The sequence below is a fragment of the Clostridium sp. DFI.1.208 genome, from assembly GCF_024463855.1.
Lineage (GTDB): Bacteria > Bacillota_I > Bacilli_A > Erysipelotrichales > Erysipelotrichaceae > Clostridium_AQ.
In genome coordinates, this window is sequence record NZ_JANGCA010000029.1 from 1 (window position 1) to 57,671 (window position 57,671).

The 57,671-nt window shown below is 35.8% G+C and carries 47 protein-coding genes and 1 pseudogene (1 of these 48 running past the window's edge); 32 read left to right on the forward strand and 16 right to left on the reverse strand.

The window, feature by feature from the left end; all coding sequences use genetic code 11:
- Positions 1-330: 330 nt before the first annotated feature.
- The 14 genes from NE665_RS14685 to NE665_RS14750 all read left to right on the forward strand — a co-directional run bounded on the left by NE665_RS14685 (position 331) and on the right by NE665_RS14750 (position 20,159).
- Positions 331-1,182, forward strand: coding sequence for a PRD domain-containing protein (locus NE665_RS14685; RefSeq protein WP_117444984.1), 852 nt, complete (start codon positions 331-333; stop codon positions 1,180-1,182).
- The gene (locus NE665_RS14690) at positions 1,182-3,050 is read left to right on the forward strand and encodes a glucose PTS transporter subunit IIA (protein ID WP_117444983.1); all 1,869 of its coding nucleotides are present in this window, start codon (positions 1,182-1,184) and stop codon (positions 3,048-3,050) included. The genes NE665_RS14685 and NE665_RS14690 overlap by 1 nt, the downstream gene beginning before the upstream one ends.
- A gap of 17 nt (positions 3,051-3,067) precedes the next feature.
- Positions 3,068-4,495, forward strand: coding sequence for a glycoside hydrolase family 1 protein (locus tag NE665_RS14695; RefSeq protein WP_117444982.1), 1,428 nt, complete (start codon positions 3,068-3,070; stop codon positions 4,493-4,495).
- A gap of 47 nt (positions 4,496-4,542) precedes the next feature.
- Positions 4,543-5,967 (forward strand): glycoside hydrolase family 1 protein, encoded by a 1,425-nt coding sequence (locus NE665_RS14700; protein ID WP_117444981.1) that lies wholly within the window; start codon positions 4,543-4,545, stop codon positions 5,965-5,967.
- Positions 5,964-7,064, forward strand: a complete 1,101-nt coding sequence (locus NE665_RS14705; RefSeq protein ID WP_117444980.1) for a PTS transporter subunit EIIC — start codon at positions 5,964-5,966, stop codon at positions 7,062-7,064. The genes NE665_RS14700 and NE665_RS14705 overlap by 4 nt, the downstream gene beginning before the upstream one ends.
- Positions 7,065-7,449: 385 nt before the next feature.
- Entirely contained in the window at positions 7,450-10,221 is a 2,772-nt protein-coding gene (locus tag NE665_RS14710; protein ID WP_117444979.1) for a sigma-54-dependent transcriptional regulator, read from the forward strand.
- 105 nt (positions 10,222-10,326) lie between these two features.
- On the forward strand, positions 10,327-10,734 hold the full coding sequence (locus NE665_RS14715) for a PTS sugar transporter subunit IIA (protein WP_117444832.1): 408 nt from the start codon (positions 10,327-10,329) through the stop codon (positions 10,732-10,734).
- An 11-nt stretch (positions 10,735-10,745) separates the two neighbouring features.
- A complete protein-coding gene (locus NE665_RS14720; protein ID WP_117444833.1) occupies positions 10,746-11,237 on the forward strand; it encodes a PTS sugar transporter subunit IIB in 492 nt (163 codons plus the stop codon).
- Between the two features lie 21 nt (positions 11,238-11,258).
- A complete protein-coding gene (locus NE665_RS14725; protein ID WP_117444834.1) occupies positions 11,259-12,029 on the forward strand; it encodes a PTS sugar transporter subunit IIC in 771 nt (256 codons plus the stop codon).
- Positions 12,029-12,850 (forward strand): PTS system mannose/fructose/sorbose family transporter subunit IID, encoded by an 822-nt coding sequence (locus NE665_RS14730; RefSeq protein WP_117444835.1) that lies wholly within the window; start codon positions 12,029-12,031, stop codon positions 12,848-12,850. The genes NE665_RS14725 and NE665_RS14730 overlap by 1 nt, the downstream gene beginning before the upstream one ends.
- An 11-nt stretch (positions 12,851-12,861) precedes the next feature.
- Positions 12,862-14,064 carry a M20 family metallopeptidase gene (locus NE665_RS14735; RefSeq protein ID WP_178759927.1) on the forward strand — a complete coding sequence of 401 codons (1,203 nt, stop codon included), beginning with the start codon at positions 12,862-12,864 and terminating at the stop codon, positions 14,062-14,064.
- On the forward strand, positions 14,057-15,445 hold the full coding sequence (gndA, locus tag NE665_RS14740; protein WP_117444836.1) for an NADP-dependent phosphogluconate dehydrogenase: 1,389 nt from the start codon (positions 14,057-14,059) through the stop codon (positions 15,443-15,445). Before NE665_RS14735 ends, gndA begins: the two co-directional genes overlap by 8 nt.
- A 704-nt stretch (positions 15,446-16,149) precedes the next feature.
- Positions 16,150-16,515, forward strand: a complete 366-nt coding sequence (locus tag NE665_RS14745; RefSeq protein ID WP_117444837.1) for a sporulation initiation factor Spo0A C-terminal domain-containing protein — start codon at positions 16,150-16,152, stop codon at positions 16,513-16,515.
- A 287-nt stretch (positions 16,516-16,802) separates the two neighbouring features.
- Positions 16,803-20,159, forward strand: coding sequence for an SNF2-related protein (locus NE665_RS14750; RefSeq protein WP_117444838.1), 3,357 nt, complete (start codon positions 16,803-16,805; stop codon positions 20,157-20,159).
- Positions 20,160-20,369: 210 nt separating this feature from the next.
- On the opposite strand, the gene NE665_RS14755 is transcribed toward NE665_RS14750, so the two are convergent.
- Positions 20,370-21,299 (reverse strand): tyrosine-type recombinase/integrase, encoded by a 930-nt coding sequence (locus NE665_RS14755; RefSeq protein WP_117444839.1) that lies wholly within the window; start codon positions 21,297-21,299, stop codon positions 20,370-20,372.
- A 538-nt stretch (positions 21,300-21,837) separates the two neighbouring features.
- On the opposite strand from NE665_RS14755, the gene NE665_RS14760 reads away from it, so the two are divergent.
- On the forward strand, positions 21,838-24,387 hold the full coding sequence (locus NE665_RS14760) for a hypothetical protein (RefSeq protein ID WP_147324030.1): 2,550 nt from the start codon (positions 21,838-21,840) through the stop codon (positions 24,385-24,387).
- Between the two features lie 4 nt (positions 24,388-24,391).
- On the opposite strand, the gene NE665_RS14765 is transcribed toward NE665_RS14760, so the two are convergent.
- Complete coding sequence (locus tag NE665_RS14765; protein WP_117444841.1) at positions 24,392-24,991, reverse strand: sugar O-acetyltransferase; 600 nt, start codon at positions 24,989-24,991, stop codon at positions 24,392-24,394.
- 1 nt (position 24,992) lies between these two features.
- Positions 24,993-26,198, reverse strand: coding sequence for a hypothetical protein (locus tag NE665_RS14770; protein ID WP_117444842.1), 1,206 nt, complete (start codon positions 26,196-26,198; stop codon positions 24,993-24,995).
- 241 nt (positions 26,199-26,439) lie between these two features.
- On the opposite strand from NE665_RS14770, the gene NE665_RS14775 reads away from it, so the two are divergent.
- The 16 genes from NE665_RS14775 (at position 26,440) to NE665_RS14850 (ending at position 48,741) form a co-directional block, all read left to right on the forward strand.
- Positions 26,440-29,949, forward strand: a complete 3,510-nt coding sequence (locus tag NE665_RS14775; RefSeq protein WP_178759928.1) for an Ig-like domain-containing protein — start codon at positions 26,440-26,442, stop codon at positions 29,947-29,949.
- A gap of 220 nt (positions 29,950-30,169) precedes the next feature.
- A complete protein-coding gene (locus tag NE665_RS14780; RefSeq protein WP_178759929.1) occupies positions 30,170-32,065 on the forward strand; it encodes a nucleoside-diphosphate sugar epimerase/dehydratase in 1,896 nt (631 codons plus the stop codon).
- A gap of 344 nt (positions 32,066-32,409) precedes the next feature.
- Positions 32,410-32,922 (forward strand): antiterminator LoaP, encoded by a 513-nt coding sequence (loaP, locus tag NE665_RS14785; protein ID WP_233104706.1) that lies wholly within the window; start codon positions 32,410-32,412, stop codon positions 32,920-32,922.
- A gap of 33 nt (positions 32,923-32,955) precedes the next feature.
- Entirely contained in the window at positions 32,956-34,167 is a 1,212-nt protein-coding gene (locus NE665_RS14790; protein ID WP_256302561.1) for a DegT/DnrJ/EryC1/StrS family aminotransferase, read from the forward strand.
- Complete coding sequence (locus tag NE665_RS14795) at positions 34,157-34,753, forward strand: sugar transferase (protein ID WP_178759942.1); 597 nt, start codon at positions 34,157-34,159, stop codon at positions 34,751-34,753. Before NE665_RS14790 ends, NE665_RS14795 begins: the two co-directional genes overlap by 11 nt.
- 1 nt (position 34,754) lies before the next feature.
- Positions 34,755-35,906: an ATP-grasp domain-containing protein gene (locus NE665_RS14800; RefSeq protein WP_233104705.1), complete on the forward strand. Its 1,152-nt coding sequence runs from the start codon at positions 34,755-34,757 to the stop codon at positions 35,904-35,906.
- Between the two features lie 230 nt (positions 35,907-36,136).
- Positions 36,137-37,372, forward strand: coding sequence for a glycosyltransferase family 4 protein (locus NE665_RS14805; protein WP_178759941.1), 1,236 nt, complete (start codon positions 36,137-36,139; stop codon positions 37,370-37,372).
- 4 nt (positions 37,373-37,376) lie between these two features.
- Positions 37,377-38,453: a Gfo/Idh/MocA family oxidoreductase gene (locus tag NE665_RS14810; RefSeq protein ID WP_178759940.1), complete on the forward strand. Its 1,077-nt coding sequence runs from the start codon at positions 37,377-37,379 to the stop codon at positions 38,451-38,453.
- A gap of 17 nt (positions 38,454-38,470) precedes the next feature.
- Positions 38,471-39,619: a DegT/DnrJ/EryC1/StrS aminotransferase family protein gene (locus NE665_RS14815; RefSeq protein WP_009274174.1), complete on the forward strand. Its 1,149-nt coding sequence runs from the start codon at positions 38,471-38,473 to the stop codon at positions 39,617-39,619.
- On the forward strand, positions 39,606-40,505 hold the full coding sequence (locus NE665_RS14820; RefSeq protein WP_009274173.1) for a UDP-3-O-(3-hydroxymyristoyl)glucosamine N-acyltransferase: 900 nt from the start codon (positions 39,606-39,608) through the stop codon (positions 40,503-40,505). The genes NE665_RS14815 and NE665_RS14820 overlap by 14 nt, the downstream gene beginning before the upstream one ends.
- Positions 40,505-41,818: a nucleotide sugar dehydrogenase gene (locus NE665_RS14825; protein ID WP_120146726.1), complete on the forward strand. Its 1,314-nt coding sequence runs from the start codon at positions 40,505-40,507 to the stop codon at positions 41,816-41,818. Before NE665_RS14820 ends, NE665_RS14825 begins: the two co-directional genes overlap by 1 nt.
- 88 nt (positions 41,819-41,906) lie before the next feature.
- The gene (locus NE665_RS14830) at positions 41,907-42,998 is read left to right on the forward strand and encodes a hypothetical protein (protein ID WP_009274171.1); all 1,092 of its coding nucleotides are present in this window, start codon (positions 41,907-41,909) and stop codon (positions 42,996-42,998) included.
- Positions 42,995-44,530 carry a lipid II flippase MurJ gene (locus tag NE665_RS14835; RefSeq protein ID WP_178759939.1) on the forward strand — a complete coding sequence of 512 codons (1,536 nt, stop codon included), beginning with the start codon at positions 42,995-42,997 and terminating at the stop codon, positions 44,528-44,530. Before NE665_RS14830 ends, NE665_RS14835 begins: the two co-directional genes overlap by 4 nt.
- A gap of 201 nt (positions 44,531-44,731) precedes the next feature.
- Positions 44,732-45,826 carry a UDP-N-acetylglucosamine 2-epimerase (non-hydrolyzing) gene (wecB, locus tag NE665_RS14840; protein ID WP_009274170.1) on the forward strand — a complete coding sequence of 365 codons (1,095 nt, stop codon included), beginning with the start codon at positions 44,732-44,734 and terminating at the stop codon, positions 45,824-45,826.
- A gap of 16 nt (positions 45,827-45,842) precedes the next feature.
- Positions 45,843-47,261, forward strand: coding sequence for an O-antigen ligase family protein (locus NE665_RS14845; protein ID WP_233104704.1), 1,419 nt, complete (start codon positions 45,843-45,845; stop codon positions 47,259-47,261).
- 1 nt (position 47,262) lies between these two features.
- Positions 47,263-48,741 carry a hypothetical protein gene (locus NE665_RS14850; protein ID WP_178759937.1) on the forward strand — a complete coding sequence of 493 codons (1,479 nt, stop codon included), beginning with the start codon at positions 47,263-47,265 and terminating at the stop codon, positions 48,739-48,741.
- Between the two features lie 821 nt (positions 48,742-49,562).
- Here the strand turns inward: NE665_RS14850 and NE665_RS14855 are convergent.
- The 5 genes from NE665_RS14855 to NE665_RS14875 all read right to left on the reverse strand — a co-directional run bounded on the left by NE665_RS14855 (position 49,563) and on the right by NE665_RS14875 (position 51,103).
- Positions 49,563-49,880: a transposase gene (locus NE665_RS14855; RefSeq protein WP_040013452.1), complete on the reverse strand. Its 318-nt coding sequence runs from the start codon at positions 49,878-49,880 to the stop codon at positions 49,563-49,565.
- Complete coding sequence (locus NE665_RS14860) at positions 49,877-50,257, reverse strand: IS66 family transposase zinc-finger binding domain-containing protein (RefSeq protein ID WP_178759936.1); 381 nt, start codon at positions 50,255-50,257, stop codon at positions 49,877-49,879. The genes NE665_RS14855 and NE665_RS14860 overlap by 4 nt, the downstream gene beginning before the upstream one ends.
- 7 nt (positions 50,258-50,264) lie before the next feature.
- Positions 50,265-50,387: a hypothetical protein gene (locus tag NE665_RS14865; protein WP_256302562.1), complete on the reverse strand. Its 123-nt coding sequence runs from the start codon at positions 50,385-50,387 to the stop codon at positions 50,265-50,267.
- A 78-nt stretch (positions 50,388-50,465) separates the two neighbouring features.
- Positions 50,466-50,819, reverse strand: coding sequence for an IS66 family insertion sequence element accessory protein TnpB (gene tnpB, locus NE665_RS14870; RefSeq protein ID WP_120146729.1), 354 nt, complete (start codon positions 50,817-50,819; stop codon positions 50,466-50,468).
- A complete protein-coding gene (locus tag NE665_RS14875; protein ID WP_009274168.1) occupies positions 50,819-51,103 on the reverse strand; it encodes a hypothetical protein in 285 nt (94 codons plus the stop codon). Before NE665_RS14875 ends, tnpB begins: the two co-directional genes overlap by 1 nt.
- 200 nt (positions 51,104-51,303) lie before the next feature.
- Between NE665_RS14875 and NE665_RS14880 the strand changes: the two genes are divergently transcribed.
- On the forward strand, positions 51,304-51,681 hold the full coding sequence (locus NE665_RS14880; RefSeq protein WP_040013450.1) for a transposase: 378 nt from the start codon (positions 51,304-51,306) through the stop codon (positions 51,679-51,681).
- Between the two features lie 313 nt (positions 51,682-51,994).
- Here NE665_RS14880 and NE665_RS14885 read toward each other — a convergent pair whose 3' ends face one another.
- From NE665_RS14885 to rfbA, 8 genes and pseudogenes are all read right to left on the reverse strand, one after another.
- On the reverse strand, positions 51,995-52,300 hold the full coding sequence (locus tag NE665_RS14885; protein ID WP_256302563.1) for a transposase: 306 nt from the start codon (positions 52,298-52,300) through the stop codon (positions 51,995-51,997).
- Between the two features lie 70 nt (positions 52,301-52,370).
- On the reverse strand, positions 52,371-52,535 hold the full coding sequence (locus NE665_RS14890; RefSeq protein WP_256302564.1) for a transposase: 165 nt from the start codon (positions 52,533-52,535) through the stop codon (positions 52,371-52,373).
- A 94-nt stretch (positions 52,536-52,629) separates the two neighbouring features.
- Positions 52,630-52,926 (reverse strand): annotated as a pseudogene (locus NE665_RS24765) (transposase).
- 137 nt (positions 52,927-53,063) lie between these two features.
- Positions 53,064-54,098, reverse strand: coding sequence for a dTDP-glucose 4,6-dehydratase (rfbB, locus tag NE665_RS14900; RefSeq protein ID WP_120146731.1), 1,035 nt, complete (start codon positions 54,096-54,098; stop codon positions 53,064-53,066).
- Positions 54,095-55,012 (reverse strand): NAD(P)-dependent oxidoreductase, encoded by a 918-nt coding sequence (locus NE665_RS14905; protein WP_178759935.1) that lies wholly within the window; start codon positions 55,010-55,012, stop codon positions 54,095-54,097. Before NE665_RS14905 ends, rfbB begins: the two co-directional genes overlap by 4 nt.
- Entirely contained in the window at positions 55,009-56,034 is a 1,026-nt protein-coding gene (locus tag NE665_RS14910) for a Gfo/Idh/MocA family oxidoreductase (protein WP_120146732.1), read from the reverse strand. Before NE665_RS14910 ends, NE665_RS14905 begins: the two co-directional genes overlap by 4 nt.
- Before the next feature lie 2 nt (positions 56,035-56,036).
- Positions 56,037-57,344 carry an NDP-hexose 2,3-dehydratase family protein gene (locus NE665_RS14915; RefSeq protein WP_233104703.1) on the reverse strand — a complete coding sequence of 436 codons (1,308 nt, stop codon included), beginning with the start codon at positions 57,342-57,344 and terminating at the stop codon, positions 56,037-56,039.
- Between the two features lie 11 nt (positions 57,345-57,355).
- On the reverse strand, positions 57,356-57,671 hold the 3' end of the coding sequence (gene rfbA, locus NE665_RS14920) for a glucose-1-phosphate thymidylyltransferase RfbA (protein WP_009274164.1). Its footprint extends 563 nt past the window's final position; only the last 316 of its 879 coding nucleotides appear in the window; the start codon falls outside the window, past its right edge; the stop codon is at positions 57,356-57,358.

A 57,671-nucleotide genomic window follows, 5' to 3' on the forward strand; every position in this document is an offset into this window, starting at 1 on the left:
CCTGCCTATGTATATTATACCATAAAGTACCTTAAAGTACGAATATAAAATCAAATAAATTTGACAAAAAAATAGCTTATTTAAGCCATATTTTAAACTTTCAACTTTTTTAAGTGTAAAACTTCCGAGATTTCATTTTTTTTTGTGTGAAAGGGCTTGCATTAACTGTTGCTTTATGATAATCTGTTTATAGATATAAATTTATATTGATTACGGCGCCGGAGTCGTAATGCTGAGTATGTTACTTGAATAAAGGCAGAGCTCAAGAAAACAAGCGAACTAGTACTATCGCGGTTTTCTTGAGTTTTTTATTTGGAAGGAGGTCGAAATATGAAGATTACGCAGATTCTCAACAACAATGTTGCGTTAGTTAAACGTGGTGGACATGAAATCATAGTAGTATCTAAAGGCATTGGTGTAAGAAAAAAGAAAGGACAGTCAATAGAAGAAAAAGATATCGAAAAGCTGTATATTCTTGATTCTTATGATATGCTGGATCATTTCAGTTATTTACTGGCTCATTCTGATGCAGAGGATATTTTGCTTGTTCAACGGATAATCACGGAAGCAGAGAATACTTTGGGTATCACTGCCAGTGACTCTCTGGTTTTGACCTTGCTTGATCACATTGACTATGTCATTAAGCGCGCTGAAAAGCAGCAATTTATAAAAAGCCCGTTGTATTGGGATGTAAAAAGGTTTTATCCGAAATATTTCGACGCTGGATTAATTGCTTTACAGATGATTAGGGAGCAAAAGAAGGTACAGATACCGGATGATGAGGCTGTCGCACTAGCGCTTCATTTCATCAATATGGTGGAAGAATTCAATGGAAATAAAGATATCAGATTGAAAGAAATCAATGCGATAAGTGATATTATTTCTATTATTGAAAAACATTTCAGAATGGTGCTGGATGAAAACTCAATAAATTACATACGGTTCTTTACGCATTTACAATATTTTGTTCAGAGAATATTTGAAGGTCATATCTTTGAAACGAAAGATAATTCTTTTAGGCTTTACAAGCAAATCAGCCAAACCTATCCAAGCGAATTTGAGGCAGTACAAAAGATAAAAAAGTATATTAAATCACAGTACAGATCAGATATCAGTCATGATGAAGAGGTGTATTTGATGATACATCTTCATCGGGTAACAGAAAGATTGGAGATAAGATAATGAAATATGAAGAATTGAATAAGGCTATTATTGATTTAATCGGCGGAAAAGATAATATCATAACTTTAACACATTGTGTCACAAGATTGCGATTTAAGCTAAAAGACAGAAACAAACCAAAAACTGAAGAAATAAGAAAGCTGGATGATGTTATTGATGTTTTATCCAATGATGTTGCATATCAGGTTATCATTGGTACACAGGTTGGCGAGGTTTATGAGGAACTTGTCCAGATGATTGATATTGATCAGAACAACAATCAAAAAGCAGAAAAGCCACGAAATGCAGGGGCATATATCACTTCCATTTTGGCTGTCATCGGTGATTCCATCAATCCATTTTTAGAAGTGCTACTGGCAGCCGGAGTCATTTCCTCAATACTATCAATCGCTTCCGTTTTTGGATTACTGGAGGCCTATGTATCCCCTACATATAACGTATTGGACGCATTATCATCCGGGGTGTTTACTTATTTACCCGTTTTAATCGCTGCTGGTCTTGCAAAAAGACTGAATATCAGCCCTTATATTGCTATGGCATTGACCTTTGCGATGGTGATTCCAAGCATTGATGGTGTGGAAGGCTTATCGTTGTTTGGCATTTCACTGCAGACAGTAACATATACACGCTCCTTTATACCGGCCCTGTTAGGTGTATGGATTTTAAGTATCGTTATAAAAACATTAAATAAGGTTATGCCAAAAAAGCTTCATTTCTTCCTGGTTCCTTCCCTTGCCTTATTGATTACATATCCGATTGTACTATTCTTTTTTGGCCCGATTGGTAATGTGTTAAGTGAGGCTATGGGTGCAGCGTTTATGTGGATATTGAATACATTTGGATTACCGGTGGCCTCTGCCATTAAAGCGGCTGTAAATCCAATTATCATGATTACAGGTGCAGGAGCATTTATGACACCGATCACGTTAAATAATTTATCCATGTGGGGGTATGATCCGCTACTTCCTACATCATTAATATCTGATATGGCTGTCGGCGGTGCAGCATTAGGATATTATCTAAGGGCCCGCAAAGAATTCAAAAAAATAAAAACACCAGAGCGTGAAAAAGAATTGGAGTTATTTGGCACAACTTCATTCTCCGCCATTATGGGAATTACAGAGCCTGCATTATATGGCGTCTTTGCTAAATTTAGAAGACCGTTTATCGCAACGATATGTGCAGGCTTAGTCGGTGGCACTATTTCTGGATTAATGGGTGTAAAAACCTATGGCTATGTGTGGGGATTAATGTCATTTCCTACTTATATGACAGGTGGTATTATGAATCAAATCGGTATCATTGTTGCAGTAGCTGCCGGTTTTGTCACATCAGTTCTGGTTGCCTATGGCATAGGGATTCCGAGAGATAAAAAAGAAAAAATTGTTTCTATTGAAAAAGTTAACAGCAATATGGAAAAAGTGATTTTAAAAACAGTAACCGAGGGAAAAGTTATCCCATTAAATAAGGTTAAGGACAGGGCTTTTGCTTCAGAAGCCATTGGAAAAGGAATCGCTATAATTCCGGAGGATAAAGAAGAAATTGAAATAAAAGCGCCTGCTTCAGGAGTTATTGCGAGTGTGTTCCCAACAAAGCATGCCTATGGTATAAAAACAGAAGAAGGTATTGAGATTTTGATTCACATTGGTCTTGATACAGTGAATTTGGAAGGAAAATATTTTGAAGCATGTGTAAAAGAAGGACAACAGGTTACATGTGGTGATACGTTATGTTCCTTTAATGCTAAGGAGATAAAAAGGGAAGGCTTTGATACAACCGTAATTGTGGTTATTACAAATACAAAGGATTTTCTGGATGTTATTCCAAGCAATGATGATACAAGTGAAATAATGTTTGTTTTAATGTAGATATGGAGGATAATGATATGAAATTAGATAAAGGCTTTTTTTGGGGAGGCGGAGTAGCTGCCTGTCAGCATGAGGGTGGTTTTGATGAAGGCGGTAAGGGAATCAATACACATGATTTGCTAACTGCAGGAACCAAGGATACCCCAAGAGGTCATACCGGTGAAATTGAAAAGGGTGTTTATTATCCCTCACATACAGGGAATGATTTTTACCATCGTTATAAAGAAGATATTGCTTTGATGGCTGAATTAGGCTTGAAGAGCTATCGCCTGTCGATGGACTGGACGAGAATATATCCAACAGGTGAGGAAAAGACGCCAAATCCGGAGGGTCTGCGATTCTATCACAATGTGATTGATGAGCTTTTGAAATATAATATTGAGCCTTTGGTGACGATTTTGCATGCAGAAGTGCCTATTCATCTTGTTCGTAAATACAATACCTGGATGAGTAAGGATATGATTGACATTTATTTGAAGGTGGCAAAAACATTGTTTACAGAATTCAAAGGAAAAGTGAAGTACTGGCTTACCTTTAATGAAGTAAATCATGCTGTATTTTATGATAATGATGATTATAACGAGGTCTATGCGGAATTGGGAAGCGGTTTGAATTTTAATAAAATGAAAAATCCGCCTCAAGGGTTGGCGACTGCTAGTCTGAATATCCTGCTTGCCAGTGCAAAAGCTGTGTTGCTGGGACATGAAATTGATCCAGAGAATCAAATTGGATGTACCTTGTGCTTTGTACCGCAATATGCCGCAACGAGTTCCGCAGAAGATAATCTGGCAGTCTTGCATAGTCTGGATAAGGATTTATATCTAACTGATGTACTTATGAAAGGGCAGTATCCGAAGTATAAACTGCATGAATATGAGAAAAAAGGTATTACGCTCGACTGGACAGAAGAGGATCGTAGCATACTAAGAAAAGGAACAATTGACTTTTATGGTATGAATTATTATTCAAGTGGAATGGCAGCAGCGGAAAATCGCGGCTATAAAAATGGTTTTTTCAATGGATATAGAAATCCGATGCTAAAAACGAATGCATGGGGCTGGGAGGACGATCCGATTGGTCTTAGAAATGCTTTGATTTATATGGATAGAAGATACGGAAAACCAATTATGATTACGGAAAATGGAATTGGCTGTGACGACGTTTTGGAAAATGGAACCGTAGAAGATGATTACCGTATCGCTTATATGCGTGAGCATATTGAACAGATGGAAAAAGCTATAATTGAGGATGGCGTCACCTGTATCGGATACTATATGTGGGCGCCTGTCGATCTGATCAGTGCCAGTACAGGTGAAATAAAAAAACGTTATGGTGTCGTTTTCGTTGATCGTTATGATGATCAGACAGGGACGTACAACCGTTATAAGAAGAAATCATTTGCATGGTACAAGCAATTGATTGCATCACAGGGCGAAATCCTGTAAAAGGGAAACGTTACCTTAAAATGATAAAGATAAGGAGATAATATACTATGATATTAGATGAACATTTTTTATGGGGTGGGGGTACTGCAGCATCACAGTTTGAAGGTGGTTTCCATGAAGGCGGAAAAGGCTTGAACAATATGGATGTTGTTACGGACGGATCGAAAGACCGTTTGCGAAAGATTACGGATGTAGTTGAACCGAATAAGTTTTATCCATCACATACCGGTATTGATTTTTATCATATGTATAAAGAAGATATCAGATTGTTTGCAGAGATGGGGCTTAAAAGTTTTAGAATGTCGATTGATTGGACAAGAATTTACCCAACAGGAGCAGAGATTGAGCCAAACCAGGAAGGTTTAAGTTTTTACCATAATGTTATTGACGAACTTCTGAAGTATGATATTATTCCGCTTGTGACGATAAAGCATCTTGAAATGCCTTTGAAAATTGCGCAAAATGGAGCGTGGACCAATCCGGATACAATACATATGTATGTAAAGTATGCCAAGACACTGTTTCATGAATTCAAGGGAAAAGTAAAATACTGGCTGACATTCAATGAAGTCAATCATGCGGTGTGGTATGATAATGATAATGCTGATGTATATTCTTATTTCGGAACAGGACTAAAATTCAATGAGATTGAAAATCCAGATAACGCTCTCGCTAATGCAATGTATAATGTATTAAAAGCTAGTGCTCTTGCTGTAATAGCGGGACATGATATTGATGAAGCAAACCAGATTGGATGTGTGCATGCGTTTGTACCTCAATATCCCGCAACAAGTAAACCGGAGGACTCTTTGGCAACCTTGCAGGCGTATGATCAGGATTGCTTCCTTTTGGATGTTATGATTAAGGGATATATGCCGGATTATAAAATCAGAGAATATGAGAAAGAAAATATTGAAGTTACAAAAGAAGATAAAGAGATTTTTAAGAAAGGTACCATTGATTTCTTTGGATTGAATTATTATTCATCAGGGATGAGTGCAGCTGAAAATCGCGGGTACGGAAATGCATTTTTCCACGGATATAAAAATCCGGAATTACCAATCAATGAATGGGGATGGGAGAATGATCCAGTTGGACTAAGATTCGCCTTGAATTACCTTAATAGGAGATATAATATACCTATCATGATTACAGAAAATGGATTAGGCGCATCAGACATACTTGAAAATGAAACGGTGAATGATGATTACCGAATAGCGTTTCTAAAAGATCATATAGAACAGATGGAGAAGGCGATATGGGAAGACAGTGTCAATGTCCTCGGCTATTATGTTTGGTCACCAATTGATATTGTAAGTGCAAGTACAGGGGAAATGTCAAAACGATATGGCCTTATTTATGTAGATATAGATGACAAAGGAAAGGGCAGCAGGAAGCGCTTTAAGAAAAAGAGCTTTGATTGGTATAAGCAGGTTATTGCATCCCATGGAGAGGATTTACATATCCGATGATTGCCTTGCATTTAAAAATCACTAATTCAAAAGAAACAGTGAATAATATGCTGAACATGCTTGCTGAGGTTATGGCTCCGGTAATTCTGCCAATGACTGTTGCAGGACTGGTTTCAGGGGTGCTGGCATTATTGAATGCATTGGGAATGCTGGCTGTTGAGAGTAACACCTATATTATCTTTGATACGATACGCAGCGCAGTATTCTATTTCTTTCCCATTTATATAGCAATTTCTTCCGCAAAGGAATTTGGAGTAGAGCAATCTCTTGCTATCACCTTAGCCGTCATTTTATTATCAGCAAATATCAATGGTGTAAAAAATCTGACTCTATTTGGCATTTCTTTGCCAGAAATAACATATTCGAGTACATTTATTCCAATTTTTCTAGGTGTATATTGCATGCATCATTGTAATAGGCTATTTAATAAAATTATTACAAAATCATTAAAAGGTATCCTCGTACCCTTACTTACTATCTCGACCGCTTTGGTTGGTACATTATTGATTTTCGGACCTTTAGGTTCTGTGATAAGCGAGGGATTGAGCATAGCCTGTTTATGGCTTATGGAAGAGTTCGGAAATGCAACAGTGATTTGTGTTTATGCACTGCTTCATCCGTTTATGGTGTTAACTGGATGTAATTCGCTTGTCTTGCCAATTATATTCAATAATATGAGTACGTTAGGGTATGATCCAATGCTGATTGTAGGAATAACACTATCTAATATTGCTATATGCGGAAGCATGCTCGGCTGTTTTCTGAAAGAAAAAAAGCTTCAAAAAAAACAGCAGTACGGCTCCTCTGGATTCAGTGCAGCAATGGGAATCCCCATACCAGCAATATTCAATGTCTTAATCCATCAAAAATATACACTATTATCAGTAATGTTTTCCGGAGCGGCGGCAGGATTGCTCGCAGGCTTCCTGCATGTAAAGGGGTATGTATTCGTTGCTAGTATTCCTGGATTGACAACCTATCTGATGGGGAATGACCAATACAACTTTTATTCCATGCTGATCGCAAGCGGTATAGCGCTTTTATTATCCTGTATGATTGCGTTTGCTACGCACAGGACTGAAATAGACAAACGATAAGTAAGTATATACTTGTTATATGAATAATATGCTAAGGATACTTGATACAAAATAAGAAACAATGTAAGTAATTTATTATGGAAAGCCTCGTGATATGCGGGGTTTTTCTTTATGATATTTTATGCCCCTTAGCTATTAAAATAGGCAATTAAAAAGAAACAGTATCAACATAGTAAATCACATAGCAATCTGATTTCTATTATGCAAGTTATTTTGTAAAGAAAGCTGGAAAATAAATGCTATTATGTAAATGGAACGTGTATTCTACATGAAACCGCCTGCTTATGTAAAGTAAAATTCAGGAAATTCACACAGACATTTTGACTTTCAAATACTTATAACTTATAATCGCATTGAACACGTATCAGAATAAAGAGGTGAAAACATGCGGAGAAAATCCAGGGTAGCAGACACATTGAAGCAACTTTGTGCAGACATCAGCCTTTCTTCCATAGAAGAAGGCTATGAGGGGGTCAGCGCACAGCAGCTATCTGAATTCATGGGGATGGATCGGGCAAATGTAAGTAAAGAACTAAATCAGCTTTTTCAGGAGAATGCAGTTATCAAGATTACCGGAAGACCGGTTTATTATTTTGACAGGGAACGCATGGAGGCTCTGTTGGCACATTCACTGGAATGCTTTGCTGTTCCCTCACTGCAGGAATATCTGCAGAATCGAGGAGAAGGTTATACCGAAAATGATTTTGATAAGCTCATCGGCAGTGATAAAAGTCTGAAGACGATGATTAACAAGGCAAAGGCGGCCATGATCTATCCACCGTTTGGCCTGCATACACTACTGGTTGGCCCAACCGGTGCCGGTAAGACGATGTTTGCGGAAATCATGTATCAGTATGCCAAGGATCACGGTGTATTGCAAAAGACTGCACCGTTCGTTATTTTTAACTGTGCCGAGTATGCGGACAATCCACAGCTTCTGCTGGGTCAGCTGTTCGGATATGTGAAGGGTGCCTATACCGGCGCAGACCGGGAAAGTGAAGGTCTGGTGGAAAAGGCACAAAACGGTGTCCTCTTTCTTGATGAAATTCACCGGCTGCCTCCAGAGGGACAGGAAATGCTGTTTATGCTTTTGGACAAGGGAGAATACCGCAAGCTGGGAGCCAATGAAACAAGCAAGGATGCCAGAGTTCTGATCATCGCCGCGACAACGGAAAACCTGGAATCCAGTCTGCTTCAGACCTTTTTACGAAGAATTCCGATGACGATCACCATGCCTTCTCTGGAGGAGCGCTCCATTGAAGAGCGGTATGAGCTGATTGAAAAATTTTTCCGTCAGGAATATAATCAGGTTAAAATCCCTATTCAGGTAAAGGCTAAGGTCATGCGGGCATTGCTGTCCTATGATTGCAAGGGGAACATCGGACAGCTGAAGGCGGATATCCGCCTGTTGTGTGCCAACGGCTTTCTGGAGCACATATCCCGTCAGGATGACGTAATCCGCATCACTTTGTCCTTGTTGCAGGAGCATATTTATCACGGTCTATTAAATTCCGGCAAGCAGAAGGAGGTCGATGATTTTCTGACCATGCATGATCAGGAGGTCTTCGTTTATGATCAGGAAACAAAGCTGGAACACTATGACGGAGAGTTTTTGAATATTTATCAGGAAATGAATCGGCGGTTTCAGGATTATGAGGCAAGGGGCTTTGATAATGCGAATATCAACCGTCATATGCGCACCTATATTGAAACCTATATCAAGACCCTCAGCAACCAGATCGAAGAATCCGGAAGTGAAGCTATGCTGTATAAAATCGTTCCGATTCATGTATATCATGCGGTGGAGGTTGCACTCCAGCTGGCTCAGCAGCGGCTTGGCTATCCGATATCCAAAAAGGTATATACAGCTATGGCACTGCATATTTCCGCATTGCTTGAAAACAAGCGGAAGGAGCATGAGCTGAATCCCAATGTCTATGATGTACTGAGTGAAAATCCGAATGAATACCATGTGGCAATGGAAATTATGAGCTTCCTGCAGAAGGAGCTGGAAATCCCATTTCCGCCGCAGGAAATTGTCTTCTTTACAATGTTTTTGTGTATTGAAAAGGATAAGCCGCAGGTAAACGGCGCAATAGCATTGCTTGCACTGGCACATGGAAACGGTGTGGCACGCAATATGGTGGATGTTGCCAATGCCTTGCTGGATACACGACACGGTCATGCGCTTGATATGAGTCTGCATCAGAGTGTTGATGATTTTCTGGAAACCGTGACACGCAAGGTGAAGGAAATAGATGAGGGGAAGGGTGTACTCATCCTTGTCGATATGGGCTCCCTGCTATCCTTTGGAGAAATCATCACACAGAAAACCGGTATCCCGACAAAGACAATAGATATGATATCCACACCGTTTGTACTGGAAGCTCTGCGGAAAACGATGCTGAGTGAATATACACTGGATGATTTGTATCGTGAGCTGCGAAGCTATACTCCCTATATCGGAAAGCTTTACTCCAAGGAAATCAAGCAAAAGGCTCTGCATCAGAATGTCATTGTGACCACCTGTCTGAGCGGTGAGGGGGCAGCAGTCAAGCTGGGTGAGCTGATTCGCTCCGCTATTCCGGCGATTGACGAATACCACATCGATATCGTTGCCTGCAACACCGAATCCTTTAAAGAAAAGCATCTGGAAAATAAACGTATTCTTGCGGTTGTCGGTGCCAGAGATTTGCATTTGGAGGATACGCTGTATATATCCAGTGATAAAATCATTCTGGAGGACGGTTTGGCGAAGATTGCACAAATCATATCCACGGCGCTTGGTGTTGAAGACAGGGAGCCGGTTTCCTCCAATATTGTTATGAATAATTTTCTGAAGGAATCTCTGGTTTTCCTTGATCCGGTAAAGGCAGATGATGTGATACGCAAATCCTTTCAGGTTATATCCAAGATGTGGGATATTGATGACTATAACCGGATATTGATTGGTTATATGATGCATGTCGGCTGTATGATTGAGCGCTGTATCCGCGGGGCGGAGATGGAATATGATGCCTGCGGAGAACGTATTCAGCGAAATGAAAAGCTGTATCGTCTTGTCCGAACAGCGATGAAGATTATTGAGCGGGAATTTCAAATCCGCATCTCTGACACAGAAGTGGCTTACATCATGGATAACTTTGACACAGAATAACACACTATCGTATATAGCTAAAAAAGTGCTGATAAACAGGCACTTTTTTATTTTGGCACAGGACTTGCTAGTAAATGAGTGAAGGTTATAGGAAAGGAGTAAGTTATGGAGAATAATGTATGGGTCTTCGTCTGTACACATGGCAGATTTGGTGAAGAGCTGATGAAATCCGCGGAGATGATTGCCGGTGAGGCAGAGAATGTATTTGCATTTTCCCTGATGCCGGGAATGCAGCCGGAGGATTACAGAGCAATGCTGGAGAAGCAGCTGGAGAAGCTGGGTGATGGGAAGGTTCTGTGTCTGGTGGATCTGTTTGGCGGAACACCGTGTACGACATGTGCAATTCTATCGAAAACATATGACATGCAGGTGATCTCCGGATTGAATCTGGCAATGTATATCGAGGTGACCTCACAGAAGGGAAATTATGCTGTGGACGAATTAAAATCAATAGGGCTTGCCACCTTAAGGGAAAGCGGCAAGGATGTTGTAAAACTGCTGAATGAAAGATAGGAGGAATTACGATGGCAGCAATTAGCTTGATTCGAATAGATTTTCGTCTGATTCATGGTCAGGTAGTCACTAAATGGGTGAAACAGGCAAATGCAGACCGGATTATTATTGTAAATGATGCATTGGCGAATGATGAATTTTTAGGGAGTGTATATAAAATGGCGGCTCCATCCGATGTCCGCGTAAGTATTTTCACAATAGACAAGGCGATTACCAAATGGGAGAAAAATCAGTTCGGCGAAGGGAACGTACTGATGCTGTTTAAATCCGTAGAGGATGCCAGAAGTATGCAGAAGCGTGGATTCCCGATGAAGTCTTTGCAGATTGGCGGATTGGGGGGAGGAAACGGACGTGTAAATACACCAAGTGGAATATCCTTTGATGCGAAGGACGCTACACTGTTAAAGGAAATACAAAATGAGGGGTGTGAGGTATATATCCATGTTGTGCCGAGCCAGCAGAAATATGAAATCAATAAAGTCATAGAAAATCTTGAATTTTAATAAGAGAGAGGAGAGAAAATTATGAATACATTCTTATTAGCGATGTTATGCGGAGTCTGGTATTTCTTATCGAGTATTGATTTTGGTTACACCATTAGTGAAACACTGGGATCGCCGGCATTGATCGGAGCGGTTCTGGGTGTTGCGACAGGACATTTGCAGGAAGGACTGATCCTCGGCGGTACCATCGAGCTGATGTATTTGGGTATCATTTATCCCGGAGGAACCGTGCCGGCAGATGGCTCGGCAGCAGCCTTGATTGCCATACCGATTGCCATTAAAACAGGTATGGAGCCTACAGCTGCATTGGTTATCGCTGTGCCATTCGGTATTCTGGGTGGATGGGTATATAACCTGAAATACACGGTGAACTCCTTCTTTGTACATAAGGCTGACAAATATGCAGAGGAAGGAAATGTTAAAGGAATGATGCGCTGTGCGAGAGAATGGCCGCTGCTGTTCATGTTCTGTATCACTTTCCCGGAAATCTTCCTGGCGAATATGGTAGGACCGGAGGTTGTATCCAATGTATTGAACATGCTGCCGGAATGGGCGATGCACGGAATTGAAGTTGCCGGAGGTGTCATGCCGGCAATCGGATTTGCGATTGCTGTCTACACGATCGGAAAGCGTGATCTGGTACCGTTCTTCGTTATCGGTTACTTCCTGGTTGTGTATTTCGAGCTGGATGTTATGGCAGTGGCAGTCTTCGCGACATCCATTGCACTGCTGATTTACTGGATGACGAATAAAAAAGAATTAGCGCCTGCTGCAGAGGAGGATGATGACTAATGGAAACAAATGAAAAGAAGCTTACGAAAAAGGATATAACCCGTTCTTATATACAATGGCGTTTACTGGCTGAGGTATCCCATTCCTATGAGCGATATCAGTCGCTTTCTATGGCGGTGACTCTGTCAAAGCCGCTGCGAAAGCTTTACACGGATGATGAGGAGTATAGACAGGCACTGGTTCGTCATATGCAATTCTTCAATACTGAGGCAACCATCGGTGCCATCATCCCTGGAATCGTGTTATCTCTGGAGGAGGACAGGGCAAATGGTGCTGAAATTCCGGATGAGGTAATTGCTTCCATCAAGACAGGACTTATGGGACCTATGGCAGGTATCGGAGATACACTGTACTGGGGAACCATTAAGGCAATCTGTTTCTCACTTGCGGCTACCATGGCCTTAAGCGGTAATTATGCAGGTATGGTATTTGCCTGTATCCTGTTTCCAATCTGTGGATTTACAATCGGTTACTTCATGTGGCATATGGGCTATCGTATCGGTAGAACAAGTATTTCAAAAATCTTACAGAGCGGTGTTGTCAATAAAATCATTCAGGCCTGCAGTATCCTTGGTCTTATGATGATGGGGGCCCTGTCTGCCAGCTATGTTACACTGACAACGACAGCCGGTATGAAAATTGAAAACAGTGATCCGATTCTCGTACAACAGATTTTGGATGAGATCATTCCCGGCATCCTGCCGCTTGCTGTTATCGCACTGATCTTCTTCGCCATCAAGAAAAAGGGAATGAAGTTCAATCTATATATCATTATCATTATTGTCCTGAGTCTGGTCGGCGCGTTCTTTGATATTGTATAAGGGAGACACTTATGGATAAGGATGAGATAAAGAAGCTGAGCAGTGAAATCGTAGACCGCAAATTTGACCAGTTATGGAAGCTGGCCTCCTATATCCATGCAAATCCTGAAATCGCCTTTGAAGAGAAGAAAGCAGCACACGCGCTTTCTTCTTATCTGCAGGAGCTGGGATTTGCAGTGAAAACGGGAATTGCCGGTCTGGATACGGCTTTTCAGGCTGTATTCAAAAAAGGAAACGGCCCAAGAATTGCCGTATTCGCGGAATATGACGCATTAAAGGGACTGGGGCATGCCTGTGGTCATAACCTGATTGCAACCAGTGCCCTTGGCTGTGCCGCCGCAGTGAAGCAGGTTCTGGAAAGCAGTGAGCTGGAAGGCAGTATTGAGGTTTATGGAACTCCTGCCGAGGAAGATGGCGGCGGGAAAATCATCATGCTTAAGCAGGGAGTGTTTGATGGCCTGGATGCGGTCTTCCTGATGCATCCTACAAGTGCCATGGCAAGAATCGGCGGAGAATGTGCTTCCTTCACCGACTTTGAAATAGAGTACATCGGTAAGAGTGCGCACGCAGAATCCCATCCGGAAAACGGCATCAATGCTCTGGATGCGGCAAATCTGTTTTATCAGGCAGTAGGACTTGCCCGGCAGCAGCTGCGCGATTCCATTCATATCTGCTGTATCATTGCAGAGAGTGAACGAGATATCGGACGCATACCGGACTATGCACGGCTGGAGGTTGAAATCTCTACCATGCGTGTGAAGGATATTGAAACCACAAAACAGAAAATCATAAACATTGCAGAGGGCATGGCGCTGGCCAGCGGCTGCAAGGTTCGCTATAAGGAAATACCGGGGTATTACGGACGTATGCCGAATGCGGTCCTCGCTGAGCTTTGCCGTCAGGAAATGTTAGCGCTTGGTGAACCGATGATGGAAGGGATGCCGTGTGATGCAGGCGGAGAGGATTTGGGGAATGTTTCCCGTGTGATCCCTGCATGCAATCTCTATATGACACTGCTTCCGGATAAGAAGATATCCGGACATACGGATCAGTTTCGCGAGCTTGCGATTTCCGATGCCGGTAAGCACTGTCTGAGCATTTCCAGCAAGGCAATGGCAAACAGTATCCTGACGCTGTATCAGAATCCACAGCTGCTGAAGCAGGCCAAAGAGGAATTAAAGCGCCGACAGGAAGAGGAGGCACGCTATGAATAATATCGGAGTATATGGACTGGGTGTCATGGGGCAGTCTCTGGCACGCAATATCATGCAGCATGGCTTCTCTGTAGCTGTATATAATATAGAAACAGAAATCACAAAGCAATTTACGCAGAAATATCCAACGTTTGACGGGTATGCGTCTGTAAAGGACTTTGTGAACAGTCTGGAAAAACCGCGTAAAATCATCCTAATGGTGACGGCAGGACGTGTGGTGGACAGTGTGATTGCATCCCTGAAGCCGCTGCTTGCGAAAGGGGATATTCTGATTGACTGCGGCAATTCCTATTATGAGGATACACAGCGCAGAATGGAGTCATTGAAGCAGGACGGTTTCTATCTGATTGGAAGCGGTGTTTCCGGTGGAGAGAAGGGGGCATTAAACGGACCAAGTATCATGCCCTCCGGAGAATACGAGGCCTACTGTGAAATTGCGGATATTTTTACGGCGATGGCTGCAAAAAATGAGGATGGTACATCCTGCTGTACCTATATCGGAGGAAAGGGCTCCGGTCATTTTGTGAAAATGGTGCACAATGGTATAGAGTATGCGGATATGCAGCTGCTTGCAGAGCTTTATGCTATTCTGAAAAGGATGTATCCTAAAAATCGTGCTGCTGTGCAAACAGCATTTCACCAGCTGAATCAAGGCAGTCTTGCATCGTATCTTCTAGATATCACAGAGGATATTCTGGATAAGAAGGAGCAAGGAGAATGGCTGCTTGATAACGTATCGGATGTCGCAAAGCAGAAGGGAACCGGGAAATGGACGGCACGTGTATCTCTGGAATACGGGGTGCCTGTACCCAGCCTGCTGGAGGCTGTAGAGGCAAGATTTCTATCCTCAATGAAAACGCAGCGACAACACGCCCAACAGTGCTATGCATGTACTGAGAATGAAGAAACAGCTAATGAGCAGCTTGCCGACTGTCTGTATAAGGCGATGCTGCTGGCCAAAACAAGCATCTATGCACAGGGCTTTTCACTGATCGATGCCGTGAATGCGGAATGCGGCTACAATATCGATGTTAAACAGCTTGCCGTAATCTGGCAGAATGGCTGTATTATTAAATCAGAATTTCTGAAGGATATTTATCAGGCCTATGACAAAGATGAAAAGCTTATGAATCTGCTTGTGTCCGAGGGCTTCATCGACTATGTGAAGCAGGGAAGGACAGCATTACAGCACATCATCACCTATGCATTGCAAAAGGGGCTGTACATACCGGTTTTATGCAGTGCGCTGAATTATGTCAACGGGTACACCACGGCAAAGCTGGAAACAAATCTGATTCAGGCACAGCGGGACTGCTTTGGTGCACATACCTATGAACGTGAAGACCAGCCGGGGATATTTCACACGAACTGGCAAAAATAAGGAAAAAGAAAACAAAAGCAGGCATCTGGGATAATCACATAGGATATTACTTTCTTCCCGGCATGCAATTCTACGTAGACAAGGAATGCCAGTTTCGCTCATATCACAGAAATTCATTGGATGATCAGAACTTGTATAGACGAATTGCAAGGGAAAGAGGACACGAAGTTTCTTTTGATAAACAGAATTAAGAGCATTCCTGCTGTATTATTCATAATAGAAGGGAATCCAAGCTATTGCGTATACCAATAGAATTTGGATTCCCTATTTTCGTATCCATCATAAGCATCAACGCAGCTTCCTATTTCTATATAATATATTTATAAACAGGGGATACTGTTCTCTTGCAATTGTGGAGAATCATCAATCACACATAGTACAGGCTATGGATATACATTCCTGTATGGTAAGGCAGCATCTGAGCATTTGAAGCCGAATGCATGTTCGCTCGAAGGATTCATTACGAACCCTTCATTTTTTTATATCCTATAGTGAAGACTGAAAACCGGATACCGCATGCGGCAGGCAATAAGCGGTTGCTGAAGCAGATTACGGGGAATTCTGTATGATGACAGGAAATGATCAGCAAATACAAACGATCCTATAAAATATAAATTTCGACAGATAACGACATCGGTTTACTTCTGGACATATTTAAATTATTGTTAGTGTGTGGAATCAGAGAAATGGATGGAGGGAATTTTATGATGGATACATTGACAAAGGAATTATACGAAGAGGTTACGAATCTTTTGCATGACATGGGTACACCTGCACACATTAAAGGACATTATTATCTGCGCAGCGCTATCCTGGAGGTTTATGATCATCCTGAATTATTAAAGAATATGATGAATGGATTATATGCAACGATTGCCGAGGCTTATGATACGACGCCTTCCTGTGTAGAGCGAAGTATCCGCAATGCAGTGGAGGCAACGCTGGATCGCGGGGATGTGGATTTTCTGTATTCTGTATTTCGCAATACGGTGAGTAAGAATAAAGGCAAGCCGACCAACCGGGAGTTCATTATGATGGTTGTGGATGTTCTGCGGGTTCGGCATATGTAGCCTGCGTAATGCAATCAACAGGAAATCCTTGAGGATACACCAGCCGCGCTGTTACAAGGAAAGTCAGAATGTGACGGCATCTGCTGTTTTTCTCATCGGATTTAGAAAATAAAGGAAAAGCGGCTTGACTTATTTAGATTTGCAGGTATCATATAAGAAGAAACGCGAGGAAAAGTGTGCAATACGTAAGATATCGTATTGGATGCTTTTTTGTATTCGGAATAGAAAGGATACCTGCAAGCCTGTATCATCGGATGTAGGCAAAGCAGGAATAAAGGGATGAAGCTGTGAGATTAACGGTAGATGATATTAAGCGACAGACAAAAAGTGAAACAAAGCTGATCAAGGCCAGAAAGGTGCAGCAGGAGAACCTGATCAGAAAAATATATATAGCAAAAACACAGAGTGAGTACCATGTGGAGGCCCGGATGGAGACTCTGAGCGGGAAGTTTTATGCGACACTGCAGTTTACATTAAATGCGGAGAGTGACGTGGATTATTATTTCTGCAGCTGCAAACGTACGAAAATATGTGAGCATCTGCTGGCAGTGCTGTACCAGATTCATGATCTGCAGCCGGAGAAGTTTCCATATTCCTATGAAAGAAAAGCGGAGGAAAGCATGACACAGCAGCCCGCTGTACAGCTTCCCCAGCTTCAGCAGAAGCCGGCACCGCCGAAGAAAGAGACGCAGAGGTCTTGGACAGAAAAGGAAGCGTCCCCTGTGAAAAAGGGAAAATTACAGATGGAAATCCGGAAGGAGCATCAGAATATCGAGGCGATGGTGAAGGAGAATACCCGCCGCAGGGAGCTGATGAAGCAGTTTGCGACCTCCAGCCATATTCTACAGGAGAGCAAGGTCTATTATCAGGAGCTGCAAAACCGTGAGCATGTGGAAAAGGTGCATCTGTTTGTGGAGGCTGAGGTCACTGATCAGCAGCATATGTATATTGCATTGAAAATCGGGGATCGGAAATGGTATACCATTAGCAGTCTTTCGGATTTCTTTGAACGCCTTGCCCAGCAGACCTATGCACAATATGGTATGTCTCTGGCATTTACCCATTCCATCAGCCGCTTTGACGAGGATAGTCAGGAGCTGATCCGTTTCTTAAAAAATTGCTTTTATGAGGGGAAGACACTGGTATCCAATCCCAGTGTGATGGAAATTCCTCCGCTGTATATGGATGAGTTTTATGAGCTGCTGGGACGCCTTCCACAGCGGTATCGCAACATTCAGATGAAGGATAAGCGGCAGCTGCTGGACATCCGCGTAAAGAGCGAGGAGGATTTTGTTCTGCTTACCTTCCGTAACTGGTCGCTGCTGAAAAGCGGTATTCGGGGACGGCATCATTTGTATCGGATGCAGGATGATACGCTGTACCGCTATCGTTTTGATGAACAGGGAAAGTGCCTGGAGCTGATCGATTCCCTGAGTGAACAGCAGCTGTATGTGCGAAATGAGGAATTTGCGGATTTCTATAAATATGTCCTAAGTGAAATCCGTGATTATGCAAATATGTATGGAATTGCGAAGTATGCCTATACGCTGGAACCGATCGGTCTGGAGCTGTATGGGGATATCGATGAGCTTGGCCGGGTGTATTTCCAGCTGGATGTTCTATATGAGGATGAGCGGATACCGGGCTTTCAGAATACACAGGAATATCTGCCTCTGCGCCAGGAGATTGTGGAGAATTTCATAAGACAGTATGCGGACATCATTCAACCGGAGGAGCATTGCGCACTGTTTCATGATGTGAGTGAAACCCTGCTGGAGTTTATGCGGGACGGGCTTCCGTTTCTATCTGGATATTGTGAGATTTTTGTCAGTGATGTATTGAAGAATATGAATAAGAAGCATGTGGTTAATCTGCAGGCAGGACTGCGCCTTGCAGGCAACCTTCTGGAAATCGATCTGCACAGCCGCGATATTCAGAAGGAGGAGCTGCTGGATGTGCTGCGTGCCTATCGCAGGAAGAAGCATTTCTATCGCTTGAAGAACGGAAAGCTGCTGAATCTGAAGAGTGATCAGCTGGAGGAGCTGGACACGATGATGCAGGAATTCCATATCGAGGACGCACAGCTGCAGCAGAATTGCATACAGCTGCCGGGCTATCGGCTGTTTATGCTGGATGCGTTTACGAAGGGCAGTGACTCTATCGCCTTCCATAAAGAGGATGTCTTACAGAATATACTGAATTCCTTCCAGCAGATCAGTACACAGGATATTGAAATCCCGCAGCGCTATAATGAGCTTTTACGTGATTATCAGAAGGATGGCTTTCGCTGGCTGAAGCTGATGCACCGGTATGGCTTCGGGGGCATTTTGGCAGATGATATGGGACTTGGAAAAACACTGCAGGTCATCGCTTTTCTGGAAAGTGAAAAGCAGGAGGGGCGTACCAGTATTGTCATTGTTCCAAGCAGTGTGCTGTATAACTGGGAGGATGAGGTGTGCAAGTTCGCAAGTGATCTGAAGGTTTGCTGTATCACAGGCTCTCAGGCAAAACGGGAGGAGCTGATCCGCGGCAGTATGGATATGGATCTGTTGATTACCTCCTATGATTATCTGAAGAGGGATATCGGGTATTATGAAAATCGGACGTTCTTTTATAAAATACTGGATGAGGCACAGTATATCAAAAATCAGAGGACGATGAATGCGACGAGCACGAAGCGGCTGAAGAGCCATCATGCACTGGCTTTGACAGGTACACCGATTGAAAATTCACTGGCTGAGCTGTGGAGTATTTTTGATTTTCTGATGCCGGGCTACCTGTTTGATTACCGCTATTTCTCCCACCATTTCGAGAAGGATATCGTTCTTGGAAAGCATAAGGAGAAGCAGGAGCAGCTGAAGAAAATGGTACAGCCGTTTATTCTGCGAAGAGTGAAGAAGGAGGTGCTGAGCGAGCTGCCGGAAAAGACGGAAACAACACTCAGTATCGCTTTTGATGAGGCAGAGGAAACGATGTACATGGCGAATCTTGCACAGGTCAACAAGGAGCTGCAGCAGGAGCTGGATCTGGTGAAGACCAATCGGTTCCAGGTCTTGGGCATGCTGATGCGTTTACGGCAGATTTGCTGTGATCCGCGTCTTGTGTATGATGAGGTAACCCAGCCCTCCAGTAAGCTGAAGGCCTGTATGGAGCTGGTGAGCTCTCTTGTGGAGAATGATAAGTCCGTACTGCTGTTTTCCAATTTTACCTCCATGCTGGATCTGATTCAGGTCGAGCTGCAGCATCTGCATATACCGTATTTCCGGATGGATGGAAGTACGGGCAAGGAGGAGCGCCGGGAGCTTGTGCAGAAGTTTCAGGATAAGGAAAAGAAGGTGTTCCTTATCTCGTTGAAGTCCGGCGGTACCGGTATCAACCTGACAGCGGCGGAGGCGGTGATTCATTATGATTCATGGTGGAATGTTTCGGCGGAGAATCAGGCGAGTGACCGGGCATATCGTATCGGTCAGAATTCCCGTGTGCAGGTGTATAAGCTGATCATGCGCAATACGGTGGAGGAGCGCATCCAGCATTTACAGCAGATGAAAAAGGAGCTTGCGGATATTTTCGTGGAAGAGAATGAGGCGAATATCATGCGGATGGATAAGGATCAGATTCTGGAGCTGTTGAAGGTGAATGGCTGAATGCGGAGAGCTAATGTATCTGCGTGGGGATAAAGGGAGAGCGTCTTTAATGTCAGTATTCAGGGGTGTTCCTGCACGGGGGAGGAATTTTTGGATGCTTTGATTTATGTTTGTATTATATAGAAAAGGAGAATTCAAATTTCTGAGCAGTGTTTGAATTCTCTTTTTTTCTGTTTGGTTTTCTAAAAGAAAGGGGTAGCCCGTGTACAATCAGCTCTGGTTGATGAAGTTCCTTGGATTTTTATGGTACAGGATTTCCTTTTGCTTGTTGGAGCTGATGTGGGTGTAAATCTGCGTGGTGGTGATGGAGCTGTGTCCGAGGATATGCTGGATGTAGCGGATATCGACATCTTCCTCCAACAGCTGTGTGGCAAAGGTATGGCGAAACATATGGGGCGTCAGATGCTGGGGGATTTTCAGAGCTTTCTCATAGCGGGCAATCAACAGCCGCACGGATTGCTCGGAGAGTGGATTACCGAGCTTGTTGATGAAGAAAAAGCCGCTGGATTCAATTTCCTTTTGGAACATGGACCGATAGGAGTAGAGGATTTTCAATACATCTGGGTTGCCGATTTGCAGGATGCGCTCCTTTGATCCTTTTCCATAGATGCGGACATACTGCTCCCGCAGGTTGATTTCTTCATCTCTGACATGGCAGAGCTCGGAGACTCTCATGCCGGTGGAGAAGAGAAGCTCCATGACGGCGGCATTGCGAATACATACCTTGCGCTGGTAGCTGGTTTTACAGTCCTTCATTTCATCATATATGCGGTTGAAGATGGAGGAAAGGTGTGTGTTTGGTATGGTTCTGGGCAGTAGCCGGGGTTCCCGAAAGGTGGTACGCAGACGGCTCATGGGATTGATTTCCATCAGATCATGAAAAACAAGATAGGAGAACAGGGCGTTGATGCTGGCAATCTTGCGTTTTATGGTTTTGGGTTTCTGGTATGTCTTGTGCAGATGCAAAATATAGGCATGGAGAGATTCCTTTTGTACATCGTATGCATAGCGTTCCATGAAAGATAAAAACTGCTTCAGATCGATCTGATAGGCCTTCAGTGTGTGTGCGTTCAGCTCCTTTGCGATACTGCATTCCTGCAAATACTGGTCTACAATTTTCTTGGTTAAGATATAGTTCATGTTTTTCACCTCAAGGTTTATGCTAATTTATATGGAAAAATATGTAAATATATAATGATTGGAAAATAATGGTAATATAGATATTCTAAGCAATGACAGATTAAGGCTGAGATGTTTAAAATGCTTGTAATTTCATAATGTTTATCCATTTAATTCTATAAACATTAAGATAAATGTTCGTGTGGGAAAATCTGCAATAAAAAACAAATAATCTTTACATGGTAAGCTGATTCTATTGTATAATAAAGAAAAAGAGTGGGGAAAATACGGGGGCTTTTTGTCGTATTCTCTTTTAAAGAACAGTATCAGGGAAAGCGGGTGTTAAGGAAAAGACGAATAAAATCTGTTTAAGTATTGTAATTTTAAAAGAAAGGAATAAAGGATAATATGACATTATCCAATCATAAATATGAAAATTAATAACATTAAGTATTTTAATCGTGTACTAGACGGTATTCTTAATCATATCAGAGTTCTTGTAATTGTCATAATATCGTTTATTCTATATGTAACATATATCAATTTCAAAGAAGATATATTGTCTTTATTAAAGATACTTCCAGATAACTCAATATGGGCGGATTTAATCGTAGGTATAGCCCTTATGTTGATTTCTACCTTCTTTAATTTAATCTGTTCTAAATTCATTTCAATGAAAAAGTTAGTTTCCTCGCTAAAGATTTGGCTCTATAACAAGCTATTATATAAAATAAGTGTATCAGATAAACGAAGAAATTCCAAAATATCATTGATATCCCTCTTCTATACATACGATCGTCAGGAAATAGAAGAGCAAAAGAATGTATCGACTTCCATCTTATCTTTTCTCAACAATCATGAACAACAATCAGAACAGCACTGCATTTGGATAGAAGGTGGCGCTTACAGTGGGAAAACAGCAGTGATAATGCATTTGTTGAGAGATTTAATTACAGATAATTCTTATGAAGAACTGTATGCTAGATTAGATGGTAGAATATATTATTTTGATATGGGTAGAGACGACTTTGATTTAAACTATATTTATAATGAGTATAATGATAATGCTTTTAAGACCGATATTGTAATTTTCGATAATCTGCATAAATTATCTTTTGAACAATTTAGTAGCAAATTATTAAATATGATTAGCAAAAAAAGATATCAGCTATTGATTTTTCTGACTAGAAAACCTGAGGACTATATATATGATAATTTGAAAATCAGAAAAATGAATTCTATCATGAGCCAATATGGCATACATAAGGAACTTAACACACTAAGTAGTAAGGATGTTTATAATATAAATAATATTTCATTTATACCAGGTGTTAATTTCAGTCAAATTTCAGATAATATCTTATTCCATTTTATTTCTTTATTAAATCAGGAAGCCAAGCACGATATAATACACGACTTGCGTTGCTTTTTAACTGGTGAAGTGAATAATATGTGTTTTGATGAGGCTTTTATGATTATATTATGCAGCAGTTTGTTTACAGGAAGTTTCAATGCATCCTTGGCGATAAATTTAAATCCTGAAACGGATATGAGTTACTTTAAAACAATGATTAAAAAATTGAATGAAATAGGGTTTTTAATGAAATATCCTGATAATGATAAAAACTATTATTTTCTAAATGAAGAGATTGCAAAATACTATTTTGAATGTGGGTATAAAAAAACAAGTCTTAAGAGCTTAGTAAAAAAGGTATTTTATTATTATTTTGATTATTATTATAAAAGGAATATTCTATTAAGCTTCCTCTATAGTTTAATGAATGAAAAAAGTGAACACCATTCGCATATTTTATTCAAACAGATTGCTCCAAATGTTAATTTTAAAAATATCTATGATGATATGGATTATCTGTTTTCACTGGAGCCAGAGCGTAAAGTACATTATTATAAAGAGTTAGGAATTATATGTGACCGTATGGGGAAATTAGCTTTAGCACGTAGCTATTATTTAAAGGAAAGTGTAGAGCTTAATGCAGAGTTATTTTATCGTTTGGTACAAATCGATCATAGTTTTTATGATAAGAAGGCTGAGTTGAATCTCACTCATCCTAATTTATATTTGAACATATTAGCAGAATATTGGGATATACATATGAAAATGCATACCGGAATATTTGATTTTGAAAATATAACAAAACTTGCTGAAACATGTTCACAGAACTTTGATGAATTATTAAGTTACGATATGTATGATGGATTACACCTCATGAGAAGGATATATTTTGATGTATATAGAATTTTTTATTTAAAGGGTATTTTAGATTACAAAACACTCATACAAATTGAAAGAAATATTAGTAATTTAAAAGTTAAATTAAGTCAATATCTACATGAATTCGATAGTTATTATAAAAAATTTGCAATTGGATTATTACTTGGTTATGATGTGTTATTCAATCAAAATATACGGAAGGTATATATATCAGAAGAAGAATTTTTAAATCTTTTTGATCGGTACTTAAATAGAAAAGATTTTCCACTAATGCATATATGGTCAGATGTTTGTAAATGCAGTATCAAAATACTTGAAGAAGCAATAGATGAAATGCAAGAAATTGCTGATAAAACATATATTTTTGTAAAATATCATATGTATTCTTTAAAAATGTGCCTTATGGATGGTAATACTTCAGAATTTGAAGTATATTATCAAGAATATAACCAGTTTGCAGAAACAGAAAACATTATTGAATATAAAGTTTATGCTATATTATACAATATAAGATTAAAGTTAATCCAATATTTCAATTATGATGAAATTGGGAATTTAAATGAAATGGAGCGGGATTTCAAAAAAAAGACTTTATATGATTGCTTTGCAGATATAAGGAATAAACTTAAGCAATGTTCGTATAGTAATCAATATGAATTCATAAGGATAGATTTGCTAGAATGTCTATTTACTTTCTTCAATCACAGGAATAAAGATGTCCTAGAAGAAAATATTAAGGTAATTAAAAAAACAGCAACAATATATAACTACCATAGAGAATTATATATTGTTGCCTATATTGAAAATAAAAATTTTCAGCTAAGTGCATTAGATTTAGTAAAAATAATAAAATTCTATCCAATAGTTGCACAATAAATTGTTATATATCGATTTTTCTATCATCAAAATAAAACATTAAATCCGCGTCTGTAATTGGCCTGATTACTTTGCACGGATTACCTGCAGCAACACAATTAGCTGGAATATCGTTACAAACTACACTACCTGACCCTATTACACAATTCTCTCCGATAAACACTCCAGGATTGATTACAGTATTGCCACCTATCCATACATTGTCACCTATCCTTATTTGGATGCCAAATTCATAGTCTGTACCCCTTACTGTGGGGTGTATTGGATGAGCAGCAGTGAAAATAGAGACATTTGGAGCTAATTTTACATTATTTCCTATGTATACAGGCGCTACATCTAAAATTATACAGTTATAATTGGCAAAAAAAGAGTCACCAACATGAATGTTATAGCCATAATCACAGTGGAAGGGTGGTTTTACACGAATATTTTTGCCAGATGAACCAAATAGTTTTCTTAGAATTTCATCCATTTTATTAATTTCATTTGACTGACAATTATTAAATTCATAAAATAACGAACTGGCAAATTCTCTTTCATTCCACAAATTAGAATCGTTTGCTTTATAAAGCTTTTCAGATAACATTCTTTCTTTATGATTCATTTTACTTAAACTCCCTTTGTTTTTCTTTTAATGGTTTTAATTCTGAAATAAAGAGTTGCGATTTTAAAATACTATCTGTGCTTAGTTCACTACTATAATAAATTTCTGATATTAATGCAGCTAGGGAATTTATATTCACTTCGTTTAGTCCCTGTAATGTAGCAGCTGCGGTTCCCATGCGAATGCCATAGCCTAATTCATAGGGCAATTTTCTATAATTCACCAATAAGTTACATTGTTCCATTTTTTTGTAAAAATCGAAGGCTTCATTTTTAGTCTTCATCTTAAGCCATAAATGATGATTTTTGATCATATTTGCATCTGACTTTATAACTGGCAGCCCTGCATTTGATAATTCTTTTTCAAGAGATATACAGTTTTTTAGCATACTCTCTGAGTAAATCTTTAATAATGCTTCCTGCTTAGCTACCTCTTCGGCAAGAAAAATATTTTCAATGTGAAGACTGGATACATACATAGAAAGCGCATCTTGAATTCTATGCCAAATATAATTATTTTTCTTAGAGCATACCATTGCCTTTTGTGGTCCAGGAAAGTTTTTATGTAAAGTCGACATTATGATGTCAAATCCCATATCAAATGGTGATTTAAAATCAGATTCGAGTATATTAGTCAGGTATTGAGAAGCATCAAATACCTTGATACATTCATAAGGTATCTGATTTATCAAAGTCGTAAAGTCTTCATAGTAAATGCCCTCACTTCGATCAATAAAAATGATATTTGGTTTTTCTTTTTTGATGATATCTAGCGTTTTTTCAAAGTCTACAGTAAATGTACTATTATCAGGTATTGCTTCAATAACAGTATAACCAAGTCTTTTCAGAATTTCAGGAGTAGCATAATGCCCTCCTGCTTTAACTGGAAGTATTAGAACTTTATCACCTATACTCCCTAAGCCCATAAACAGAACGATGTGTGCATGAAGTCCTGAAAGAAGACGCATTGAAAAGCAATCTGATTTCATTCTTCTATTCCAATTCTCATAAATACGCAAAACACTCTGGTTCATTTTCTCATGACCGGAGAAACCAATAATTGAGTTTATAACGATTTCATCAGTTTTTGGTTTATCAGATACATAAAGACCATGAATCGAAGAAAAATCTGAATCTATAACTAGATTGGGAAGATTTTCCACAGGATTTAAAATCAATTGCTGCTGTAAGTTATTTTCTTTTATCAATATTTCATACCTCAATGCAGGATAATGTCATATTATCCTGCATTGAATTAATGAATGAAAGAAATTCGTATGGATACAGGCATATATAAGGCGACTGTACCTATATCATTCATGATCTAAACCTTTGCATATTTGTATAATGTGGAATAGTAATCATTGAGGATTGTAATTAAACTATTTTACAAAAGCGCTTTCATGTAGGATAATGAATTAGAAGGCAAACCCCGAGGGAGATTTTGTTATGAAAAAAATTGTAAACACTATATTGTCTTGCATGCTGATAGCCTCCTGCATGACAATTTCGCCATTAAAGGCTGAGGAACAGCCGATATCGCAAGATGTATCTGGTCTTTTGGATTATACGGATGAATACGGTACAAATCAGGGGATATCAAAGCAGCAGGTTGTTATCAATAAAAGAAGTAGAAGTGTTCAACCGAAAGAGGTAGGATATATTGCAGTTTTTATAGAATTTCCTGATAAAGATGTGCAGAAATATCATCTCGATGATCCTGCATCGCTTACAGCTGCAGAAAATCTTATGAATGGTACAAATGTCTCCATGACCGGATCTTTGGGTAGTGGTACAGTTTTATCAATGAAAGAGTATATTAAGCAATACAGCTATAATAAACTTGACGTAACAACGAAAATTTTTCCATACCAGGATGGTAAAGTTGTTTCTCATATCTCAAGTAAGCCACGTACCTATTATTTAAAGCAGTCCGCAGAAAATCCTGATGGATATACACCTGCGAACAAGCTCGCACGTGAAAAAGAGCTTATTACTGAAGCGGTGAATGCCATACAAGCACAGGTTGGAGAGCAATTCAGTGCAGATCAGTTGGATACCAATCATGATGGAGTGATCGATGCTATCTCATTTTTTGTTGAGAATAAATCAGCAATGGAATCGGATGAAATCAACTGGCAGGATTTGCTATGGTCCCATAAAACAGAAAACTATATTGAACCAACAATCTTGGGAAAACGTGTTGCTGTTTATAATCTGATTAATACCTACAGTAATGCCAGTCCAGGCGGTATATTTACACAAAACAGATCCAGCTATGGAACCATTATCCATGAATATCTGCATACCTGTGGACTTCCGGATTTATATCGTGCTACAGAAAATGGGAAGCCGGTTGGATTTTATGATATTATGGCCTCTACAAAAGGGGCTAATCCACAGTCGTTTTTATCTGTAATGAATGATGATATTCTCGGATGGAGAAGTCCATTAAAAGAAATAAAGCAATCAGCTGAAACCATTACAGTAAGCAAGCCGCAGTATCGCAATACAAATGAGCAGAATGCTGTTAAACTTTACTCGCCGTTAAGTGAAGAAGAGTATTTTGTGGCAGAGTATTATAGCAATCCGTCTTTTAAAGTAGATAACTCTTATGCAGACAGTGATGGACTATTGCTGTATCGTGTGAATGAGCATGGTGAATGGACGAATATCAGTGGTAATCCCGGACAGCAGAATGATTATATTTATGTTTTCCGTCCAGGTGATACGCAGTTGAATGCAGGAGGCGGTGATTTAGCAAAGGCCATTTTGAATAAAGAAAGACCTGCTTTTGGTAAAACACTGGATCAGACAGCCGCAGTCTGGGATAATGAAACATTATATCTCTCAGATGGAACAAACAGTGGTATATCTATCAGAGTAACTGCTCAGGATAACGGATCTATAACGTTTGATGTAAACATTTCAGAGGGGTTGAAGGGTGATGGTACAAAAAGTGATCCTTATCAGATTACCAAGCCAATAGATTTCAGTATTCTGAAGCAAAAGCCGAGTGCATATTATAAGCTTATGAACGATATCGATATGAATTCCATAGATGACTTTCAGCCAGTTGAAAGCTTTAAGGGGCACTTTGATGGTAATAATAAAGTGATAAGAAACGTAACTATGAAAAATGGGGAAGGCTTTTTTCCGTATATTGAATATAAAGCAGTGGTTGAGAATATCGTGTTTGAAAATCTAAATGTTACAAACAAACAGGGTGGTCACACTGGTTCATTTGCAGGCTCAGTTCAGGGAACCGTTCGGAATGTCAGAGTGAAGAGTGGCTCTGTCAGCGGTGGTGACAGTCAAAATAGTATGCAGGGTGTCGGTGGTTTTATAGGGACTCTTGGAATGGATGGTGTAGTTGAGGATTGTTATACAGGAGCCAGTGTTAAATCAGGAGTAAATATTGGAGGATTTATTGGTCTTTATCAAAACGGATCTATTAAGTATTGTTATGCGAATGGAATAGTAGAGTCTGGAGGAGCACATACAGGTGGTTTTATTGGAGGTGTGTATCTGATTGATGGTCAGATTGTAAAGCCAGTACAATCCTATTATGATATGTCTGCAACAGGGCAAGGAAAAGCAATTGGTGATCGTGATGATTCACTTGGAATTGTCGGTTATTCTTTGGATAAGGAAATTATGCTGCATAATGAGGAAATTAGGATACCATTTACTATTGATAGTAATACAATAATACCTGATCTAAACATAAGCGATATTGCAATAGCAGTTGTCAATAAAAAAGCAATGACAATTTGTGGTGTAGCAAATGGTACTACTAAATTATTAGCTTCAATACCGTGTGGTAATAACATGATTCAACTTGAAAGTAAGGTTATAGTGAATGGAATACAAGAAAGTAAGCCTATTGTTCCTGAAGGTATTTCGTTGAATAAACGTACTATAGATATTTCAGAAGGCGATCATTTTCAGCTGATAGCCTCAATTAGCCCAAGCAATGCTTCAACAGGCATTCACTGGACCTCCGATAACGAAAATATAGTTACGGTTTCTGCTAATGGTTATATTACAGCAATTGCATCGGGAGAGGCAATCATTCATGTTCGTACAGATAATCATGTCGAGGCGGTATGTCGCGTTATAGTAAAGCAGCGTGAAATTCCAATAACATCTGTATCAATTTCAAACACGTACCTCTCCCTTGTGCAAGGACAGGATTATAATATAAGTGCAACTATATATCCATCGAATACAACAATGGGTAAAGTAATACGATGGTATTCACAAAATCCTGAAGTAGCACAGATAGATAGTAATGGTAAAATTCAGGCTGTTTCTATCGGGAATGCTACAATCATAGCTGAATCGATAAATGGAAAAAGGGCTGAATGTAGTATTCATGTACAAAAAAAGGAAGTTCCACCAATAGTCTCACCACCATCATCTGAAACACCATCAGTTCCAGATACAACAGCACCACAAGTTAATAAAAAAGCAGAGGGATTTTATCAATTATCAAGGAGAGTTCGTATATTCTCATCACCTAATGCTTCAAAGTATTACCGGTATGATCCCTTTAAAAGGAAATGGTTGGGTAATATGAGCAAGTATAATCAGAAGCCATTATTACTTACCAGAGAATATGTAAATGCGAGTGGTACATCTTACTGGTCAGCGTATTACAATGGAAAATGGATCGGATATATAAATTCATATGCTTTGAAGAACACAGTGAAGAAAGATACTTATTTTGGATGGGGAGATAATAATAGTCGTTATTTCAATACGCCAAATCCACAGAATTACTGGATATATAATGCAGGCACAGATAAATGGGTAAAACGTATGACTCAATATAGAAACAAGAAATTCATGATTAAGCGTTCGCTTGCAAGAGCAGACGGAAGTTTGTATTATTCATGTTATTTAGGTGATAAATGGATTGGGTATGTGAATAGCTGGGGATTTCAGAATCAGTAATGAATAATAGTTATAAAAGCTGGCCTTTGATAAAAATAAGGACAGTTTTTATATATGATAGATATGTGATTCTTGAAAATTCATAAATTCTGGTACAAATAACATTTTATTATTAGTGTATAAGCATAAAATAAGGTATATTTATTCTGATTTTTTAAAATTAGATTTTATTAAATTAAGTTGTGTGATAGAATAGGATAGGTATGAAGGAGTGGCTGGAATGATTGAGAAGATATTTGAAAACAGTCTATATAAGAATCATAGAGAGATGATGCTGTGTTTTTTTGATTTATGCATAGTATTTATATCCTTTCTCTTGGCTTATTGGATAAAGATAGAGTTTAGAATTCCAAATTTTGAAGATATATACATAGGTAATTTTGCATTAGCTATGCTAGCTGTACTGGTGGTTTACATGATTAGCTTTATGTTATTCAAAATCCATAAAAGTTTATGGAAATATGTGGGCCCTATCGAAACCTTGAGAATAGGTCTCGCAGTGGTTTTGGCAACTGTAATATTATTTGCACTGGCTATAGCTTTTGATTTAGATAGAACATTCCTTAGTGTTATAGTTACTGGGGGATTGTTAACCGCTTTGTTGATGTTCAATGTCCGCGTGTGCTATAGACTTTACAGAAGAATGTCCTATAAAATAGCTAATAAAACTGAGAAAGCTATTATCATTGGGGCAGGAGATGCAGGCTATATACTTGTGAAGGAATTGGCACAGAATGATAATTTCAATGTCAGTGTTGTAGGCTTTGTTGATGATAAGAAAATCAATAATGAAATATCAGGATACAGAGTTTTGGGAGATACCTATGATATTCCTGCAATAGTGCAGAAGTATGATGTTAAAATTGCATTTATTGCCATGCCAAGTGCTGATAAGGATACAGTTAGAAGAATCTATGATCTGTGCCAGTCAGCTAAATTGGAAACAAAGATTATGAAGGAAGGAGATAATTTGCTCGTTGATGAGTTGAATTCTCCTAAAAAATATCCGGTTCAGGACATTAGTATTGAAGATCTCCTTGGCAGGGGAGAAATCAAGCTTGAGCAAAATGAAATCAGAAGTTACTTAACAGATAAGGTTGTTGTTGTGACCGGGGCCGGAGGATCCATTGGATCTGAATTATGCCGACAAATCGTGAAATTTAAACCGAAGCAGTTGCTGATGATTGATATTAACGAGAATTCTTTATACATGCTGGAACAGGAATTTAATAGAAATCGAACACATGGAACTATCAGTGAAAGCATTGAGATTATTTCATTAATCGCATCTATAAGAGAATTTAATGCAATCAATGGTATATTTAAAGAGTATCATCCGGATGTGGTTTTCCATGCGGCCGCACATAAACATGTGCCATTAATGGAGACACGACCAATGGAAGCCATTAAGAATAACGTATTTGGCACCAATAATGTTATCAATGCATGTATTAAGAATAACGTATCTAGATTCATTATGATTAGTACAGATAAGGCGGTTAATCCGACCAATGTCATGGGCGCAACAAAACGAATGACAGAAATGATTTTGCAAGCAAATGGTAATAATGGCGTTACAAAGATGGCTGCTGTTCGGTTTGGAAATGTTTTGGGATCGAATGGTTCCGTAATCCCAATCTTTAAGCAGCAGATTGCGGAAGGCGGTCCTGTCACAATAACAGATAAAAATATCATACGTTACTTTATGACGATTCCAGAGGCAGCGCAGCTCGTACTGCAGGCTGGTTTCTATGCAGATAAAGGTGAAATCTTTGTTCTTGATATGGGAGAACCAGTAAAGATTTTAGATTTAGCAGAAAAAATGATTCGATTATCAGGCTTTAAACCATATAAGGATATTGATATCGTAGAAATTGGTCTACGTCCTGGCGAAAAGATGTTTGAAGAATTAAAACTTGATGGTGAAACTACAACACGAACAAAACATAATCTGATTTTTAAGAATAATGTTATGGCGATTACAAAAGATGATATTACAAGCAGATTAATGAAGCTAGAAGAAGTCTTAAATGATGTCGAACAGTGTGAAGATATTAAAAGCAGGCTGTTAAGCTTAATCATTACTAATCAGGATCAAAGTGTTTTGACAAAATAAAGGATGTGAAGGTATATCATGTTTTGTGATATATCTTTTTCAATTTCTGCCAATCATTATTAAATTATCTTATAAAGTCATAAATATGTTAGATATTCGGACTACAATAAAGTAAGAGAGGTTGCAATATGGTTACTTTTGTAGTATTATATTTCTAGTTAAAATGGAAAGTGTAAAATTCATTTTAACAAAGGATAATAGACAGTTATCCAAGGTTGAAAAGAATGCTGAGGGATGGATCGTTGCTATGACACGTTCATCACGAATGTATGGTCATAAGTTATAAAGTCAAACCTTATATAGTGTTTGATAGGCGAAGCCTACCCTTTTGGAGGAAATGCTGTATGAAATGGTATGTTGTTCAGGTTAGAAGCGGTCATGAAAAAAAGATTGCAGAGAAATGCCGAACCATGATATCGAAAGATATTCTAAGTGAATGTTTCATACCGGAGTATATCCACAAAAAGAAAGATATGGGGAAATGGCACGATGTCAGAGATATCCTGTTTAAGGGGTATATCTTTATGATAACAGATCAGATTGATCAGTTGAATGTTGAATTAAAAAAAATTCCTGATTTTGTGAAAGTCATTGGCAAGAAGAAAGCTGAAATATTTCCGCTGGGCGAAGAAGAAATCACTTTCATGAAGTCATTTGGAAAAGAAAAACATGTCGTAGAGATGTCCACTGGATTTATACAGGGTGATCAAATATTTATAACAGAAGGACCATTACAGGGGAAAGAAGGACTTATCATAAAAATAGATCGACATAAGCGGATCGCCTATCTTCAACTCAGTATGTTCAACAAAGAAACCACAACAAAAGTCGGATTAGAGATCATAAGCAAGTGCTGATAAAGGACTTGCTTTTATTTTGGAGGGATAGCATTGGAAAAAAGAAATATACCATTTTCACCACCTGATATGAGTGATTTAGAGGTAGAAGAAGTAAGAAAAGCTATATTGTCTGGATGGATTACAACAGGTCCTCGTACAAAGGAATTTGAAAAACAAATTTCGGCTTATGTCGGAACAAAGAAAACTGTTTGCCTTAATAGCGCAACAGCTGCAATGGAATTGACTTTGCATGTACTTGGTGTAGGACCAGGAGATGAGGTTATAGTACCTGCATACACATATACTGCTAGTTGTAGTGTAATCTGCCATGTAGGCGCAACACCAGTAATGATTGATTGTGCAAAAAATAGCTTTGAAATGGATTATGACAAGTTGCCAGATTTAATAACAGAAAAAACTAAAGTGATAATTCCAGTGGATTTAGCTGGTATCATATGTGATTACAAAAAAATTTATGAGGCTATAGAATCAAAAAAAACACTATTTAAAGCAAATAACAAAATACAAAAAGTTTTTAATAGAATCATCATTATGGCTGATAGTGCTCATGCCTTTGGTGCGACACAAAACGATATTCATGCAGGAGCAATAGCTGACTTCACATGTTTTTCTTTCCATGCTGTTAAGAATTTAACAACCGCTGAAGGTGGGGCGGTGACATGGAAATCGGTAGAAGGAATTAATGATGAAGAATTGTATAAACAATATCAATTATTATCTTTGCATGGTCAAACAAAAGATGCACTTCACAAAAATCAAATAGGATCATGGGAGTATGATATTGTATCTCCCGCTTACAAGTGTAATATGACTGATATTATGGCCTCGATTGGTTTAGTACAATTAAATAGATATGAGGATATGCTGAAATGGCGTCATGAAATTATATCCATGTATAACGAAGCATTTAAGAATTTACCTGTTACATTGTTAAATCATCATGATGATGATCATATGTCAAGTGGGCATCTTTATTTCGTACGAATAGATTCAATTACAGAAGAAAAAAGAAATGAAATAATCGTAAAGATGGCAGATAAGGGTGTTGCATGTAATGTTCATTATAAGCCATTACCAATGTTGACTGCATATAAAAAACTTGGGTTTTCTATAAAAAAATTTCCTAAAGCATATAATCAATACCAAACTGAGATCACTTTACCAGTGTATAGTAAATTGATGCAAGAAGAAATCATATATATAATAAAGTCATTTCAAGAGGTTATTTACAATGCTATATAAATGCATAAAGAGATGTCTGGACTTGTTTGTTTCTCTATTATGCTTGCCGTTTTTAATTATCATTATCATATTGTTTGGAATAGTGATAAAGATTGAAGATAAAGGCCCTGTTTTCTTTAACTCAGAACGCCTTGGTAAAGATGGAAAATGCTTTAAAATGTTTAAACTTAGGTCAATGAAAGTGAATGCTCCTGATATTAGAAATAAGGATGGTTCTACATATAATTCAGATGATGATCCTAGATTAACCAGAATAGGGAGCTTTATTCGTAAAACAAGTATAGATGAATTACCTCAAATAATTAATGTATTATTAGGTGATATGAGTTTTGTAGGCCCTAGACCTGATTTACCTGAAGATATAAATAATTATACAGATCATCAAAAAATCAAACTCAATGTTAGGCCTGGAATCACAGGCTATTCTCAAGCATATTTTAGAAATTCAATAATGAATGATGAAAAATTTAATAATGATGCTTTTTATGTTGAAAATATCTCATTTAAATTAGATATGAAAATAGTCATTAAGACTATAAAATCAGTATTATTACATGAAAATGTATATGTGAAAGAGGAAGATTAAAGTGAAAAAACTTTTAATTCTAGGTGCTAGTGAATTACAATTAGCAGCAATTATTGAAGCAAAAAACATGGGAATATACACTATAGTTGCTGATTATAATGACAGAGCAGTAGGGATACCATTCGCAGATAAGTTCTATAATGTTAGTACATTGGACTATAATGCAATAGAACATATCGCCTACAAAGAAAAAATAGATGGAATAATGACAATTTGTAGTGATAAACCTATGCCTATTGTTGCGAGAATTGGTGAAATATTACATTTAAATACTATAAGTTATAAATCTTCTATTCTGGCGACGAATAAGGGTGAAATGAGAAAAGCTTTGTTAGATAAGGGTGTTCCTATCCCAACTTTTTATATTTGTAAAAATTATTCAGAATATCTTAATGCATTAAAAAAAATCAAATTGCCATTAATTATTAAACCTAGTGATAATTCAGGTAGTAGAGGTATTTATCTATTAAAAAATGAAGAGGAAACGAAAAGAGCATATGAATATAGTATGATGCAAGCTAATAATCATACTATATTGGTAGAAGAATATATGCTAGGAAAAGAATTGAGTGTTGAAGTTTTTGTAAATAATGATTATATAGACATTATGCAATTTACAGATAAAACAACAACAGGAGATCCCCATTTTGTAGAAACAGGACATTTTCAACCCTCTGAGCTATCACCAAATGAATTAAATAATATCGGACATATCGTAAAACAAGCCGTTAAAGCTTTGGAAATAGATACTGGCCCTGCCCATGTAGAAGTAATTTTTACTGCAAATGGCCCTAAAATTGTTGAAGTAGGAGCACGTTTAGGCGGAGATCATATTACTACAGATTTAGTACCATTATCCACAGGTATAAATATGGTTAAAATGACGATAGAAAATGCTCTTAAACAGAAAATATCTTCTTATGAAAGGCTATCTGCATATTCTTTAATAAAATATATAATTGGAAACGCTAATAATATAGAAACTTTTCTAAAAACAGAGAAGATTGAGTCAGTGATAAGCTATAGTATTCATACAGATGTTTCAAAAGTTGAAATCAATAGTAGTAATGATAGAAATGGTTACTATATTTTATGCAATAAAAGCAAGGAGAAACTATTAAGCGATTTAGAATTAATAGAAAAGCATTTATAGATGTTATAAAAATCAAAGAAAATTTACCATAAGATTATTTTAGGTTACGTTTCACAGATAAGTTATAAATAAGTTGTTTTAGTATAAGTTATAAGAATATGAAACTAATGTTATAGGTAAAATATAATCATTTTTCATGACTTGTTATCCTTATTTTTCAAAAAGACTGTGAATAGTAATAATTTTATATTTTTTAAGTGCTACATACATAAGAAAGGATAAATCATTAAATGAAAAATATATGGATTATAAATCAATATGCGGCACCTCCCGAGTGGGAAGTTAGAGTTAGAAACAATATGATGGCCCATTATTTAATCGAAAAAGGATACAATGTATATATAATTTCAGCAAGCTATATACATAACACAGAAGTGAATTTAATAAAAGACAAAGCCAAGTATATAAAAAGGTGTTATGATGATTTAACATTTTATCATCTTAAAACATCTAGCTATACTGGTAATGGACTTAGCAGAATAAAAAGTATGTTTGAATTTCCTCTAAAATTGTGTAGATACTTTAAAGAATTTGATATAAATCCAGATGTTATCATATGTGATTTAGATGCTATATTTTTTCCATTTGCTAATTATGTAGCAAAGAGAAAGAAATGTCCGATTTTTTTAGAAATTAGAGATTTATGGCCTGCATCAATAGGTGTTTATAAAAATATATCTGATAAAAATCTTTTAATGAGATTCTTATACATGATTGAAAAAAAAGCATATAAGAATTGTGATAAACTAATTTTTTCTATGGAGGGGGGATATAGATATATTAAAGACAAAGGTTGGGATAACAGAATTAGTGAAAAAAAGGTTTACTATATTAATAACGGGATTGACTTGAGAACATTTAATAAAAATAAACATATGTATACATATAAAGATGAGATAATATCTAATGATAAAAATTTTAAAGTTTTCTATGTTGGATCTATAAGGACAGCTAATGGTGTAAAAAACATTATTGATATAGCTAAAGAAACATATAAATTAGATAAAGAAATAACATTTTATATCATTGGAGATGGTAATGAAAAAGAGGAGTTAATAAAATACAGTGAGGATTTAGGATTGAAAAATATAATATTTAAAGGGTATATAGAAAAAAAATATATACCTAGTTTATTATCAAATTCAAATCTAAACATAGTACATTTCAAAAATAGCCCTTTAAAAAAATATGGTGCCAGTTTAAATAAACTATTTGAATATTTGGCTAGTGGTATTCCAGTCTTATGTGACTGCGAATTCTATAAGGATATCATTAATGAAAACGATTGTGGTCTTTCAATTGATGAAGACAATCCTAAAATATTAGCTCAAAAAATAATCGATATAAAGAATATGTCTAAAGATAAGTATAATCAATTGAAATTAAATTGTTTAAAAACAAGTAAGAAATACGATTATTCTTATTTAACAGATAAGATGATTAAATTAATAGAAAACGAGGATTAATAAAATGAAATATGCGTTAATTGGATGTGGAAGAATATCACCTAATCATATTGCAGCTGCAATTAAAAATGATTTAAAAATCTCTGCAATATGTGATGTTGTACCACAAAATATGGTCAACTTACTAAAAAAATTTGATATCGATCAAAAAAAAATAAATCAATATATTGATTATAAGAAAATGATTGAAATCGAAAAACCAGATTTAATAGCTATAGCTACAGAATCAGGGCTTCATGCAGAAATAGCCCTTTATTGTATATCTAAAAGTATAAATGTTATTATAGAAAAACCAATCGCGATGAATATGAAAGATGCTCGCGCCATCTGCGAAGCAGCAAAAAAATATGATGTAGTAGTTTGTGCCAATCATCAGAATCGTTTCAATAAATCAATACAAAAAATATATGAAGCAATAGAAGATGAAAGATTTGGCAAACTTTTTCATGCTGCTGCTCACGTAAGATGGAATCGTAATCGAGAATATTATGAGCAAGCAAAATGGAGAGGCACATGGGAGAACGATGGAGGATGCTTGATGAATCAATGTATCCATAATGCTGATTTACTTCGATGGATGATGGGAAATGAAGTAGATGAGGTTATGGCATATACAGATAATATAAATCATGATTATATTGAAGCAGAGGATTTAGGTATTGCTGTAATCAAATTTAAAAATGGGTCTTATGGATTATTCGAAGGAACAGTTAATGTATATCCTAAAAACTTGGAAGAAACTCTATATATTTTTGGTAGCAAGGGAACAGTTAAAGCTGGAGGCAAATCAGTTAATATTATTGAAAATTGGGAATTTTCAGATGAAAACGATGAAGCTGATTTTATCAAGAAAGAATATAGTGAAAACCCTGAAAATGTATATGGATTCGGCCATAATCCATTGTATTCAAATGTAATTACGGCTATAGAAACACATACTCAGCCATTAGTGGATGCAGAGGCAGGTATGAGGGCTTTGGAGTTGATACTTGCAATTTATCAATCAGCTGCTACACGAAAGCCTGTTAAGCTTCCTTTAGAAGATGTAGCTACCATTGATTTCAAAGGAAGATTTAAATAAATGAGGAGATAATGAATATGCAATTTATTGATTTAAAAGCACAATATGAAGTAATAAAGGGAGAGATAAATCAGAATATACAAAATGTATTAGATTCTGGGCAATATATGATGGGGGATTATGTAAAAGAACTTGAAATAAAACTTGCTGATTATGTTGGAGTAAATTATTGTGTAACATGCGCTAATGGTACGGATGCCCTACAATTAGCATTAATGGCTTGGAAAATAAAAGAAGGCGATGCTGTTTTTGTACCAAGCTTTACATTTTACTCTACTGCAGAAGTAGTATCTGCAGTAGGTGCCACTCCAATTTTTGTTGATACTGATCCCATGACGTTTAATATCAATACCAAAAAGTTAGTTAAGGCAATTGAAATGGTTCTTCAGGAAGGAAAATTGAAACCAAAAGTTATTATCCCTGTAGATTTATTTGGTCAACCTGCTAATTATTCAGAGATTAAAGAAATATCAAAGAAATATAACTTATATATACTAGAAGATGGCGCACAAGGCTTTGGTGGAGAATTAGACAAACAAAAGGCATGTTCATTTGGAGATATATCTACGACATCTTTTTTTCCAGCGAAGCCATTAGGATGTTATGGAGATGGTGGAGCACTTTTTACAGATTCTGACGAATACTATAGTTTGTTAATGTCTTTACGGGTCCATGGTAAGGGAACTTTTAAATATGACAATGTTCATGTAGGAATGAACTCGCGTTTAGATACAATACAAGCAGCAATTTTATTACCTAAATTAAAAATATTTGAAGAATTTGAAGTAGAGAGGAGAAATAGGTTTGCTAATCAATATAGTAGAGAACTGAAAGATATGGTAATTACCCCCTTTGTACCTGATAATGTGATTTCTAGTTGGGCGCAATATACAATTTTGTTAAATAATGAAAAGGAAAGATCCTATATCCAGCAGAAGTTGAAAGAAAAAAATATTCCTACAATGATATATTATCCAAAACCACTTCATCTACAAACAGTTTATCAGAATTATGTTTTTAATTTAAATGATTTGACGGAGAGTGAGCGGATTTCGAAACTCTGCCTTAGTTTACCTATGCATCCGTATTTAAATACTGAAGTTGTGAGCTCTATTAGTGTTAACATAAAAGAGGCCCTAGAGGAATATCGAAATGGAAAAATTTAAATTATCTGATTTTTTTGAAACTCCCTTTAAAGATGGTAATTTCAATACTATTGGTATATTAGATTCCAAAATAGAAGATTCAATATTAACATTTATTGATAATGAAAAATATCTGGAAAAATTATCTATCAAAAAGAATGTGACATGTCTGCTAATAACAAAAGATATATATAAACATATTTCCAATCCAAATGAATATGGAATAGTGTTTGTAGATAATCCACGTAATGTTTTTTTTAAGTTGCATAACCTTTTATCAAAAAACAGTATGTATGTGCGAAAAAAATTCAAAACTATTGTGGGGGATAATTGTTCAATATCTCCCCTTTCATATATAAGCAAAGATAATGTAAAAATAGGGAATAATGTTATTATTGAGGAGTTTGTCTCAATAAAAGAAAATGTTTCCATTGAAGATAATACTATTATTAGAGCTGGCACTGTAATTGGCGGATGCGGTTTTGAATTCAAAAAAGATGGAAATACGCAATATCAAGTGGAACATCTAGGCGGAATTAAAATTGGACATGATGTTGAAATACAATATAATTGTGCAATTGATAAGGCCGTATTTCCATGGGATAATACCATCATTGGTAATTATACTAAAATGGATAATCTTATTCATATTGGTCATGCAGTAAAAATCGGGAATAATGTTATGATGCCAGCTTTATCCGTAATTGGTGGAAGAGTTGAGATTAAAGATAATGCCTGGGTAGGAATCGGTAGCGTAGTCAGGAATGGTTTGATTATAGGAGAAAATGCTCGGATAAATATGGGAGCAGTAGTAACAAAAGATGTTAACGATAATGAAGCAGTAACAGGTAATTTTGCGATAGAGCATACAAAATTCATAAAACGATTAAAACGAGGAGAAATGTAATGAAAGAATATTTATTAAAAAAAATAAATGATAGAGAGATAATTGTAGGAGTGGTTGGATTAGGATATGTTGGTCTTCCACTTGCTGTAGAAAAGGCTAAGGCGGGATTCAAAACCATTGGATTTGATGTACAACAAGAAAAGGTGAATCTTGTTAATCAAGGCGTCAATTACATCGGCGATGTTGTTGACTCTGAATTAAAAGAGTTAGTTAAATCAGGCATATTATCTGCAACAACTGATTTCAGTTTTATAAAAGATGTGGATTTTATTGCTATCTGTGTACCAACACCACTTGATAACCACCAACAACCAGATATCAGTTTCGTAAAAAAAAGTACTGAGGCAATTTCAAAATATTTAAGAAAAGGGACAATGGTTGTATTAGAATCTTCAACGTATCCAGGAACTACTGAGGAATTAGTAAAACCAATTTTAGAACATGGGTCAGGACTAATATGTGGGACTGATTTTTATTTAGGCTTTTCACCTGAAAGGGTTGATCCAGGGAATTCAGTATATCATACAAAAAATACACCTAAGGTTGTTGGCGCAATTGGTGAAGATGCAACAGAAGTTATTGCTACAATGTATAGAGCGGTACTGGACGGAGACATTCATGAAGTTTCTTCGCCGGCAGTAGCAGAGATGGAAAAAATTTTAGAAAATACATATAGAAATATCAATATAGGTTTAGTTAACGAAATTTGTATATTATGCGAAAAAATGGGAATCTCTGCATGGGAAGTAATTGATGCAGCAAAAACAAAACCTTTCGGATATCAGGCTTTTTATCCAGGTCCTGGGCTTGGAGGGCACTGTATTCCATTAGATCCATATTATCTAACATGGAAAGCAAGAGAATACGGATTTCATACTTCTATGATTGAGAATAGTATGATTATTAATGACAAAATGCCCGAGTACTGTGTTGAAAGATGTTATAAAATTCTTAATAAACAAAAGAAAGCAATGGCAGATTCTAAGATACTAGTACTTGGAGTTGCCTATAAAAATGATATTGATGATTACAGAGAAAGTCCTGCATTAAAATTAATAGATTTATTAAAAAAAGAAGATGCTATTGTTGATTTCTATGATCCATATATTTCTGAATATAAATATCATGAAGAAATATATCATGGTATTAATGAAATTAATGCCAATGTATTAAAAAAATTTGATTTGGTCATTATAGCAACAGCACATAAATCTTATGATTTAAAGATGATTCAAATTAATTCAAAATTGATTTTTGATACAAGAAATGCTATGAAGAATTGCATTGATAAAAGAAATATTGAATTACTGTGATATTTATTTATCTTAATACTATTTTTCTAAATAATTTAAGTTGATATAGATTTATAGATTATTAACTTATTACTGAAAGGAATAAAAAATGAATATATTATTAATTTCATACGGGAATTATGAATATGATGGTAGACTAAGAGAATTATGTAAGGTTTTTGATCATATAGGGAACCTTTATGTATTTTCAAGAGGCATAAATACAAAAATTGTAAATCATAGATTATATACTGGGAAAAATTATTTCAACTTTATTATCAAATGTATTTGTTATAGCAAGAAAATAGGAAAAAGTTTTGATTTAATAGTGTTAGATAATAGAAAATCTATTATTCCTGGATTTATTATATCTAAATTAATCAATTGCAAATCGATTATTTATGATTGCAGAGAGTTATATATATCAAATGAGATTAAACACTTTATAGGGAAGTTAGGCTGTAAAATAGAAAAGAAATGCATCAAAAATGCTGAAATTGTTATTGCTGCAAATATTCATAGAGCTGAAATAATGAAAGAAATATACAATTTAAAAAAGCAACCATTAGTTTTTGAAAATTATCGTTCATTAGAATATTCAAAAATTTATAGTAATAACACAAAAGATAAGTTCAATAATTATTTTAATGAAGGTGAAATACGTATTATATCAACGTCGGGTTGTGATGTTGAAAGATTAAATGATGTATTAGTTAAGAATATTAATAAAATATCTGTTCCATGCAAGCTTTTTTTAGTAGGTAAAAACAATCCGCAACATGAATTAAATATTAAAAGGATTATAAAAGAAAAACATTTAGATAATGTTTACATATTAGGCATTCTTAATCAAGATGAGCTTAAATATCTAATTAGTAATTGCCATATTGGAATCGTGAATTATAATCAAAGTGACATGAATAATAAATATTGCGCCTCTGGTAAAATTTTTGAATTCTTATATGAAGGAATTCCTGTTGTAACTACTACAAATATAACTCTAAAAACAGTATGTGATGAGTACAATATAGGTGCCTACGACGACCAATTTTATTCTGCTATTAATGAAGTTATTAAAAATTATGCTTTTTATAAAAGAAATGTCTATAATTTTACAAAAGAAAACCGTATAGAAGATAACAATAAAAATTTTATTATATCTTTAAAAGAAGAACTTAAAAGAAGAAAGAATGAATTATGAATATGAAAAAAAGTAAAAGCAGTGTAAAGGCAGTAATGATGTTGTTTTTCTTAACTATAGTTACAAAAATTGTTGGATTTTTGAAAACGTCAATCACTGCAGCTTCATTTGGAGTAAGTATAGAAACAGATATCTATAATTTAGCTGATGGAGTTGTAAATCAAATCTTCAGTTCTTTTTCAGCAGCAATTGTTGTTATAATATTACCAATATACTTAGCTCAAAAACACAAAAATGAAAATGAAGGTAAAATATTTGCTAGAAGCTCTTATTATAGTTTAGCATTATTTTCAATTTTTTTAGTTGGAATATTATATTTTTTAAATCCTTACATAGTGGATATAATGGGGTACTCATATAATGCTGAGTATAAAGAACTTTTTGTAAATTATCTTCAAATTTTGGAACTCGGAATATCATTTTCGATTATAACAGGCGCATTACAAGCAATATTGAATGCAGAAAAAATATATGGATTTCCTTCTATTTGTGCAATGGTCAACAGCTTTATTGTTATACTGCTGATTTTATTATTTAAAAATACAATAGGTTTATGGGCGATAGTAATCGCTTCACCTATAGCATATATTGCTCAAATCATTATATTAAGATATAAGACAAATAAATATTTATCCGCAAAAGTTAACGATATATCGTTTGATCAAAATATCAAAAAATTATTTACGAAGATGTTCCCTTTATTTATTGGAAACGCAACATTAGAAATAAACAGTTTTATCGATAAATACTTTTTATCAGGAATCAAAGGTGGTGTACTGTCATCTGTATCGTATGCAAATACGATTTTAGTTTTTGCAACAAATATCATTATGTTACCTTTAAGTACTGTACTTTTTACGGATATATCGACTTTACGTATTAATGGTGAAACTGATAAAATAAAAAAAATCGTAAAAAACACACTTTTAGGTGTTATTGCAATTTCATTACCAATTACATTAGTATTTGTTATTTGTTCAGAACAAATTATCTCAATTTTATTTGGTTATGGTAAATTCAATGAAACTGCAATTAAACTCACATCTTCAGCCTTATCCATTTATGGAATTACAATTGTTTTTCATATTATTAAATATGTCCTTAATAGAGTTCTTTACGCTTTTTTGGACACAAAAACACCAATGAAAATAGGAATTTTTACAGTACTAATTCATATTTTTCTTGTTACCATTTTAGCAAAAAAATATGGTATGCAAGGAATTTTAATAAGTAATGTGCTAGATGTAATAATTAGTACAACTTTAACATATTTAATTATTTCAAAAAATTATTTTAATCTACAGTTGTGGAAAGACTTTGGTATTCTATTTTCTTTACTACTAGCTTTTAGTGTATCTGCTATTTCTATTATCACAATTAAATATTTTATAAATGTCAATGTATTCATAAACTTTATCCTTTATTCATTAACAGGGTTAATTGTTTATTTACTTATTATTATCTTTTTTCAAAGAAAATTTGTATTCACTATGATGAACAATTTAAAAAACATGAGAAAAAAAGATAATTAAACTTGTATTTAGATTAGAAAATGCATTTATTCATATAATATCGTTTTATTTTAAATATATACTATTAAATTTAAAATCTTAGTATATTATAAAATCTATAAAATAAAAATCTATTATAATATACTAATATATTCAAAAAGGAATGTTATTCTATACAAAGAAAAATTGATTTCACACTATTCTTTCAAGGAGGAAATGTTTATGAAAACAATAATGTTAGTATTTGGAACACGCCCTGAAGCAATTAAAATGTGCCCACTGGTAAACGAATTGAAAAAACATAACGAATTAAAGACTGTAGTCTGTGTAACAGGTCAGCATAGACAAATGTTAGATCAGGTATTACATACTTTCGATGTTATACCTGATTTTGATTTATCAATTATGAAAGAAAAACAAACGTTATTTGATGTCACAACCAATATCTTAAATTCCATTAAAACAGTATTAGAAACAGTTAATCCTGATATTGTACTTGTTCATGGAGATACTTCTACAACTTTTGTTACAGCATTAGCATGCTTCTATTTACAAATCCCTGTTGGACATGTGGAAGCAGGTCTCAGGACATACGATATTTTTTCGCCTTTCCCAGAAGAATTTAATAGACAGGCCGTTAGTATTATTTCATCTTACAATTTTGCACCTACAGAGAAAAGTAAGCAAAATTTGATAAATGAAGGAAAAAAAGAAAGTTCAATTTATGTTACCGGAAATACTGCAATTGATGCTTTAAAAACAACTATAAAAGATAACTATATTCATCCAGAGTTAGATTGGGCTAGAGGCTCAAGACTCATTTTATTAACAGCACATAGAAGAGAGAATTTGGGTGAGCCAATGCATCATATGTTTAGAGCAATAAGAAAAATCATTGAAGAACATAGAGATGTAAAAGTGATTTATCCAATCCATATGAATCCTCTTGTAAGAAAGGCTGCTGAGACGGAATTAGGAGATTGTGATAGAATTCATATCATAGAACCTTTAGATGTACTAGATTTTCATAATTTCATAGCACGAAGTTATATGATTTTAACTGACAGTGGTGGAATACAAGAGGAAGCTCCATCATTAGGTAAGCCTGTTTTAGTGATGAGAGATACAACTGAAAGACCTGAAGGAATTAAAGCAGGCACCTTAAAATTAGTTGGAACAGATGAAGAATCTATTTATAGAAATTTTAAATTATTATTAGATAATCAAGAAGAATATAATAAGATGTCTCGTGCCTCCAATCCATATGGTGATGGTACTGCAAGTGAACGTATAGTAAATATATTAATCACAATGTAAAGGAATGTGGGATAATATGATAAATAACCTTAAATATTATAAAAAGATATGGTTGCAAAAAAGAATGGATAGAATTGCTTTATATATTAGCATTTTACTCTTTTCATTAAGCAATTTAGGTTTTTTTAAAATGATTTTTAATATATGTGGACTAGGCGATTATTCTACTATTGTATCAGTATTTTTATTTTGTATATTGGATATTATCTTGTTGGTAAATTACCTTTTTACTTTAAATTATAGCAATATAAAAAGCCTTTATATTTTAATAATGACCAATATAATATACTGTTTTCCAAATTTTGTTAAATTGGATATTTATTTAATCATACAATATATAGTTTTTGTTTTACCTTTCACTTTAGTGATTGGTTTTATATATAATAAGAACGCTATATCAATATTCTTTAATTATACTGAAAAATTATCAAAATATATTTTTTTTCTTGCTATAATATACACTATTATACTTTTTTCAGGTAGTTTTACATATAATGGATATGTACGGTTAGATGTATTTTCATATGGAGATATAGCATATGCACTTTTACCTTTTCTTATTTCAGATCTTATGTATTTTATTGACACTAAAAAGAAAATTATTTTGTTTAGATGTGTATTTTACTTTGTTGTAATTATCTACACTGGGACAAGATCAGCAATCATGTGTTGTGCATTAGCATATATAATTTGTTTTTTTATATTTTTTACAAAATCTAATAAGAGTAAAAAAGAAGTTATGAATATCATGTTAAGGATAGTAATAATTTGCTTAATATTATTTGGATTAATAAATGCTTTTTTACCAGAAGGTTCCAGATTAAATGTTGTAAAAGATAATTTTATATATGAATTAGGTAATAAAAATAAATTATATGTATATGATGTTATTAACAAACAAACAAAAGATATAAATAGTGTTTTCGAATATAACATTGTTAATAATTCTTATACTAAGGATGAAACTGAGAAAATTCTTCATGATGATATAAAAAATAAAACAGGGAAGTATATAATAGTGGAGGATAATAAAAATAATGAAGCAGAGCAATTTACTTATAAATATAATAGACCTAATCTATGGAACACAGCATTTAAAGAATTTCTAAAGCATCCTGTTTTTGGTAATGGAATTTTCCATTACCAAAGTAAGTATGTTGGAACCTTTCCACATAATTTAGTACTTGAAATTATGGCTGATTTTGGTCTAATAGGACTTTTCGTGATTATCTGGTTTATATATGGTATAATTCAAAATTTATTTAAATCTATAAAAAGAGGTAATAATTCAGATTGGAAGTTGTATGTTTTTATATTATCTTATTTTCCACAGTATATTTTATATACTACTTTGTATAATAATGGGATTTTCATTTTTAGTATTCTTGCACTAGTATATTCTATATTAATAAATAAGAAAAAAGGAATACTTTAATATGGATAAAATATTACAAAAAAGTGTATTTAATTACTATTTGTCTGTTAATTATAATAATCCTTATAATAATTACGTTAAGGTATTAAATAAAAAATACTATTTAGGCTATTCCAATTATACTGAAGTACAGGTAGAAAATAAATATGATCAAGAAATAATTATTATTGGGCTTTGTATTGACTCTCACGGTGAAATAGAAAAAAAACAAATAGCAAAAGAAATGTTAGAAAACTCGAATAATAGTATAAATAAACTTTATAAATATTCTAATAGATTTGCAGGGAAATATGTGGTTATTTATTCCTTAATTGAAAAAAAAGATAATAAATATCATACATATATTTTTGGTGATGCCACAGTATCTATGCAGATAAATTATGCTTTTATTGATGACAATTTAGTTTTATCTTCAATAGATAACTTGATTGCATCACATAATAATTTAAAACAATCGTCATACTCCAAAAAAATTAGAGACGCATCAGATTATCTACAAGCATTGCCAAATAATTTAACTATGTTCGATGAAATAAAAGCATTATTACCCAATCATTACTTAGATGTTAATAATAAAATACCTATTAGAGTTCCTATATATAATGAGTGTAATAATATAGATTCAATGGCCGTGATAAGCAAAACTATTTCTTTAGTTAATAATATAGTAAAAGAATATTCTAATTATTATAATTTAGTATGTCCACTCAGTGGAGGTCTTGATAGTAGAATGAATTTATCATTTTTGTATAGAAATGTTGAATCTTTTAATTGTTATACATTTTCTCATAATTGGTTAAATGATGATTCAGAAGATATACGAATACCTAAATTAATTTGTAAACAACTTAAAATAAAGCATATTTTGATACCTGAGCTTAATATTTCTCAAAAAGAATTAAGCACTATAAAATATTTAATTGGTGATTATCATTCAAATTTAACTATCCAATTAGCTTATATGTATAAGTCTTTTTTTTCTAATGAGGCGATGATAAATGGAGATATTGCTGGACAAGTTGGAAAAAGTAGTTTAAGTCGTAATATTCCTTATTTTCTAGCAAATCCAAGCTTTTTTTGTTGCAAAATACATAATTATGAACAATTATGCAAAAATGAATTTAAAAATTATATAAATAACATTAAGGAGGTTAATGATATAAAATTAATTCATGATCTATTTGCCATTGAAAGCCGCTGTTCTCGATGGTCATCCCAAAGAGAAATGATTTATAGTGTATGTGGTATAAATTCATTGAATATTTATAATTGTAGAGAAGTTATTCTTATGTGGTGTTCACTGTCAAGAAGGTTGAGAATGAATAAATATATTCACACTCAGATAATATCAAAACAGCTTCCTCAAATTGAAGATATTACTATAGATAAACATCCTAATTATAATTTGCAATCATTTATTAAATCGCATTGGATTTTATTCTATATAGGTGTTTATTTAAAACACTGGTTGAAACTATAGTAAAAAAGCTCCTTAAAGGTTTTGATTAAGTTTTAATTATACTCTTTATAGGAGCTTTTTTTGTAGTATGGTTCGTAAGCAATCTAAAAAACACTCTACCAGAAAGAAAAAAGATATGTGATAATAAGCATGTAGAAAAGGTAGGTGTAAAAATAACAAGAGAAGGAAGAGACTGGGATACCCTCATAAAACAGTTCATCAAAAGGTAAGCGGTCTAAAATCAACACATATTCAAAAGAAGAGGCAGATATCCTTGATTAACAGGTGTCTGCCTTTTTTTGCACTACATGATTTCTGTACATTATGATGCCAGGGCATCAGTCGCTCTAACTCGCATTCACCTGCTTCTTCCATTAGCGGAATTTCCTCCAATAGATGATTCAAGTAGCGCCTCGGTATCAGCCCATTCTCTTTCGCACTCTCTACGAGGCTTCACCCAATGGCAGACAGAGCCTATATCACCGCGCTGCTTTGTGCTCCTCTGGCACTGCCCATGAACATACTGTCCTTTCTTCCTATGATCACTGGCTTCTGACTGCATTCTGCCAGATTGTTTGTCAACTCCAGCCTGCCATCTTCCAGGAATGTATACAGTTGCTCTTTATTCGTTCTCGCATATTGTATTGCCTTTTATAATTCACGCTTTTCTGATACCTCATCTACGATTTCATCAAGGTACGTGAAAAAAGATCATTCAGCTTTGGACGTATGTCTGTTTCACACCTTTCCCTGATCAGGATATACTCTTCCCACATTCTTTTCGGATCTTACTGTCCGTTTTGAATATGCCCTTATATCTTTATATGACTTCTTTCGCTTCATCACTCTGCAGATAACCATGGTAATCTTTCAGGAATTCCGTTGCGATTTTTCCGCTCCTTCCTCCTTTGTGGACATAAAGCACGATATTTTTTCTGCTGCCCCCCTGTTCGGAACATCCAGATATAGGTCTGCTTCAGCTGACTGCCTTTTCTGCCATCTGTAAATACATAGTGATGTATCTCATCTGCATAAATGATATCCTCCTCCAGTAGTCTTCTATGCATATACCTATAGACCTTTTCCAGATATTGATCACTGCTGTCTATCATCCATTTTGCGTATGTATGTCTTGGGAACAGGATACCCTCCTGCTTCATGCTCTGCTCGATCTATATATTGGCACTCCCTTACTATACTTCATATCCATCAGAAAAGACACCAGTCTTGCGGATGCTGGCAATTTAGGAAACAGCGTTACTGGCCCTGCGGCCTTGATCACAGTTCTTTTTTCTTTCTTTTGACAGCTTCGACAGGCATATACAGGGATCCTATGGATGATCAGCTTCTTTTGTGCAGGTATCATCACCAGCTCCATTTTTCCGTCAACACGAATCTGATGTAGTTTACCTCCGCATATCGGACAATCCTTATTTTCCAGATTATGATCACGATATTCCTTTTCAATATCTCTTGGCAGGTTATCCATTGTGTATTTTTTCTTTTTACGATGTACTCTTTTCACTGGATTTTTCATACATCTTCTACTGGTTCTTTTTCAGCTGCTCTGTATAGAATTCTATATTCTTCTCCAGAACTGCGTTCTTCTGCCATAGTGTCTGACACATGTTGACTATCTCTTCTTTGGTAAGTTTATCATAATCCATCCTGCAGGACACCTCTATCTTTACTCATTCAGTATAACAGGAGAATATGTAAAATTTAAGTATGATCTACATTTTTCGTTAGAATATGCGTTTCGAGGTTTCTTTGAATACTCGCTTCTGTTCGATGGATAGTCCCAACAATAGCCAGCGCAGTTCCGGCTTTGTGATAGCCATCACTTCCTCTTTTGACTTTGGCCACTGGTATTTGCTTTCTAGCAGCATCTTTGTAAGTAGCTCAAATCCGTTCAGATCAAAGTGCAGTACTTTTATTGCATCTTTTTTTCGATTACAGAAGAGAAATACGGATTCTGAAAAAAGATCAAGTCCTTCCATCCGTGATACGATCCTTACACATCCCTCGATCCCTTTCCTGAAATCTATACTGCCACATATGATGTAGAAATGCTCTACATGTTTGATATCGATAAGCATTAGCGGATGAGGATATGGATATCTTTCAGAAACTGCTTATTCGTATCTGGTGTAACTTTGATACGTACGCCATTGACCTCAAGTTGAAGGAACGGCTGTTTCCTTTTCTGCAATTTGACCTCGGCTACTGCTCCGACAAAATCCTGTCTGCTCTGTTTATAGTATGTCTGTAGCTCCGCTACACCTACATTATGTTTACGGTAGAATTCATTTACTGACTCTGTAGATTCTCTTTTGATGAGCTGTTTTATGAGGGTATCCCAGTCTCTTCCTTCTCTTCTCATTTTTACACCTACCTTTTCTACATTTTATTATCACATATCTTTTTTCTTTCTGGTAGTGTGTTTTTAAGATTGCTTACATATCATTTCGCCGCTAGCATCTGCCAGAAAACGAAAACAAGACATCGATTCTAAAAAAACAGACAGACTTGATCCGATTGCCATCTCTAAAGTATACTATGATCGCCAGGAGATGCGGTTACATGAAGTTCAAGATGATTGATTTTGCGATTGAAACGTACCCTGGATGCGATTATGATGATATTGAATTCAAGATATTACAGGACCTGTTAGAGAAAGTTGAGATGACCAGAAAGGATGCGGATGAAACCCTACAGAAAATAATTCAGATTGCGGAAACGATAAACGAATATTATCTTATTTTAAGCATAGATGAAATCGGTCCTAACCTGGCATCTAGAATATTGGCAGAAATAGGTGATATAAAGCGATTTAAGATACGGGAAGCATTGATACCTTATCTTGGCTTAGATCCGAATATCAATCAGGAAAATTGGATGGTGATCGTTTATCTATCTCAAAGAAGGGAAACAAGAGATTACGATGTCTACTGTATTTAGCGGTTACATGTAATATAAGGCTAAAGAAAGAAAATCCTATCCATCAGTTTTATCAAAAGAAAAGGCAGCAATTGAACCCGTTAAATTCAAAAGCCGCCAAGGTTGCATGTACCGCCAAACTTATCAAAATTATTTACGGTATGTGCAAGAACAATACTATCTTTCAAAGATAGCTTATTTATATTACTTTCTTTTTGTCGTAAGCAAATTGTCATCTGATAAATAAATGAAATTTTCTTAGATTTAGGCTTGATTTTCATTATCTAATTTTTATATGTTTTTATCTTTACTCTTTATGCTTCTACTGTATTCATTATGATAAGTTGATTCTGAATAAGATTCCAGTTTCTACATCTCTTGTCCATTTTTTACTGAGGTTCTGTATTGCTAAATAAAGCATTTTTCTCAAACTATCATCGTTTGGAAAAACAGTTTTTGTTTTAGTGACCTTTCTGAACTGTCTGTTCAGTCCTTTGATTGCATTTATCGTGTAAATGATTTTACGTATTTCAACCAAATAATCAAAGTATGTACTCAATATATCCCATTTCTTTTCCCAGCTACATACTACGGTTGGATATTGTTTACCCCATTTATTGAAAATTTCTAACTGATTCAATGACTGTTCCTCAGTATTTGCTTGGTATACACTCTTAAATCCTTCATGAAATCTTCGATGTGTTTATAACTCAAAAAACGTGGGCTGTTGCGGATTTGGTGGATAATACAACACTCTGTATACGTGCCTTTGGATAGACCGCTCCTATGGCTTCTCTGAAGCCTGTAAGACCATCCACACAGAATAAGGAAACTTTCTTAACTCCTCTACTTTTCAGCTCATTCAGCACTCCCATCTAATATTTAGCTGACTCACTGGTCCCTACCCATAAACCTGAAACTTCCTTCATTCCTTCTCGTTGATGCCCAAGACAACATATGTAGCCTTAGTCACAATCTGGTGGTCTTCTCTGATTTTATAGTGGATTGCATTATGAATATAAACGAATAGAAGACTTCTAACGGACGATTCTGCCATTCCGTCACCTCAGGTAAAATGCGCACGCTAATCTTGCTTACGAGACCTTCCGAAATTTATACATCGTATAATCCTTTGATCTGATCCTTGATATAGCTTGTAGACATTCCTATGGCGTATAAGGAAAGAATACGTTCTTCAATACCATCTGCGTTTCTCTGAGATTTTCCAATGATTTGAGGCTCAAATTTTCCATTATGATCACACAGTACTTTTCACATCCACTTCACCTAATTTTGTTTTCATTGTCCATTTCACAGTGCCATTGCGGTAGTTTTTCTCCTTACTTATCTTTGCAATTATCAAAAGAATTATTAAATTTATGAATTAAATCATATTCAAAACTTTAAATCTTATCTAATGATTTGAAATTGTACATTTTATCAAAATAATTCTGATACTCCCCACTCAAAATATTCTCCCACCATTCTCTATTATGCAAATACCATTCAATTGTCTGCTGAATACCTGTATCAAAATTATACTTAGGCTTCCATCCCAATTCACTTTCAAGCTTTGTAGGATCAATTGCATAACGACGATCATGACCTTTTCGATCTTCTACATATTTAATGAGACTTTCTGGTTTGTTCAATGCCTTCAATATTGTCCTAACTACTTCAAGATTTGTTCGTTCATTATGACCACCGATATTATATACTTCCCCTACACGCCCCTTACGTATAATAAGATCAATCGCTACGCAATGATCGTATACATGCAGCCAGTCACGTACATTATCTCCTTTTCCATAAACCGGTAGGCTTTTGTCCACAAGTGCTCTGGAAATCATCAACGGTATCAGTTTTTCAGGGAAATGATATGGTCCATAATTATTTGAGCAACGTGAAATTGTAACAGGCAAATTAAATGTTCTATGATATGCTAGCACAAACAAATCTGCAGATGCCTTTGCACTACTGTATGGACTTGATGTGTGAAGTGGCGTTTCTTCTGTGAAAAACAGATCTGGACGATCTAATGGAAGATCACCATATACTTCATCTGTTGATACCTGATGATATCGCTGTATTCCATATGTTTTACAGGCATCTAGCAAGGTTGTTGTACCTATTACGTTTGTTTTTACAAAAATCGTAGGATCCTCTATAGACCGATCCACATGACTCTCGGCCGCAAAATTTACAACAATATCAAACTTTTCTTTCTTAAAAAGATCAAAGATGAATCTGCGATCAGCTATATCTCCTTTAATAAATCGATAATTTTTTTTATCTTCCACTGGCTTGCATGTTTCCAGATTTCCTGCGTACGTTAAATTATCTAAATTCACAATTATATCCTCTGGATAGCGTCCTACCATATAATGTACAAAATTACCGCCGATAAATCCAGCTCCTCCTGTCACCAGTATTTTCATAATTCTCCTCCTTCATCTTGCTTTTTCAGCCACTCTGCCGTCTTTCTCAATGAAGCTCTAAAATCACAGTTGCATTCAAATCCTGTATCTTCAAATAAAGCATCAAGATCTACCTTTGAATAATCTGCATATGTCACATCATTATAGGTACCAAAAGGAAGTTCCAGATCTGAATCTAGCACACACTTCATCTCTGTCATATTATCTCGAAAAGTCGCAATTCTACGATGCCCTATATAATATGTTTTGAAAGGAACCCCGTGTTCTCCTGCAGCTATTAGTCCATGTACTGTATCTTCGATATAGACCCAATCATTTGGTGTGTCACCGTCAATCAGAGAGAGTTGCTCATGTTTAAAAAACTTTCGGATTAATGTATTTACAGCCTTTGAGGATTGATCTCCCACTCCGAACGTATTTGCAAGCATTACAATATTCCCAAGTAGGTTATTACGTCGTAATATATTCATTGATATATCTGCAGCATACCGCTTTGCCAAACCATACAGATCTGAATTAACTTCCACAGGTACATCTTTCATAAATTTATAATGAGATATCGAACCACAGAATACAAAATTTCCGGGTCGTATCTGCACTAGCTTATCAAGCAGTTTTTTTGTCATTTGTATATTGGAGTCTTGAATTGCATAATCATTTAAATCACTACCGCCGAGTTTTCCAGCCCAGCCCAGATGATATACAATATCCAAATCATGTAAATCATGTGCATCTAAAGCATCAAAATTTTGTTTATCAACAAGTATTGGAGTAAAGTTTTTATTCATCCCCAGTTCTACCATCCCTTGTGGAAATACATCAACACCATAGACGATATTACCTCGTTTCAAAAATTCTGCTGCCAGGGATCTTCCAATAAAACCTCCCGCTCCTGTTATTAATACTGTTTTCATAATTGTCTCTTCACTTGATTTTTAAGTATGACATCTTCCACAAGTGCAATCTGACGAAGAATATCACCATATTCTTCATTTCGGATTGCTTGTTCTTCTACACATTGATAGAATTGCACAAGTGATTTACGGAAGGTATCATCTGGTTCCAATATTTTTGTAGTGATTTCATTATTTATATTGATCTGAATCTCACATGACAATGAATCTGGAGCACTGAATATACGTCCTGTATAGATTGTACCAATACTTCCCCAGATTTCCAAATCACATTTATACCCATTATCCATACCAAAAGATATTTGAGCAATACTAGATTCATTAGAGAGTTGAACAGAGCCATATAGGTCAATGTCTTGTTCATTGAAAATTAGCTTGGCTGCATCTACATGGATATCATTTCCTATCATCAACTGCATCAGTCGTATCGGATATCCTCCGCAGTCTAATAGGGCGCCACCACCCAGGGCTTTATTATATCGAAAATCATTCGCCGGTCGTTTTGGAAAGCCGAAATTCCCCCGAATCAGACGTATGTCTCCAACGATACCCTCATCAATCATTTTTTTGATTTCATCTATCTGATTATGATAGATGAACATGTAGTTTTCGTGAATCGCCAGATTATTCTGTTTTGCCAAGGAACAAAGTTCTTTTGTATGTTCAACACAAGTAGTAGATGGCTTTTCTAGAAAAACATGTTTTTTATTTTCAAGTGCTAGCTTAGCCCATTTATAGTGCAAAGCAGGAGGAAGTGGCAAGTAGATTGCATCTATGTCTGGTGATGTTATCAAATCATAATAACTGTGATAAATAATCCCGCCATATTGATTCGTAAATCGCTCAGCCTTACTAATTTCCTGTTTGATAATCTCCTCTTTTACGTCTCCTGACCATTCCTGCTTATTGGCGACTGCAATTCCACTGAAAACAAATTTATCGCTCAAATGAAATAATGCCGGCATAAACCTACGAAATGCAATTTCAGAAGGACAAATGACACCAATTCTTATTTTATCCATTATTAAACCTCCCACGTTGATAATAAGTTTCTTAATTGTATATTCAGACAGTTGTTAATTAAATTCATGTGGTTCAAAGCAGCATAAGATACTAAAAAATATCCATTTGGTAGTTTTGGCAATTGTTCATATGGAATTTCCATTAATATATTTCGATTTTCCTCATGGTAAAATCGCCCACCCTCTTCAGATAGAATAGAATCAAAAAGGATGCCTGTATTCGTCTTTAGATTTATCTCAAATAACTTTTCTATTTCATTTTGTTCAAACATAGCAGAAGCTTCTTTTTGTATGGTAGGTCCTACTTCTATTGTATCAAAACACCCTATTTCTGGTATGATCTGTACCAAAAATTTACGTACGCCATACTGTATTGTAGAAATTAGTCCAAAAACCGCTATACCATTTGCTTCAAATAATGGCTGTGACCATTTTGTTACTTCTCTACCTTCAATTTCTATTTCACAAAAAATGACCTTATAAGGAAAATCTTCCCGACAATCAATACCTTCATCTTGAATATCCCAATTTTTAATTTCATCCAAACGTATAAGCTCGCTGCAATTATCATGAAACATCTTATAATTGTTCATAGCATGATAAATTTCTACAATTTCTTCCACATATCCATCATATGTAACTGACTTTAGAAAGGCTTGTTCTTTTATGCTCTGCCTTTCCTTTATAAGAGGAAGGTTGGAAAGAACTGTTCTGGTATCCATATTGACTAGATTTCTATAATTCATTAATTCTTTGATTTGTGATAACGTCATCCACTTAAATCTTTTTTCAACAATAACATCCTCATTCTCATCTAACAGCAATATCATATTTCTATTTCGTTTACGATAGAATCTAGCAGATTGTTCAGATTGAATCTGATCACATAATATCGTATAGTTGTCCGCATGCAGAAAATAATCTAGATATAAAGGCTTAGCCCCTCCATGTTTTTGCATAAAGTTGCTTTTTGTCGCCTGTATAGTAGGTGATATCTGCACACAATTGATGTTCCCAGGTTCAATTTTGGCCTGCATAAGATAATGTCGCTCCTTGTTGAAGTCTTTGCATAAAATACCCAAATAGCCAATCTCCGGCTGTATGAAAATAGGTTGTTCCACGGCAACACCATTTACAGTACCTCGGATACCTGCAATACTAAAGAAGGAATAATCCGTGTTATGAATTTGACCTTTTTCTTCATCATAATACCAGAAACCACTATCGCTAAGTTTAATCTTTTGAATTTTCACTACTGTTGTTGAATTAAGTTCCTGTATCCAGGCCAGTATATCTTCTGTTTTTTCCATCACGTTACCTATTAGTAAAAACGCACGCCGTCAAGCAGTTTTTGGAGATGACGCCCATAAGGTGATTTTCCAAATTTTTCAACAGCTGCTTCAAGCTCAGATCTTCCTATCCACCCAGAAGTAAAGGCGACTTCCTCTGGAGCTGATATCTTAATACCTTGTCTTTTTTCAATCGTTTGTACGAAATCTGCCGCTGATAACAAATCATCCATTGTTCCAGTATCTAACCAAGCAAATCCTCGTCCCAGCAATTCTACATCCAGATTTCCATTTTCTAGATAAATACGGTTTAAATCTGTTATTTCGAGTTCACCTCGAGCACTAGGT

Coding starts and splice junctions, on each gene's coding strand:
- NE665_RS14720 (WP_117444833.1), top strand. CDS start 10,746: ATGGCAGCAATTAGCTTGATTCGAATAGATTTTCGTCTGATTCATGGT.
- NE665_RS14810 (WP_178759940.1), top strand. CDS start 37,377: ATGAAATATGCGTTAATTGGATGTGGAAGAATATCACCTAATCATATT.
- NE665_RS14855 (WP_040013452.1), bottom strand. CDS start 49,880: ATGAAGCAGGAGGGTATCCTGTTCCCAAGACATACATACGCAAAATGG.
- NE665_RS14880 (WP_040013450.1), top strand. CDS start 51,304: ATGAAGTTCAAGATGATTGATTTTGCGATTGAAACGTACCCTGGATGC.
- NE665_RS14875 (WP_009274168.1), bottom strand. CDS start 51,103: ATGAGAAGAGAAGGAAGAGACTGGGATACCCTCATAAAACAGCTCATC.
- NE665_RS14815 (WP_009274174.1), top strand. CDS start 38,471: ATGCAATTTATTGATTTAAAAGCACAATATGAAGTAATAAAGGGAGAG.
- NE665_RS14730 (WP_117444835.1), top strand. CDS start 12,029: ATGGAAACAAATGAAAAGAAGCTTACGAAAAAGGATATAACCCGTTCT.
- NE665_RS14850 (WP_178759937.1), top strand. CDS start 47,263: ATGGATAAAATATTACAAAAAAGTGTATTTAATTACTATTTGTCTGTT.
- NE665_RS14700 (WP_117444981.1), top strand. CDS start 4,543: ATGATATTAGATGAACATTTTTTATGGGGTGGGGGTACTGCAGCATCA.
- NE665_RS14705 (WP_117444980.1), top strand. CDS start 5,964: ATGATTGCCTTGCATTTAAAAATCACTAATTCAAAAGAAACAGTGAAT.
- loaP (WP_233104706.1), top strand. CDS start 32,410: ATGAAATGGTATGTTGTTCAGGTTAGAAGCGGTCATGAAAAAAAGATT.
- NE665_RS14775 (WP_178759928.1), top strand. CDS start 26,440: ATGAAAAAAATTGTAAACACTATATTGTCTTGCATGCTGATAGCCTCC.
- NE665_RS14710 (WP_117444979.1), top strand. CDS start 7,450: ATGCGGAGAAAATCCAGGGTAGCAGACACATTGAAGCAACTTTGTGCA.
- NE665_RS14805 (WP_178759941.1), top strand. CDS start 36,137: ATGAAAAATATATGGATTATAAATCAATATGCGGCACCTCCCGAGTGG.
- NE665_RS14865 (WP_256302562.1), bottom strand. CDS start 50,387: ATGGATTATGATAAACTTACCAAAGAAGAGATAGTCAACATGTGTCAG.
- NE665_RS14905 (WP_178759935.1), bottom strand. CDS start 55,012: ATGAAAACAGTATTAATAACAGGAGCGGGAGGTTTTATTGGAAGATCC.
- NE665_RS14795 (WP_178759942.1), top strand. CDS start 34,157: ATGCTATATAAATGCATAAAGAGATGTCTGGACTTGTTTGTTTCTCTA.
- NE665_RS14825 (WP_120146726.1), top strand. CDS start 40,505: ATGAAAGAATATTTATTAAAAAAAATAAATGATAGAGAGATAATTGTA.
- NE665_RS14915 (WP_233104703.1), bottom strand. CDS start 57,344: ATGGAAAAAACAGAAGATATACTGGCCTGGATACAGGAACTTAATTCA.
- NE665_RS14725 (WP_117444834.1), top strand. CDS start 11,259: ATGAATACATTCTTATTAGCGATGTTATGCGGAGTCTGGTATTTCTTA.
- NE665_RS14735 (WP_178759927.1), top strand. CDS start 12,862: ATGGATAAGGATGAGATAAAGAAGCTGAGCAGTGAAATCGTAGACCGC.
- NE665_RS14830 (WP_009274171.1), top strand. CDS start 41,907: ATGAATATATTATTAATTTCATACGGGAATTATGAATATGATGGTAGA.
- gndA (WP_117444836.1), top strand. CDS start 14,057: ATGAATAATATCGGAGTATATGGACTGGGTGTCATGGGGCAGTCTCTG.
- NE665_RS14820 (WP_009274173.1), top strand. CDS start 39,606: ATGGAAAAATTTAAATTATCTGATTTTTTTGAAACTCCCTTTAAAGAT.
- NE665_RS14835 (WP_178759939.1), top strand. CDS start 42,995: ATGAATATGAAAAAAAGTAAAAGCAGTGTAAAGGCAGTAATGATGTTG.
- NE665_RS14715 (WP_117444832.1), top strand. CDS start 10,327: ATGGAGAATAATGTATGGGTCTTCGTCTGTACACATGGCAGATTTGGT.
- NE665_RS14845 (WP_233104704.1), top strand. CDS start 45,843: ATGATAAATAACCTTAAATATTATAAAAAGATATGGTTGCAAAAAAGA.
- NE665_RS14690 (WP_117444983.1), top strand. CDS start 1,182: ATGAAATATGAAGAATTGAATAAGGCTATTATTGATTTAATCGGCGGA.
- NE665_RS14910 (WP_120146732.1), bottom strand. CDS start 56,034: ATGGATAAAATAAGAATTGGTGTCATTTGTCCTTCTGAAATTGCATTT.
- NE665_RS14755 (WP_117444839.1), bottom strand. CDS start 21,299: ATGAACTATATCTTAACCAAGAAAATTGTAGACCAGTATTTGCAGGAA.
- NE665_RS14695 (WP_117444982.1), top strand. CDS start 3,068: ATGAAATTAGATAAAGGCTTTTTTTGGGGAGGCGGAGTAGCTGCCTGT.
- NE665_RS14890 (WP_256302564.1), bottom strand. CDS start 52,535: ATGGGAGTGCTGAATGAGCTGAAAAGTAGAGGAGTTAAGAAAGTTTCC.
- NE665_RS14860 (WP_178759936.1), bottom strand. CDS start 50,257: ATGAAAAATCCAGTGAAAAGAGTACATCGTAAAAAGAAAAAATACACA.
- wecB (WP_009274170.1), top strand. CDS start 44,732: ATGAAAACAATAATGTTAGTATTTGGAACACGCCCTGAAGCAATTAAA.
- NE665_RS14765 (WP_117444841.1), bottom strand. CDS start 24,991: ATGAATCATAAAGAAAGAATGTTATCTGAAAAGCTTTATAAAGCAAAC.
- tnpB (WP_120146729.1), bottom strand. CDS start 50,819: ATGCTTATCGATATCAAACATGTAGAGCATTTCTACATCATATGTGGC.
- rfbB (WP_120146731.1), bottom strand. CDS start 54,098: ATGAAAATACTGGTGACAGGAGGAGCTGGATTTATCGGCGGTAATTTT.
- NE665_RS14780 (WP_178759929.1), top strand. CDS start 30,170: ATGATTGAGAAGATATTTGAAAACAGTCTATATAAGAATCATAGAGAG.
- NE665_RS14685 (WP_117444984.1), top strand. CDS start 331: ATGAAGATTACGCAGATTCTCAACAACAATGTTGCGTTAGTTAAACGT.
- NE665_RS14745 (WP_117444837.1), top strand. CDS start 16,150: ATGATGGATACATTGACAAAGGAATTATACGAAGAGGTTACGAATCTT.